This window comes from Rhodococcus phenolicus (assembly GCF_001646785.1).
GTDB classification, from domain to species: domain Bacteria; phylum Actinomycetota; class Actinomycetes; order Mycobacteriales; family Mycobacteriaceae; genus Rhodococcus; species Rhodococcus phenolicus.
This window is the reverse complement of record NZ_LRRH01000086.1, coordinates 56339-112341: the sequence shown is the minus strand read 5'-3', so window position 1 is coordinate 112341 and position 56003 is coordinate 56339. Positions and strand designations below refer to the sequence as shown.

The window sequence follows — 56003 nt, the reverse complement described above, 5'->3', positions numbered from 1 at the left end:
CCCCAGGTGACCGAGCAGAACCGGTTCTTCTGGACTGCCGGCGCGGACGGAACGCTGCGCATCCAGGAATGCGAATCGTGTTCCGCGCTGATCCATCCGCCCCAGCCGGTGTGCCGTTACTGCCGCGGTCACCGGATGGGCGTGCGCGAGGTGTCCGGTACTGCCACGCTCGCCGGCTTCACGGTCAACCACCGCTTCGGTCTCCCCGGCCTGCCGCCACCCTACGTGGTGGCGCAGGTCGCAATCGACGAGGATCCCCGCGTCCGCCTGACGACCAACATCGTCGACTGCGACCCGGAGACCCTCGAACTCGGCCGTCGCATGGAGGTCGTCTTCCAGCAGGACGACGACGTGTGGCTGCCGTTGTTCCGTCCGGCGGCCGAGCAGGGCACACCTGCTCGGCTGCCCGAGGACGAGATCGAACCCGAGGACTTCCGCAAGCACGTGCGGCCCATGGCTTCTCGCGAGAAGTTCGAGGACCGTGTGGCGCTCACGGGCGTCGGGATGTCCGAGATCGGGCGCCGGCTCATGCGCACCCCGCTGGACCTGACGATCGAGGCGTGCGAGCGCGCCGTCGCCGACGCCGGCCTCACGCTCGACGACATCGACGGCATCGCCAGCTATCCCGGTGCCGGTCAGGTCGGAGGTTTCGGCGAGGGCGGTGTCCTCACCGTCGAGGCCGCGCTCGGGCTCAACCCGACCTGGCACAACGGTGGCATCGAGACGTTCGGGCCGGGAGGGTCGGTCATCGCGGCGATGATCGCGGTCTCCAGCGGACTCGCGCGGCACGTGCTGTGCTACCGCACCCTGTGGGAGGCGACCCACGCGGAGCTGCTCAAACGGGGAGAGATCCGCCCCTCGGGAGGACGCACCGCGAGCTGGATGATGCCGTTCGGGGGTATCTCCGCAGCGCACACGCTCGCCCAGAACGCCCAGCGTCACTTCCATCGCTACGGCACCACCCGTGAGACCCTCGGCTGGATCGCGCTCAACCAGCGTGCCAACGCGGCGCTGAATCCGAGTGCGATCTACCGCGATCCGATGACGATGGACGACTATCTGAACGCCCGCGCCATCACCACCCCGTTCGGTCTGTACGACTGCGACGTGCCGTGCGACGGCTCGGTCGCGGTGATCGTCTCGGCGGTCGACGCCGCACGCGATCTCGCGAAGCCGCCCGTGCTCGTCGAGGCCGTGGGCACGCAGATCATCGAGCGGATCGAGTGGGACCAGAGCACCCTCACCCACGAACCCCAGGTGCTCGGTCCGGCCGCACACCTGTGGTCGCGCACCGATCTGCGGCCCGAGGACGTCGACGTCGCCGAACTCTACGACGGGTTCACCTTCAACTGCCTGTCGTGGATCGAAGCGCTCGGATTCTGCGGCATCGGTGAGGCCAAGGACTTCCTCGACGGCGGTCACAACATCGCCCGCGACGGTGTTCTGCCGGTCAACACCCACGGCGGACAACTCTCGCACGGCCGGACCCACGGCATGGGTCTGATCCACGAGGCGATCGTGCAGCTGCGCGGCGAAGCCGGTGAGCGGCAGGTGCCCGGTGCGCGCGTCGCGGTCGCCGCGACCGGTGGCCTGTCCCCGGGCGGCGCGATGCTCCTGCGGGCGGACGTGTGACGACCACCGAATCCGCGCCCGCCGAGCGCGTCGCCGAGATCGACGGTGTCCCGATTTCGGGACTGCTCGCCGTTGCGGACCGGCCCCGGGCCGTCATCGTCGCGCTGCACGGTGGCGCGACGAACTCGGCGTATTTCGACTGCCCGGGCCATCCCGAATTGTCGTTGCTGCGTACCGCTCCCGCACGGGGATTCACCGTCCTCGCCCTGGATCGGCCCGGCTACGGCAGCTCGCGCCCGCATGCGGACGAGTTCGCGCGGCCCGAGCGGCGTGTGGAAGCGGCGCACGCCGCGATCGACGCGCACCTCGACTCACTGGACCGGGGTGCCGGGATCTTCCTGTGGGGTCATTCGCTCGGGTGCGAGCTCACGATGCGCCTGGCCGCCGAGCCCCGCGACAAGGACCTCCTCGGGATCGCGCTGGCAGGCACGGGCCGCGAACATCACGCCGAGGCCCGCGACATCCTCGGCACGGCAGCGCAGTACGCCGATCCCAAGGGCGTCTACGGTCTGATCTGGTCGCATCCCGAGATCTATCCCCCGGAACTGGTCGGCGGCGCGCCGATCGCCTCGCGTACCCCGGCATACGAGGCGACGGTGACCGCGTCGTGGCCGCACGTCGAATTCCCCTCTCTCGCCGCGCAGGTCGAGGTACCGGTGCACTTCACCGCAGCCGAACACGAGAAGGTGTGGCGCGGCGACACTCGTGCCCTCGCCGATGTCGCAGCGATCTTCACCGCCGCGCCCCGGGTCGAGCTGCACACGCAACCGGGGGCCGGGCACAACCTCGCTCTCGGCTTCGCGGCCGCGGCATACCACGCGACGGTCCTGTCGTTCGTGCAGGAGTGCATCGACGGCCGTCCCGCACGATGAACGATCGCCGAGGCCGTTCACAGGAACACAACACAACCATTCGACGGTGCCGCGCAGCGGCAGGGAGGTGAAGAACCATGGACCCCACCGATGTTGCGCTGCTCCTGGTGCGGCTGGTGCTCGGCGCGACGATGATCGCGCACGGCGTCAACCACTGGCGAGGCGGTGGCCGCATCGCCGGCACCGCCCGCTGGTTCAGCGGACTGGGCCTGCGGAACGGCACATTGCAGGCGTGGACGAGCGTCGTCGTGGAGATCGGCGCCGGTGTACTGGTGATCCTCGGACTGCTCACGCCGCTCGCGTGCGCCGCGGTCATCTCGGTGATGCTCGTCGCCGGCCTGCTCGCGCATCGTCCCAACGGGTTCTTCGTCTTCAAGGAAGGCTACGAGTACGTCCTCGTGCTCGGGGTGGTCGCGCTGGCACTGGCGATGACCGGACCCGGTGAGATCTCCATCGATTCGGCCGCGGACATCGCGATCGTCGGCTGGGCAGGCGGCGCGATCGCGCTCGGCGTCGGAGTGGTCGCGACCGCAGGTCTGCTCGCCACCTTCTGGCGACCACAGAAGCAGGAAGCCGCGGCGTGACCGTCCCACAATTCGGAGTCGTACTGATCGGAGCGGAGGACCACTGATGCGTGTCGGATTCATCGGACTCGGTAGTCAGGGCGGGCCCATGGCCCGCCGGATCGTCGAGGCGGGTTACGACCTGACCCTGTGGGCACGGCGCCCCGAATCGCTCGAACCGTATGCCGACACCGCGGCGAAGACCGCGCAGACACCGGCCGACCTCGCGGCCGCGAGCGACCTGGTGTGTATCTGTGTCGTCGCCGACGATGATGTGCGGCAGGTCGTCAGCGGCGAGAACGGTGTGCTGAAGGGCCTGCAACCCGGCGGGGTGATCGCGATCCACAGCACCGTTCATCCCGACACGTGCCGCGAACTCGCCGAGCAGGCGCGCGAGGTCGGGGTCTCGGTCGTCGACGCGCCGGTCAGTGGCGGCGGTATGGGGGCCGCCGCGGGCACGCTGCTCGTCATGGTGGGCGGTGACACCGACATCGTCGAGAAGATCCGGCCGGTCTTCGAGACGTACGCGAACCCTGTTGTCCACCTGGGTGATACCGGTTCTGGGCAGGTCGCCAAGCTCCTCAACAACCTCCTGTTCACCGCGAATCTCGCGACCTCCGCGAGCACTCTCGAGCTCGGCGCGGCACTCGGCGTCGACCCCTCCAAGCTCGGGGAGGTCATCACGCACGGAACCGCGAACAGCTTCGCGCTCGGCCGGGTCGTCTCGGCGGGCGGCACACTCGACCGTATCGCGATGCATGCCGGTCCCCTGCTCCGCAAGGACGTCGGGCTCGTGGTGGGCCTCGCGGACGCGGCGGACACGGCTCCCGGTGTCGTGCTGACCGCGGCCGACACCACCCTCGCCATGATGGAGCACCCGCGGTGACCCGGGTCGGATTCATCGGCGCCGGACGCATGGGTCTGCCCATGGTGCGACGGCTCGCCGAGGCCGGGCACGACGTGCGGGCACTGGGCCGTTCCTCGGAAACCCGTGCCGCCCTGACGGATGCGGGCATCACCGCGGTCACCGAGGCGGCCGAGGCCGGTGTCGGTGCCGAGATCGTCCTCGTCTGCGTCTTCACCGACGAACAGGTCCGCGAGGTGTGCCTCGACAGCGCCCTGCTCGAGAAGATGCCGAACGGGTCGGTCCTCGCGATCCACACGACGGTGAGTCCCCGGACGATCGAGCACATCCGGGACGCAGCGAAGGCCCACGGCGTGGACGTGATCGACGCTGCGGTGAGCGGCGGACCGCACGACATCGCCGCCGGCAGTCTGTCGCTGTTCGTCGGTGGCACCGCCGACGCCGTCGAGCGCGCCACCCCTGTGCTGCGCAGCTACGGTGATCCGGTGCTCCACGTCGGGCAGGCCGGAAACGGACAGCGCGTCAAACTTGTCAACAACGCGCTGTTCGCCGCCCAGATCGGCCTGATCTCCGAGGCCGTGGTCCTGGGCGCACAACTCGGCGTCGAGGAGTCGGCGCTGCTCGGGGCGCTGCCGCACGGCAGTTCCGCCAGCAAGGTGATGGGGAACATCGCTGCACGCGGCTCCGTCGCCGGATTCACCGGCGCGGTCAGAGAATTCCTCGCCAAGGATGTGGCGGTGGTCCGGGACACCGTCGCCGAACTGGGCGGCGATCTCGGAGCGCTCGACCCGGCGATCGACGCGGGCCGACCGGCCGACCACGCACGCTGATCCGAGTCCCCAGAAGAGCGATGCCCCGGCCCTGCGGCGCAGGACCGGGGCATCGCCGTCGCCGGGATCAGACCACGCGGGTTTCCCGTCCGGACCAGTACTGCTCTCGCAGCAGCCTCTTGTGGAGCTTGCCACTCGGGTCGCGGGGCAACGAGTCGACGAAATCGACGCTGCGGGGGCACTTGTAGGACGCCAGCTCCGACCGGCAGTAGGACACGAGTTCCGCCTCGAGATCCGCGGAGACGAGCGCCCCGTCGACGAGCTGGACCACCGCCCGGACCGCCTCGCCCATCTCGTCGTCGGGCACCCCGATGACCGCGACGTCCGCGACCACCGGATGCCCGGACAGGACGTTCTCGGCCTCCTGCGGATAGATGTTGACACCACCCGAGATGATCATGAACGCCTGCCGGTCGGTCAGGTACAGGTAGCCGTCGTCGTCGAGATAGCCCATGTCGCCGAGGGTGCGCCAGCCCTTGTCGTTCGCGGCAGCGGCCGTCTTGGCCGGATCGTTGTGGTACTCGAACGGTCGCCCGCCGGCGAAGTACACGATGCCGACCTGCCCGCGAGGCAGCTCGTCACCGTCCTCGCCGACGATGTGGCATTCCTGCAGCGGACGGCCGACCGAACCCGGGTGGGCGAGCCACTCCTCGGGGGTGATCGAGGCGGTGCCGATGTCCTCTGTGCCGGAATAGTATTCGTGGATGATCGGCCCCCACCAGCTCATCATCTGATGCTTCACCGGCACCGGGCAGGGTGCGGCTCCGTGGATCACGTTGCGCAGAGTGGACAGATCGTGGCGGTCCCGCTCGCCGGCGGGCAACCGGAGCATGCGCACGAACATCGTCGGCACGAACTGGGCGTCGGTCACGCGGTGCTTCTCGATCAGTTCGAGACACAGCGCCGGATCGAACGACTCCATGACGACGACGGTGGCGCCGAGCCGCTGCCACGACATCGAGAACACCAGCGGCGAGCCGTGATACAGCGGCGCGGGCGAGAGGTAGACGGCGTCGTCGAGCGCACCGCGCATCTCGAGCCCCTTCGCGATGAGCACCGGCGGCGCGGAGGGGTCACCGAACGGCGCGGCGACGAGCGGCTTGCGAACCCCCTTGGGGCGGCCGGTGGTGCCCGACGAGTACAACATCTCCCGGCCCTCGCGCGCGTGTTCCTCCGGCATCGGTGCGCTCGCGGCCAGTACGTCGTCGTACCGTTCGAAACCGTCCAGGGAGCCGGACACGCTGACACGCATGCTAATTCGGGACAGATCCAGGCCCGCGACGACATCCGTCATCGCCTCGCTCGCCACGAGCGCGACGGCGCCGCAGTCGTCGAGGATGTACTGCACCTCGCTCGGCCGCAGATGCTTGTTGATCGCCGTGTAGTACAGACCCGATCGCTGCGCCGCCCACGTCACCTCGAGGTAAGCGCGGTTGTTCTCCATGAGGATCGCGATCTGATCCCCTTCGCCCACTCCCCGCTCACGCAGCGCCTGCGCGAGCCGCGCGGAACGGTCGTCGAGCTGCGCGTAGGTCACCACCTCGCCACTGGCGCCCATGATGATTGCCGGTTTGTCCGGCGTGCGTCGGGCATGTTCGGCCAGGGTGGTCAGAACGGCGGGCTCTGCCACGGATTCCTCACTCTCTCGGGGCCTACGGCCCCGGTACGTCCTTCGGGCCGTCGGGAAGGCCCGAGGGACTAACGAGTCCGTAGGCCTCTTCCAGATAGCGAATCACCTCGGTCTGGTCGGCTCCCGGATCGAGGGCTGCGGTCGCCTCGTTCCAGATCCGCCCGAGTTCCTCCCCGAGGCCGAGCGTCACACCCTGCTCGCGTGCGAGATCCAGCGCAATGCCCACGTCCTTGCGCATGAGCTGCGCGGTGAAACCCGACGCGAACGACCGTGACAGCACGAACTTCTCGTACTTGGTCTCGGTCGTGTTGTTCCGCCCGCTGCCGGCGTTGATCACCGCGAGCAGCGTCGCCTGATCGATCCCGAACTTGGCCCCCACCAGCATGGCTTCGGCGGCGGCGACGAGTCCGGACGCGGCGAGAAGGTTGTTGAGGGCCTTGGCGGCGTGCCCGGAGCCGGCCGGGCCGACGACGATGACCTCTCGCGCGGTGGCCTCGAGCAGTGGACGAACCCGTCCGACGGCCTCTGCGTCGCCGCCGACCATCACGGCGAGATCGGCCTCACGGGCCCGCGCGACGCCGCCACTGACGGGGGCGTCGACCAACGCGATCTTCTTCTCCGCGGCGAGTTCGGCGAGCCGCTGGGTTCGGGCCGGAACACTCGACCCCATGTCCACGACGATCGATCCGGGCCGCAGGAGCTCGAGCAGCCCCTCGTCCCCGAGGACGACGGCGTCGACGATGTCGCTCGTGGGCAGGCTCAGCACGACCACGTCGCAGTCGGCGAGGCCGGCGAGCGAGTCCACCCGGACCGCGGACGGGTTCTCCGCGACGAATCGGTCCACTGCCTGCCGATTCGCGTCGAACACCCGCAGTCCCGGCACCGCGTTCGAGAAGTTCTGCGCGATGGGTGATCCCATCGCACCGAGACCGATCGATCCGACGTTCATGCGTCGTCCTCACCGCGGAGCGGGCCGAGTTCGGCGACCAGCGTGTCCTGCACGACGCGCATCGCCGCGACACCCGCCGGGCATCCGACGTACGCGGTCGCGTGGACAACGGCCTCGGTGATCTCTTCGCGGGTCAGCCCGTTGCCGAGGCCGGCCCGCACATGCACCGCGAGTTCCTGATGGTGGCTCAGGGCGATGAGCATACCGAGGTTGAGCAGGGACCTGCTGCGGCGGTCGAGGCCGGGGCGGGTCCACACCGATCCCCACACCGATTCGGTGACGTAGTGCTGCAGCGCTTCCCCGTCGGTGCCGATGCCGCGCGCGAGCGCCGCGTCGACGTACTCGTCGCCGAGCACCTCCCTGCGGACGGCCAGGCCCGCATCGAAGAGCGCGGTGTGCGCATCTTCGACGGTCGATGCCGTGAGTTCGTCTGACATTTCGGATGTTCCCTTCACGCCGGCGGTGCGGCGGGGTCGAGCTTGATGGTGACACATTTGGTCTGGCTGTAGTGGTGGAGCGCCTCGATGCCCTTCTCCCGTCCGTAGCCGCTGTGTTTCCAGCCGCCGAACGGTGTCTGGACCGAGCCGGTGGACCAGGTGTTGACGAACACCTGGCCCGCACAGAGTCGTTCACTCACCGTGACGGCACGGCTCACATCGCGGGTCCACAGTCCGGCGACGAGCCCGTAGTCCGAGTCGTTCGCGATCGCGACCGCCTCGTCGTCGGTGTCGAACGGGATCGCGACGAGGACGGGCCCGAAGATCTCCTCACGGGCGATGCGCGCGTCGTTGGTGACGCCGGTGTACACGGTCGGTTGGACGTAGAAGCCGCCGGTCTCGGCAGCGAGCGCCGCGACCGTGCCACCCGTGACCGCCCGGGCGCCTTCCGATTCGGCGATCTTGAAGAATTCCTGGACGCGGTCGAACTGCGGTGCCGTGATGAGCGGGCCCATGTCCACACCGATCCGGAGCGCGGCGGCCCGTTCCGCGACCGCGTCGACCACCCGGTCGAACACCGAACGGTGCACGAGAAGGCGGGTGCCCGACGAGCAGACCTGTCCCGCGTTCGACGTGAACGCCTGCACCGCACCCGCGACCGCCGCGTCCAGGTCCGCGTCCGCGAACACGATGTTCGCGGATTTTCCGCCCAGTTCGAGGGTGAGCGGGATGATCCGGTCGGCGGCGATCGCACCGATTGCCCGTCCGGTGCGGACCGATCCGGTGAACGCGACCTTCGCGACCGACGGGTGCTCGACGAGCGCGGCACCGGCGACGTCGCCGGTGCCGAGCACGACGTTGAACACCCCGTCCGGAAACCCCGCTTCGGTCGCGAGCCGCGCCAACCGCACCGACGAGGAGGAGGTGAATTCGGAAGGCTTGACCACCACGGTGTTTCCGGCGGCGAGCGCAGGCGCCACCGCACGGCACGCCTGATTGAGCGGCAGGTTCCACGGGGTGACGACGCCGACGACCCCGAACGGCTCGCGCCGGGTGTACACGTGCTGGTCCGGTTCGACGTCGAGGATCTCACCGGCGGGTCCGCCGGTGAGCCCGCCGTAGAACTCGAAGTACTGCGCGGAGTTCTCGACCTCGGCGAGCGCGACCTTCTCGGGTTTGCCGGTTTCGCCGATCTCGAGGGCCGCCAACGTCTTCGCGTCCGCTCGCATCGCCCGGGCGAGTTCCGTGAACAACCGGCCCCGGGCGAGCGCGCCGGTGCGACGCCAGCCGCCGGCGGCGGCTTCGGCGGCGCTGACGGCAGCATCGACGTCGGCGCCGGTGCCGCGGGCGATCCGGTGCGTGACGCGCCCGGTCGCGGGATCGGTGACCGGCAGGGTGTCGCCGGCCGACGCCGCGCGCGACGCCCCGCTGATCCAGTGGTCGAGTGTGTCCATCGAGCTCACAGCCCTTCGTGAGTCAGGTTCGGAGCCGCGCGGAAACCGGGGGTGTCGTGGTTTCGCGCGGGGCGGCCGGCGGGGGCAGGGTGCGCCTCTCGTACAGGCCGTCCAGGAAGTCGTGTGGGTAGCCTAGACGGATCCGGGTGGCCTCGTCGAGCCGGGTCAGATGGTCGTCGTCGAGTTCGACGGCCAGCGCTCCGATGTTGTCCCGCAACTGTTCCACGGTGCGGGCACCGATCGACGGGAGCAGTCCGCGGCTGCGCACCCACGCGATCGCGACACGCGCCGGTGTCGTGCCGAGTTCCCCCGCGACCTCGCGCGCCGTATCGCGGGCACGGCGCACGACGGACGGGAGCCGCGCCTCCTGTTCACCGGACAACTCCCGGGCGAGCAGTCCCCGCGCGAGCGGGCTCCACGCACACAGCGCGAGGTCGTGGGCCTGCGCCATCGGCAGGAGTTCCCGTTCGGGTGTCCTCGAGACCAGGGAGTATTCGACCTGGAGAGCGCAGAAGGAAGCCCATCCACGCAGTTCCGCGATGGCCGCCGACCGCGCGACCACCCAGGCCGGCATGTTGGTCACCCCGATCGCGAGGACCTTGCCGGACCGCACCAGGTCGTCGAGTGCGCGCAGTGTCTCGTCGACGGGGGTGAACCGGTCCCATGCGTGCACCCACAGCAGATCGATGTAGTCGGTGCCGAGACGCCGCAGGCTCGATTCGATGCTGCGGCGCAGGCTCTTACGGTGGTTGCCGCCGGAGTTCGGGTCGTCCGGATCGGTGCACAGCGTGTATTTCGTGCTCAGGACGACGGAGTCGCGTTCCCCGGCGACGAGGCGGCCGAGGATCTCCTCGCTGGCCCCGTTCGTGTAGTTGTTCGCGGTGTCCACGAAGTTCCCACCGGCCTCGCGGAACTCCCGGTAGATCGCACGGGATGTCTCCTCGTCGGCACCGAAACCCCAGTCCGTCCCGAAGGTCATCGCGCCGAGACAGAATTCGCTCACGCGCAGCCCGGAGCGGCCGAGGACGTGGATCGGCATGCCGGAGGTGCCGGTCGGTTCAGGCATCGTCGTCGACCACCCAGTTCACGAAGCGGTGCAGAGGGTACATCCCGTCGTGGGGGCCGCCCATGCTGCCCTTGAGGGCACTGCCGAGCTTCACGATGCGCTGCACACCGGCGGTCGCGAGGAGGTCGCGGATCTCGGCCTTCCGGGCCGCGGGGTAGATACCGACGGTCTGTGTGGCGACCGTCGCGTACGACGCGGCGTCGCGCATCGCCGCGACCGGGATGACGTTGACGGTCTTGTTCGTCGGGTGGAAGTCCACCATCTCCGGCGAGCGGACGACGAGACCGCTGCCGTCGAACCTGCCCCAGACCCGGTAGTCGGGCTCGAGGAAACGCATTCCCTCGACCGCTTCCCGGATCTCCGCGTTGGGCTTCGGCCCGACCCCTTCCGCGAAGTCGCGGTCGACGCCGAGCCGCTCGTGCAGCAGGGCACAGAAGCGGTCGACCTGTTCGACGTCGCCCTCGACACAGATGTGCCGTGCCGCCAGGCACGCGTCCTGATTGAAGATCGTGACGTCGAGGGCGGCCAGTTCGGCGGCCTCGCGCAGCGTCTCGTCGGATTCGAAGGCCTCACGGCCGACGATCGACATCGACACCTTGGGGTCGAACGAGATCAGCTGGAATCCCGGTCCCGCGTACTTCGCGGCGTTCTCGATGGCGGAACCACCGCCCCATGCGACGAGCTTGTCGAAGTACTGGGAGCGGTAGAGGATGTTCTCGACCTTCTCGTCCCCACCACGCCAGTACACCGCGGACATCGAGCGGAGCACCGGATGGTCGGGCGCGATGTCGGCCATCGTGCGCAGCACGGCGACGGTGGTGAACGGGTCGGCGGACGGCATCTTGAACAGGTTGACGCCCTTGGTCAGTGCGGCATCCGCGATGGTGGTCATCGCGGCGCTCGGTGAGTTGCCCGCCATCATGTGGACCAGGCGGGGCGGGAACGCGCGCACCCGGCTGACGCTGCCGTTGGGGTCGGTGCGTTCGGTCCAGCCGTCGAGGACGTCGAGGCTGCCGAAGGTGCGTTCGAGACGGTACTCGAGCGCGGTGCGGGTCAGGAACTGACCGGGCCGCGCGAAAGTGTTCTCGATGATCCGCCGCGGAAGGGCGCTGACCTGCACGGTCATCTCGAGCGATTCCTGGAGGTACTCGTTCTTCTCCAGGGTGAGGTACTGCGCGGTCTCGACCAGGAAGTCGATGATCTCGGAGATCGGGACGTCGAAGGCGGGGCCGACCTCCGACCGCGGTGCGAACAGTTCGTTGTACTCGAGTTTCGGTGTCACGAACGGAACACCGAAGTCGCGGGAGAGGTATTCGCTGTCCTCGCCCCAGATCAGTTTGCCCCGGACGAAGTGGGGCACCCGGATCTTGGACGCGACCGGCGCGGAAGCAGTTGTCGTCATTACCGTCTCACTCCTCGATGAAGCCGCGGACGTACGCGTCCATGGTTCCGGCGCACGTGATCTTGTCGTCGTTGCCCAGGTCGGTGAAGCGGGCGATGTCGGGCAGGACGGTCTCGCCGGGACGTCCGCACGGGCAGTCGCCGAGGTCGACGGTGATGCGGTCGCCGGAGATCGTTCCGCCCCAACGTCCGTCGACCGTCGTGTCGAAGAACGCGGCGCGGCCGGTGACGGTGCCGCCGTCCGGTTCGGCGAGCTTCTCGCCGTCCTTGTCGAGCACGAACAGGACGATCTCGTCGGGCACGTGGTAGCGGCCGCCGAGACATCTCGGCATCCGGAGGTTGAGTTCCTGCATCGAGTAGTAGTGGAAGAAGCGCTCCGGTGCGATGTTCAGCATCCGGAAGATCTGGTCCTGGTAGTCGTCGGGCAGGGTGTTGCCCTTGAGACCGCCACCGACGGTCAGCGCGTTCGCGCCGGTGATGTCGCCGTCCTTCGCGCCCTTCTCCCGCAGGATCTCGACGAGCCGGAACAGCTGGGTGAACTGGGAATTGAAGAAGATCCGCTCGGTGGGGCGGGCGAGAATGTGGTCGGCCCAGTGGTGCAGCCGACGCTCCTGCTCGGCTGCACGTGCCTGTCCCTCGGCCTCGAACGCGGCGACCTCGTCGGGTGCGGCCGTGCCGTCCGCCATGGCCCGGCGCATGGCCTGCAGCCGCGCCATGTAGCGATGGTGCCCGGTCGGTGGTGTGCCCTCGAACAGCGGGATGCCGTCGGGCCGGCGGTATTTGTCGATGATCATGTCGCGCATCGCGACGTGTGCACTCTGGCCCGTGTCGGGGCCGACGGGAATGACGTGCCACGTCCGTTCCGGCGCCAGCCCCATCTCGCTCAGGCCGTCGATCATGTTCTGCATGTTGGCTTCACGGTCACGCATCGACTTGTTGAGGAAGGATCCCTTCCCGCTCGTTCCGCTCGAGCTGGACACGAGGTGCCCGGCGGCTTCGAGCGCCTCGATCCAGCCGTCGACGTCGGTGACGCCCGAGACGTCGACATCGGTGACGCGGTGGGTCGACACCGAGTCGATCCACCGATTCATGTTGGCCCACTGGCCCTTCGCGATCAGGGACTCCGGGTAGCTCTTGTACGTCGTGTGCGGGAACAGCAGCGGGATCATGTCCTTGCGGGAGGTGATCGCTGTGATTCCCTCCGCCTCGGCACGCTGTGCCAGCACCGGGACCTGCTGCTTGCGCTGCTGGAAGTGGGAATCGAGCGTCGCGATGACGTCACGCTGCATCGTCGTTTCTGACATGAGCCCTCCGGCCGTTGTGGGATTCGCGAGCGTAACTTTACCTTTGAGTCAAGTTATATGTCCATAGCGGAAACGACTGGCACACTTCGTTCATGACACCGCAGAAGCCCGCCGGTTCCGCCGCTCCACGACGTGGCGGCCGCCCCACCCGGGAACAGGCATCCCGGCTCGACGAGGCCGTCAGAGAAGCCGCACTCGAGCTGTTCCTCGAACACGGCTACGAAGGCACTTCCATGAATGCCATCGCGGCCGCAGCCGGCACCACCAAACCGTCGCTGTATGCCCGATTCCCCGCCAAGGAGGATGTATTCCGGTCGGTGCTCGGATGGGCGGTCCAACGAGCGGATTGGCCTGTCCCCGAACCCGAGGACCCCGATCTCGACGATCTGCACGGCGCGCTCGTCGCGATCGCGCAGGCCGCGCTGACCCGGGCGCTGGACCCCCGGATGATCAAACTCGAGCAGATCGCCATCGCCCACGCGTCCCGCTATCCCGAACTCGCGCGGCGCACGTACGGCACCGGGTTCTGGCCTCGCCGGAAGCTCGTTGCCGACCTGCTGCGCCGGCACGCCGCCACAGGAGCGATCCAGGCCGACGACCCGGAGATCCTGGCCGAGCACTTCCTCGGGATGGCGACCGGAGCCCCGTCACGGCTCGCCTCGTTCGGCATCCTCCGCACCGCCGACGACCAGGAGCGTCACACGGCCATGGCCGTGGAGATCTTTCTTCGCAGCCTGCGGCCGGACGCCCCTTCCGACGCCCCGTAGGTCAGCACCCGGAGGCGGCGGTGCGGTCAGCACCCGGAGGCGGCGGTGCGGTCAGCGCCCGGAGGCGGCGGTGCGCAGGCAGAAGGCGGTGATCCGGTCGATGTCGCGGGGACCGGGCGCAACCCGCCGGTACAGGTGATCGGCGAGGATGCCGATCGTCGCATGGGCGGCGAGATTCGCGTCGAACTCGGGGTCCGCGCTGCCCAGTTCGGCGAAGGGCGCGCGCAGCAGACTCGCGAGCGGAGCACTGGGTGACGGCGGGCCGGCCTCGCTGTTCTCCCCGAGGCTGCCTGTGTTCCACAGGACGGCTCGGGTGGCCGCGCCGACATCGTCGGCGCCCTGCGACATGACGCCCTCGACCCAGCGCCGGACCTGGCCCTCGGGCGTGGTCTCCTTGTTCATCTGGTGCTCGACATAGTCGCGCAGGCGGGCGGTGCCGTCCTCGAGGATCGCGGCGACGAGCGCGTCCTTCGACTTGAAGTGGCGGTAGAAGGCGTCGTTCGACAGGCCGGATTCGGCGACGATGTCCGCGACCCGCGCGCGCGAGGCCGTCCCCGATCTCTTCATCACCGTGACCGCGGCGTCGAGGAGACAGCGGACCTCGTTGGCGTAGTTGTCCCCTCGTTTCGCGAGCGTGCGCTGCGCGATGCGGTGGGCGAGGTCGTCGGCCGGTTCCGTCATGTCATCCCTGTCTCAGTGCTCATCGCGGCCCGCACGCCTCCGACGACGAGAAGATCTGTGCCGCTCGGGAAGCCCGCATCGCCCGGGAGCGCGAACGCTACCACGGCCGCGAGCCCCTCCGCGCGGCCCGTCCGGCCCAGCGGGCTGTCGACGCTGCCCGGCAACGCCGGGCGGATCCGGGTGCCCGGCCGAGCCCGCGGACTCCGCCTCGACCTCGTCGAGAAGGCGTCGCAGACCCTGCCGTTCGGCACTCCGGTCCTCGCACCCGTCGTGGTTCCGTCCGGGTCCGGCGTCCGGCGACGAGCTCATGCGCCCGGCTGTCCCTCCTGCGCGGAACGTGCCGCGCACACCCCGCCGTCCACCAGGACGTCGGTACCGTTGACGAAGCTCGCATCGTCGGACAGCAGGAACGCGACGACGGCGGCGAGTTCGTCCGCCACGCCGGTGCGGCCGAGGGGGGTCATGCGCACCATCTCCCCCATGCGCTCGTTGTGCTCGGCCTCCTGACGGCCCTGCGGAGTGTCGATGATGCCCGGCGACACCGAGCAGATCCGGGCGCCCAGCGGACCGAGACGCACCGCTTCCCGCTGCACGAACCGCTGCACCCCGAGCTTGGCGAGCGCGTACGCGGTACCGGTGTGCTCGACGGTGGAGCCCGCGGCGTCGCGGATCCGGTCCAGGAACCGCTCGTTCAGAGGATCGTCGAGCACCTCGGCGACCTCTCGTGTCAGGCCCGGTTGCGCCATCGACGCCGCCATCGACGCGAAGCACACGGTTGCGGTCCCGGTTGTGGCGAGCGGGCGCAGCGCCTCGGCCAGCATCGCGGTCGCGACGAGATCGACGGTGAAGATCTGCTGCCAGCCGGCCATCGTGGGCGAGATTCCCGCCGCGTGCGCCACCGCGCGCAGGGTGCCCTGCTCGGAAACCCTGTCGGCGAGGCGAGCGAGCGCGTCGCCATCGGTGATGTCGAGAACGACCGGTTCGACCCTGCCCGTCGGCCGCAGCGATTCGGCGGCGGTTCCGGCGGTCGCGCCGTCGCGGTCGACGAGCAACAGCACGTCCACCGTTCCGGAAAGGCGTTGCGCGCAGGCGTAGCCCATTCCACGTCCGGCGCCGGTCACGACGCCCACGGAGGTCATGCTCCGGCTCCCCAGCACCGCTGCAGTCCCTGCTCCGCGGCGCGGGTGACCAGTTCGATCCGCAGCCCGGTCGTGCCGCGGAGGAACGCGAAGAACAGCCCGCCGTCCGGACCGGTGCGGGTGGCCTCGGTGACGAAGCCGCGCGCGGACAGTTCCGCTGCGTCGGCCGCGACGTCGTCGGACCAGTACCCGGCGTGGTGGATTCCCGCGCCGGCCTCCCACATCGTGCCGGGGATGCTGCGCACGATCTCGATGCGCGGCTCGGTGATCGAGTAGGCGCACCGCAGATCGAGCGTGCGGTCGCCGGCCGGAAGCGTCACGGGCAGCGTCCCGCCGACCTCCGGTCCCCACTCGTATCCGAGGATCGCCGTGAACTCGTCACGGGTCGACTCCGGGTCGTCAGTGACGATGCCCAGGTGGAACAGGTCTTCGGCCTTCATCCTTCACCTTCCGCACACCCGATCCGACACCGCGTCCACGGTGTCGTTCACCACACTCAGAATTGCATTCTTGATTGCAAGAGTCATATTCTCATCCGTAGAGAGGAGACGCAAATGGCATGGGATTTCGAAACCGACCCCGAGTACCAGGCGAAACTCGACTGGGCCGACGCGTTCGTGCGAGAAGAGGTCGAACCGCTCGATCTGGTGTGGGAGCACGAACAGTTCGTTCCCCTCGACGGCGCCCGGCGCAAGGCGATCGACCCGCTCAAGCAGGAGGTGCGCCGGCAGGGACTGTGGGCGACGCATCTCGGCCCCGAGCTCGGCGGCCAGGGATACGGACAACTGAAGCTCGCCCTGCTCAACGAGATCCTGGGGCGGTCGAGCTGGGCACCGATCGTGTTCGGCTGCCAGGCCCCGGACACCGGCAACGCCGAGATCATCGCGCACTACGGCACTCCCGCCCAGAAGGAGCGCTACCTGCAGCCACTGCTCGACGGCGAGGTGTTCTCCTCGTATTCGATGACCGAACCGCAGGGCGGGGCCGACCCCGCACAGTTCCGGACCCGCGCCGTCAAGGACGGCGACCACTGGGTGATCAACGGCTGGAAGTACTTCTCCTCCAACGCCCGGACCGCGGAGTTCCTCATCGTGATGGTCGTGACGGACCCCGACGTGCCGGTCCACAAGGGCACCTCGATGTTCCTCGTCCCCACGCACACCCCCGGCGTCGAGATCGTCCGCAACGTCGGGCTGTACGGCGAACCGATCAACGACGGCACCCACGCGCTGATCCACTACAACGACGTACGGGTACCCGCCGACGCGCTGCTCGGCGAGGAGGGCGGCGCGTTCGCGGCCGCCCAGGTGCGACTCGGCGGCGGTCGCATCCACCACGCCATGCGCACCATCGGCCTGGCACAGAAGGCGATCGACATGATGTGCGAACGCGCTCTGAGCCGCGAGACGGCCGGCAGTCGCCTCGCCGACAAGCAGACCGTGCAGGGCTACATCGCCGACTCCTACGCCCAGCTGGCCCAGTTCCGGCTGTTCGTGCTCAGCACCGCGTGGAAGATCGACAAGTACAACGACTACAAGAAGGTCCGCAAGGACATCGCGACCGCGAAGATCGTGATGCCCACCGTCCTCCACGACATCGCGTGGCGTGCGATGCAGGTCCACGGTGCCCTCGGCGTCACCAACGAGATGCCGTTCTTCAAGATGATTCACGGCGCCGCGGTGATGGGCCTGGCCGACGGACCGACCGAGGTGCACAAGACCACGGTCGCCAAGCAGGTTCTCCGCGACTACAAGCCCATCGACGACATGTGGCCGTCGGAGTGGATTCCGAAGAAGCAAGAAGCCGCCCGGGCGAAATTCGCCGACTACCTCGAACTCGAAGTGGGGAACCAGTGATCGACACCGAACGCCTCGCCGCATGGATGGACCAGCAGGGCCTGCCCGGCAAGGGCGCGCCCCTCGAGGCCAAGTACCTGTCCGGCGGTACCCAGAACGAGATCTACAGGCTCACCCGTGACGACTTCACCTGCGTCATCCGGATCCCTCCGGCCGGCGCCCCCGCCGACCGCGACAGCGGAATCATGCGTGAGTGGCGGATCATCCAGGGACTGGACGGCACCGACGTCCCGCATACGAAAGCTGTGGCCGCATGTGAGGACACATCGGTGCTCGGGCGCTCCTTCTATCTCATGGGTTACGTCGACGGATGGTCGCCGATGGACCATCGGGGCACCTGGCCGGCGCCGTTCGACACCGACCTCGAGGCACGGAATGGACTGGCCTACCAGCTCGCAGAGGGCATCGCTCTGCTCTCGAAGGTCGATTGGAAAGCACAGGGCCTCCACGATCTCGGACGCCCCGAGGGCTTCCACGATCGGCAGGTCGAGCGCTGGACCCGGTTCTTCGAGCGGATCAAGGGCCGTGAGATCGAGGGCCTGGACGTCGCCACCGCATGGCTGCAGAACCACCGGCCGCTCGACTACATCCCGGGTCTGATGCACGGCGACTACCAGTTCGCGAACGTCATGTTCGAGCACGGTGCTCCCGCGAAGCTCGCGGCACTCGTCGACTGGGAAATGGGCACCGTCGGTGATCCCAAGCTCGACCTCGGCTGGATGCTCATGAACTGGCCCGAGGACACGAACGCCATCGAGGACAGTGCGGTCAGTTACGTCGATCTGAGCGGGATGCCGAGCCGCTCGCAGATGGTCGCGCACTACGCCGAGGTCTCCGGCCGTCAGGTCGACGACCTCGACTACTACCTCGTGCTCGCGAAGTGGAAACTCGCCATCGTCCTCGAGCAGGGCTTCCAGCGCGCCGGCGACGACATCAAACTGCAGTCGTACGGTCCGGTCATCGTCGACCTCATGAAATCGGCCGCGGAACTCGCCGAGTCCACGGACTACAGCGGATGACCGCGGCATCCGACGGGCTCGTCCGGGAGCGGCGCGGGCAGGTCCTGATCCTGCGCCTCGACCGCCCTGAGGCCCGCAATGCCCTCACCGGTGAGATGATGCGCGGCCTGGGGTCGTCCGCCGTCGCAGCCGAGAAGGACCCCGACATCCGCGCGGTGATCCTCACCGGTTCCGGCGACCGCGCGTTCTGCTCCGGCATGGATCTGCGGGCATTCGCAGCGGGCGGAGCGGTCGGGTTCGACTCGGAGGAGGACGCGGACGGGTACCGGCGCCTGACGACCGGCGAACTCACCGTCCCGGTCGTCGGCGCCGCCAACGGCACCGCCGTCGGCGGTGGACTCGAACTGCTGCTCGGGTGCGACCTGATCGTGGCGTCCGGCGACGCGAAATTCGGCCTCCCCGAAGTGAAAAGGGGCCTGTTCCCGGGTGGTGGCGGCACGACGATCGGAACCCGCATCCCGATCGGAGCGGCGCTCGAGATGACGTTGACGGGCGATCCGATCAGCGCCGCGCGGGGATACGAGCTCGGTCTCGTCAACGCCGTCGTGGCACCGGACGAGGTCCTGGACACCGCTCTCGGGTACGCCGAACGGATCGCCGCGAACGCACCGCTCGGGCTCGCCGCGTGCAAGGACCTGGTCCGCCTCTCGGTGTCCGATCCGGCGCTCGCCGCAACCCGCCTGAAGGAGTGGCAGAGCACCGTCTTCTCCAGCGCGGACGCGAAGGAGGGCGCTGCGGCGTTCGTCGAGAAGCGCGCCCCGGTCTGGCAGGGCAGGTGACTGCCATGCGTGCTGCGATCTGTCCCGGGTACGGGCCCGTCGAGGTCGTCCGCGTCGACGCACTCGACCCGCCGGCGATCGAACCGGGCAAGGTCCGGGTACGGGTGGCCGCGGCGGCGGTGAACTTCCCGGATGTCCTGCTCGTCGCCGACAAGTACCAGGTCAGTGTGCCGCCGCCGTTCGTTCCCGGCAGCGAATTCGCCGGTGTCGTCGAGGAGGTGGCCGACGACGTCGACGGCGTCTCGGTCGGCGACCGGGTCACCGGCACCGGCATCGTCGGGGCGTTCGCGGAACAGGTCGTGGCTCCCGCGCGGAATCTGACACCGATCCCGGACGGCGTCGACGCGCACGTCGCCGCCGCATTCGGTGTCGCACATCGCACCGCCTACCACAGCCTGCGGTCGGTGGCCCGGGTCCGCCCCGGCGACGAGGTGATCGTGCTCGGCGCCGGCGGCGGGGTCGGGCTGGCCGCGGTGCAGCTCGCCGTGGAGATGGGAGCGATCGTCACCGCTGTCGCGTCCTCCCCCGGCAAGCTCGAGGTCGCCGCCTCCTACGGCGCGCGTCATCTCGTCGACCATCGCACCGCGGATGTGCGGGCGGCGCTGCGTGAGGCGCTGCCCGGGGGCGCCGACGTGGTTCTGGACCCGGTGGGCGGCGACCTGTCCGAGACCGCGCTGCGGGCGCTGCGGCGCGGTGGCCGGTTCGTCACGATCGGGTTCGCCTCGGGCGAGATTCCGCGGATTCCGCTCAATCTCGTGCTCGTCAAGGGTGTGCGGATCCTCGGGTTCCTGTTCCAGGATCTCGATTCGGAAGAGATGCGCCGCAACGAATCCGAACTGCACGAGCTGCTCGCGAGCGGACGCGTCGTACCGCACATCGGCGCGCGTCTCCCGCTCGAGAACACCGTCGAGGCGCTGCGACTGGTCGCCGACGGCCGCGCGATCGGGAAGGTGGTCATCGACGTTTCCGGCTGAGGCGGTACCGCAATCCGCACCGGTACACGACACAGGGCCGGTGGTCTCCTTCGAGACCACCGGCCCTCGGTGTGTGCGGGGCGCCGGTCAGCCGACGGAGGCGAGCCCCATCGACTGATCCAGGCCACTGCTGCGGAAACACTCGGTTGCCCCGGGCGCGGTGTACGGCAGCGAGGCCGCGGCGAGCGCGTGGGATTTGAAAGCACGCGCGGCCAGGCTCAGCCGGTGCTGGATCGATTCGAACTCCCGATCCAGTTCCGAGGGCAGCGCCTCGCCCCACAGCGCGATCCGGGTGAGATTGCCGTCGAGAGCCTCGCGTGCCCCCGTGCGAATACGCTCGTCGGACTCGTAGAGATCGATCGCGACGGCGATCAGTTCGGGCATCGGGCCGTACGGGGACGACAGTGCGGCTTCCAGGTCGACAGTGTCGGCGCCGAGAATGCGCAGGGGACGCGCATCCTCGGGGTTTCTGACGGCCACCGTGACGTGCCATCCGGCCATCACGTGGTCGAACAGCCACCCTCCCGCGAACTGGACCGCGTCGGCGACGCTCGGGGCGACGACGGCGACCCGTCTCCTCAGATGGTGGCGACGAGCGTTAGCTGTCGAGTAAGCGACTGTGTGTACTCCCTGAACACCTCGGTCAGAGGTATCGATGGATCGAGCAGCCATGAGGTTTCCATTCCGTTGAGAAAGGCGACGATCTCCACTGCCTTGGTCGCCGGGTCCACATCCGTTCGATACCGCCCCGCGAGTTGACCGCGGCGGATACCGTCTTCGACGGTCTCCAGCGCGGCCCGGTATCGATCGAGCAGGCGATCGTGCAGTAGTGCATCCGGATCGAGATTCTCGATCACCAGCGTGGCGAACATCCCCACCAGTTCGGGTGAGCGCTCGAACCGTTCCGGTACCTTCGCGAGCTGTTCGAGCAGGTCTCCGGAGCGATCCGCGTGCGCGTCGTCGTCGGCATCGCGGGCATCGAGCACCGCGTGCAACAACCGGTCCTTGGATTCGAAGTGATGCAGCAGCCCCGCAGTGGTGACGCCGGCCTCTCCCGCTATCTGGGCGAGGGTCGTGTTGCGCCATCCGTTCCGCGCCAGCAGTCGCTGTGCAACGGAGAGAATGAGCTGTCTGCGATCCTCACCCTTGGAGAGGAGTGTGTCGTACGGCCTGGGTGCGGACACCTCACTCCTTCCTCGAACCAACCTACCTAGTACACAGTAGGTCGGTTTTCCGGATGTGACAAGGGTCTCATGGAAACTCTCGGGTGCACCAGCTCACATTCCGCGGGATACCTGCTCACGGCCGCTCCGGCTCAGCCCGCGAGCTCGACGATCGTGGCGTTGGCCGTACCGCCGCCCTCGCACATCGTCTGCAAGCCGTATCGAATCCCGTTGTCGCGCATGTGGTGGATCATCCGCGTCATGAGGATGGCCCCGGAACCCCCGAGCGGGTGGCCCAGCGAGATCGCTCCGCCGAGAGGGTTCATCAGCGCCGGATCGGCGCCTGTTTCCGCCAGCCAGGCCAGCGGCACCGACGCGAAGGCCTCGTTCACCTCGAACACACCGATGTCACCGATTCCCAGACAGGCCTTCCGCAGCACCTTCTCGGTCGCCGGGATCGGGCCGGTCAGCATGAGCACCGGGTCCGAGCCGGCGACCGCACCGGCCCGGTAGCGCACGATCGGCTTCAGCCCGAGTTCGCGCGCCTTCTCCGCCGTGGTGACCAGCAGCGCCGCGGCACCGTCCGCGATCTGGGACGAGTTGCCGGCGTGGATCACCCCGTCCTCCTTGAACACCGGCTTCAGACCGGCGAGCTTCTCGACGGTCGTACCACGCCGCAGACCCTCGTCACGCGCCACCGTCCCGTCCCCGGTGTCGACCGGCACGATCTGGGCGTCGAACGCGCCGCCGTCGACCGCCGCCGCCGCCCACTCGTGGGACTGCGCCGACAGTTCGTCGAGCCGGGTTCGCGACAGCCCCCACTTCTCCGCGATCATCTCGGCGCCGATTCCCTGGTTGAACTGGAAGTTGTCGTAGCGGGCCAGCGCACGCGGCCCGTAGGGCTTCCCGTCCGCCTTCGCCGCACCGAGCGGAACCCGGCTCATCGACTCGACACCACCGGCGACCACGACGTCCTGCTGCCCGGACATCACGGCCTGCACCGCGAAGTCCAGCGCCTGCTGGCTCGACCCGCACGCCCGGTTGACCGTGGTGCCCGGGATGCTCTCGGGCCAACCCGCCGCCAGCACCGAGTACCGTCCGACGTTGCTCGACTGATCACCGACCTGGGACACACAGCCCCAGACCACATCGTCGACGATCACCGGGTCGATCCCGGTCCGCTCCGCGAGCGCGGTGAGCACCACCGCCGACAGGTCCGCCGGGTGCACCCCCGCCAGTCCGCCGTTGCGCTTACCCACCGGTGTCCGGACCGCCTCGGCGATCACCACTTCACGCATCTACTTCTCCCAATCGTCGTCGCAGGACACGTCACGCGTCACTGCTTGTCGCGGCCGACCGCCCACCGTCCGGTGAACCGCGGTTCCCGCTTCTCGGCGAACGCCGAGAACGCCTCCGGGGCGTCCACCGTCGCGAAATTCGTTGCCTGTGCCCGCGCCTCGCTCGCGAGAGCGTCGCGCAGAGTCCGGTCGGCACCCTCGTTGAGCAGCGCCTTGGTCTGGGCGAGCGCAACCGGTGGACCCGCCACCAGCCTGCACGCGAGGTCGTCGACGAACCCGTCGATCTCGTCTCCGGGGACCACCCAGGTCACGAGGTTCATCGCCAGCGCCTGTTCGGCGTCGATCGTCTCGGCGAGCAGCGCGAGGCGTTTCGCCTGCTGCAGACCGATGAGCTTCGGCAGCAGCCACGAACCGCCCAGGTCCAGCGACAGTCCCCGTTTCGTGAAGATCTGCGAGAACGTGGATTCCGGTGTAGCCACCACGAGGTCGCACCCGAGCGCCAGGTTCCAGCCGGCGCCGACGGCGACACCGTTCACCTTCGCCACGGTCGGGACCGGCAGCTCGTGCAACAGGAGCGCGACATCGGTCAGGACCCGCATCTTGCGCATGGGATGCGCCACACCGGGGTTCGCGATGTCCGCGCCCGAGCAGAACGCACCGGCGGCACCGGTGACCACCAACGCACGCACGTCCGGGTCCGTACCGGCGTCGTCGAGGGCGTCGCGCAGGCACCCCCAGAGTTCCGTGTCGATCGCGTTCTTCCGGCGGGGCCGGTTCAGGGTCAGCGTCCGGACTCCGTCGAGGTCGTCGTGCAGCAGGACCGGCCCGTCGATACGGAGCTCGCTCGCCGTCATCGCCGGTACTCCGGGCCCACCGCGCCCTGCAGGCGCAGATCCGCGATCTCCGACGGTGAGAATCCGAAATCGGACAGGACGAGGTCGGTGTGCTCGCCGAGACCGGGGACCGGATCCATCCTCGGTTCGCGTCCCGCGACGATCGGCGGCGGCAGGATCGCCCGGACGGGACCGGCCGGCGTGTCGATCGTCCTCCACCGGTCACGCTCGCTCAACTGCGGGTGCTCGAGCACCTCACTCGGAACGTTGTAGCGCGAGTTCCCGATTCCCGCCTCGTCGGCGGTCTTCTGCACGTGCGCGAGATCGTGCTGGGCGCACCAGGTTCCGATCGCCTCGTCGAGTACGGCACGGTTGCGGCAACGGTCCGAATTCGTGCGGAACCGCTCGTCGTCCGCGAGGTCGTCACGGTGGAGAATCTCCCGGGCGAGGCGCTGCCACTCCCGGTCGTTCGTCGTCCCCAGGACGACCGTCTGCTCGTCGGCCGTGCGATAGGCGCCGTAGGGCGCGACCGCCGGCGAACTCATTCCGAGCGGCTGCTGGTCGATACCCGAATGCTGGGTGTAGGTGAGCGGATAGCCCATCATGTCGGTCATCGTGTCGAACAAGCTCACCGACACGGCTTCGAGACCACGATTGCGTTCGGGATTGCGCGACTTGCCGCACAACAACGCCAGGATCGACAACGCCGAGTACAGCCCGGTCGAGATGTCCGCGAAGGGCGGCCCCGGCTTCGCGGGCTCACCCGGGAAGCCGGTGACCGCGCACGATCCCGACTCCGCCTGCACGAGAAGGTCGTAGGCACGTTTGTGGGACAACGGTCCCCCGGCACCGTACCCGTCGATCTCGACGACGATCAACTCCGGGTAACGCTTCCCGAGTTCCTGCGCCGACAACCCGAGCCGGGCGGTCGCGCCCGGCGCCAGGTTGGACACGAGCGCGTCCGCCGATTCGAGCAGGCGGTGCAGCACGGCCAGTCCGGCATCGGATTTCAGGTCGAGCGTCACCGATTCCTTGCCGCGGTTGGCCCACACGAAATGCGCGGCGAGCCCACCGACCACGTCGTCGTAGTCGCGGGCGAAGTCGCCGCCCTTCGGGTTCTCCACCTTGATGACGCGGGCACCGAAATCGGCGAGTACCCGCGTGGCCATCGGCGCCGAGACCGCTTGTTCGAGAGTGACGACGGTGACCCCGTCGAGCGGACCGGCCGCGGCACCGGCGGATGCCGGTTCCGGTGTCATCACATCACCATTCCGCCGTCCACCGGCAGGACCTGACCGGTGACGAAGGACGCGGCATCCGACGCGAGGAACACGAACGCACCCGCAACCTCGGACGGTTCCGCCCAGCGGCGCAACGGGATCCGGTTGAGCATCTGCTCGGCGAACTTCTCGTCGGTGCGGATGGTGTTCGTCATCGGGGTGGCTGCCAGCGGAGCGATCGCGTTGACGAGGATGCTCTTGCGGGCCAGCTCGCGGGCCAGCGACTTGGTGATACCGATGATCCCGGCCTTGGCCGCGGAGTAGTTCACCTGTCCCAGCGTTCCGGTGATGCCGGCGGACGACGTCACGTTGATGATCCGGCCGGTGCCGTCGGTCGGGAAGAACGGCAGTGCCGCCTTGGCGCACGTGAACGCGCCCAGGAGGTGGATGTCGAGCATCTTCTGGACGCTCTCGATCTCGAGGTCCTTGAACATCGCAGGCTCGGTGACTCCGGCGTTGTTCACGAGGATGTGCAGCGACCCCTCGCCGAACCCGGCGGCGCGGGCTGCGGCGGCATCAGCGGCGGCGCGGTCGCGCACGTCCAGTCCGACGCTGTCCGCCTTGCCGCCGTTCGCGGTGATCCGCTCGGCGACGGCGGCCGCCGCGTCCGGGTTGATGTCCGTCACCAGAACCGACGCCCCCGCGGCCGCGAGTGCCTCCGCGACCGCCGCGCCGATGCCGCCCGCGGCACCGGTCACCAGAGCGGACCGGCCGGTCAGGTCGAACAGAGGATTGCTTGCTGCCATCAGTAACTCCTCGGCATTCCCAAAGTGTGTGATCCCAGATAGTTCAAAATCATTTCCTGGGAGATCGGGGCGATACGCATCACCCGGGCCTCACGGAAATAGCGGGAGACGTTGTACTCCTCCGAGTACCCCATCCCCCCGTGTGTCTGCAACGCGCGGTCGGCCGCGGTGAAACCCGCTTCGGCACACAGGTACTTGGCGGTGTTCGCCTCGCGCCCGCACGGCCTGCCGTTGTCGTAGAGCCAGGTTGCCTTGCGCAACACGAGTTCTGCCGCATCGAGATGCGCCAGCGAGTCCGCGAGCGGAAACTGTATTCCCTGGTTCATGCCGATCGGGCGGCCGAATACCTCACGCTCGTTGCCGTACTTGACGGCCCGGTCCAGAGCGACCCGCCCGATGCCGAGAGCCTCGGCTGCGATGAGCATACGCTCCGGGTTCAGACCGTCCAAAAGATACTGGAATCCCTTGCCCTCCTCGCCGACCCGATCCTCGACGGGGATCTTCAGATCGTCGATGAAGAGCTCGTTCGAGGAGACCGCGTTACGTCCCATCTTCCGGATCGGCCGGACCTCGACACGGCTGCGATCCAGATCGGTGAGGAACAGCGTCATGCCGTCGGTCTTCTTGGCGACCTCGTCGTAACGCTGCGTCCGGGTGAGCAGGAGGATCTTCTCCGACTCCATCGCCTTGGAGATCCACACCTTGCGGCCGTTGACGATGTAGTGGTCGCCCTCCCGGCGGGCGAAGGTAGTGATGCGCGAGGTATCCAGTCCGGCACCGGGTTCGGTGACGCCGAAGCAGACGTGAAGGTCCCCACTGGCGACCCGGGGCAGGGTCCGCTGCTTCAGTTCGTCGGAGCCGTGGACGACGACCGGGTGCATCCCGAAGATCGACAGATGGATCGCGGTCGCGGCATTCATGCCACCGCCGGACCGAGCGACCTCCTCGAGCAGAATGGAGGCCTCGGTGATGCCCAGGCCGTGCCCGCCGTACTCCTCCGGAGTGGTGATGCCGAGCCACCCGCCGTCGGCGAGCGCTTTGTAGTACTCCGTCGGAAATTCGTGCGCGAGGTCCTTTTCCATCCAGTACTGGTCGCCGAAGTTCTTCATCAGCTCGGCGACCGACTTGCGGATCAGCTCCTGGTCCTCGGTCAGCTCGAAACTCATGCCACCGGGCACAGCCATGTTCTCAACTTCTTTCTTCGTCTTCCGGCAGTGCCACCGGCCGTGTCCGGTGGCCCCACCGGACCTGATCGTCGGTACCTCAGTCGGAGGCGGGAAGGGCCTTGGCCGCCTTGACGGTCAACGGCACGCCGTCGTAGCTCAATTCGCCCACACCCGGTGAGGTGCACAGCACCTCGAGTGTGTCGCTCTCGTTGACGTACCGCTTGCCGATGAGCGTCACCAGGTCGGTGATACCCGCCGTCGACGGGCGCCCACCGGTCGCGGGGACCATCGGGCTTCCGCCGCACGCCAGAACCGCTCCGCCCTCGGCGGGTGCGCGGACGACGACCACGCGGACCGTGCAGTCGGCGCTGGCGAGCTGTTCGCCGGCTTTGAGGGGAGTCGCTGCGGTCATGCTTCAACCTCACTTTCGGAAGTGCGCTCGGCGAGGACGCCGAGGTCGAACGATTGACGCGCCATCCAGAACCGGAGGAATCCGGTGAGCGAGTAGCGCAGGTACAGCGCTGCGCCGACCACCGCGACGGCAACGCCGAGAATCGAGACCACGATCGCATCGCGCTGCACGAGCGCGTCGGACGTGTTGTGTGACATGAAGTATGCCACTGTTCCGAGGATCGGGCCGACCACCATGAGAGCGACACCGAGCCGCAGCCACAGCGACGACCGGCCGGCGGAGGGATCGGGGATCTTCAACTCGGACAGTTCACGGGTGAACCGGTCCGCACGGGATTCGGTCGAGGTCATGAGGAACTCCCTAGGTAGAGGGCGGCGAGCTCGGATCGGAGTCCGCTGTCGGGGTGGCCTTGCTTCTGGATGCGTCCGCGTACGAGAACCGCTGCGTGGTCGGCGAAATCGAGGACGGCGTTCGCGAACTGCTCGACGACGAGAACCGCCACGCCGCTGCGGGCGATCTCGGCCACCTCGTCATAGAGGCGGCCGACGACCAGCGGTGCCAGGCCCATCGACAGTTCGTCGAGCAGAAGGACCGCGGGATCGGTGGCCAGTCCACGGGCGAGTGCGAGCATCTGCTGCTCGCCGCCGGAGAGCGTCCCGGCGGTCTGTGACGCACGCTGGGCGAGGATCGGGAAGCGCGAGAACGCGACCTCTTCGATCTGTTCGCGCGGTGTGCCCGTGAACGTCATCATCAGCAGGTTGTCGCGGACCGACATGTTGGGGAACACGCCGCGGCCTTCCGGGATCAGGCAGACCCCCGCCCGGGCCAGATCGCGCGGCGCCACCCCGGTGACGTCCCGCCCGCCGAGGAACAGCTGACCGGAACGCAGCGGATGGACCCCGGCCGCAGCCTTGAGCGTCGTGGTCTTGCCGGCACCGTTCGGTCCGAGCAGCGCCACCACCTGCCCGGCGGAGACGCTCAGGTCGATCCCGTGGAGCACGGTGATCTCGTCGTAGGCGGCGCGCGCGTCGCGTAGTTCGAGGATGGCGTTCATGCTTCCCCCAGATAGGCCGCGAGCACCTTCTCGTCCCGGCGGATCACGTCCGGCGCTCCGACGGAGATGATCCGGCCGAGGTCGAGGACGTATACCTGATCGCACACGCTCATGACCAGTTCCATGTCGTGTTCGACGAGCAGGACCGCGGTTCCGTCGTCGGCGAGGGCACGCAGCAGCCCGGCGAACAACTCGGTTTCCTGCGGGTCCTGTCCGGCAGCGGGCTCGTCGAGCAGGATCAGGCTCGGGTGGACCGCGAGCGCACGCGCGACCTCGACGAGCCGGCCCATGCCGGTGGACAGCGCGTCGGCCGTGGTGTCGGCGAGGTGGTGCAAGGCGAGACGTTCGATGATCTCGTCGGCCACCTGCCTGGCCCGGCGACGTTCCGGGCCGAGTTCCGCTGCCACGAGCAGGTTGTCGCGGACGCTGAGCCGGCCGAACAGTTCCAGCCGCTGGAAGGTGCGGGCCAGTCCGTGCCGGGCGCGCCGTGCCGGACCGGCCCGCGTGACGTCGTGCCCATCGAGATACACGCGTCCCGCGACGGGCCGGCGCAGCCCGGTGATCACGTCGAATAGGGTGCTCTTGCCGGCACCGTTGGGCCCGATGAGCCCGGTGACCTGTCCGCGTTCGGCTTTCAATCCGACCCCGTCGAGGGCGCGGTGTCCCCCGAACGCGACGGCGATGTCGTCAACCTCGAGTTGCGACGGCACGATCGAGCACCTCCTGGTCCTCGGGAGTCCAGGGACGTTTCACGCCCCACCACTCGACGGGTATGTCCTCGGCCGGATCGTCCGGTCCCGGCGGCACCTTGCGCCGCGAGTTCGACCAGAGGCGGGCGGCGAGGACGCCCGCGACGATGCCCGCGAGGAGCACGTATCCGTTGATCACGTCGCCGAGGCGCAGCAGCCACAGCACCACGATCCATCCCACCAGCGTCGAGACGACGAGGGTGTCGCGGAACGTGGCCTCCCACTCCCTTCGCAGCGACGGCACGACACCGTCGTCCACGGCCCCGGACCCGTAGGCGAGTCCCGCTGCGGCGGGCAGGGTCTGGACGAGGTTCTGCGCACCGGGCCACAGCGCGACGATCGCGTTGAGCGGGCCGGCGACCATCGTGCCGGTGAACAGGCCGTTGCCGACCACGCCGAGCCCGCCGACGACCGCGATCAGGAAGATACCCAGTCCGGCAATGAAATTGAACTGCTCCGGGGCTACGGACTGCAGCTGCATCCCGTAGAGCGCGCCGCCGAGTCCCGCGATGCCCGCGGAGATCGCGAACACCAGTGTCTTCATCATCAGCAGGCTGCCACCGAGGGTCGCGTAGGCGGCTTCGCTGTCGCGCAGTGCGATCAGCTGCCGGCCGAGGCGGCCACGGCGCAGTGCCGCGACCCCGATCGTGACCAGTGCCAGGCAGATCGCGGCGAACACGGTCAGTTCCGCCGGAGTGTCGATCCGGAATCCGAACAGGCTCGGTCCGACCAGGTCCACCGAACCCTGGTTGAAGAACGCGAAGTCCACCCCGAACAGCTCGAACGAGGGCATCGAGAAGATCCAGCGGTCGAGTACGACGGCGATGGCCGCGGTACCGAGGGCGAGGTACACCCCCGACAGGCGCAGCGCCGGGATCGCCACGATCGCTCCGGCGACGCCGGCGATCACCATCGCGGCCAGCAGCGCCCACCACTGTCCGTCCGAACCGAGGTGGGCACACACGATCGCACCGATCCCCGCCATACTGAGCTGGGCCAGGGAGATCTGCCCGGCGTACCCGACCAGCGGGACGAAGGACATCGCGATCACACCGAACGCGAATATCTGCCCGTAGGTGATGAGATCACCCTCGCCGAGCACGGTGGACAGGATGATGCCGAACGCCACGATCACCCCGGCGAAGGCGAACGTCCCGCGCACCGTGGGAACGGGAACCTGGCTGAGGTTCCGGTCGCGGCCGCGCAGCCTGCCGTGCGGGAACAGCAGCAGGGCCAGCAACAGCAGGATCGCGGGTGCGGCCAGGCGGAGCCCGGGCAGATAGTCGTTCTGGGGCAGGTAGCCGGCCATGTAGGCCTCCATGCAACCGACCACGACGGCGCCGACGAACGTCATCGGCAGGCTCTTGAGCCGGCCGAAGATCGCCGCCGCGTAGGCGCTGACGATCAACAGTGACAGCTGGGTGGCCTCGAGCGCGACCATCGGGGCGATGAGCACGCCACCGAGGGCGGCCAGCACGGTTCCGAGAATCCAGGCGACCCGGTTGGCGCGGACCGGGTCGGCGCCGGTGAGCCCGACGAGGGCGCGGTCGTCGACCGTCGCCCGCATCTCCGCGCCGGTGCGTGTGTTGAACATCAGCACACGCAGTCCCAGCGCCACCGCGACCGCGACGACCATCGTCAGCGCCTGGTGCCAGGTGATCGTGGCCGAGCCGATGTGGAACGGCTGCAGCTCGTTGAAGAACGTGGGCAGCGACCGTGCCTTGACCGGGTTCCAGATCCACCGTGCCAGCGCGATGAGCCCGCTCAGCAGCGCGATGGTCATGACGAGCTTCTCGGCCTCGCCGAGTCTCTGGACCGGGCGCAGCAACCGTTCGACGAGAAGGCCGAACGCCGGCGCCAGCACCAGCAGCACGACGGCGACCGAGAGCCACACCGGCCAGCCCCAGCCGACGCTGAGCTGCCAGTAGGCGAAGGCCGCCATCATGCCCGTGGCGCCGTGTGCGAAGTTGAACACGCCGGTGGTCGTGAACGTCACGACCAGGCCACTGCTGATGATCGCGTAGATCGCGGCCGTGGTGAGGCCGACGATTCCGAACGTGATGAACTGTTCCATTATTGGACTTCGTCCATACTCTTGCCGACCTCGGCGAGGGTCATCGGTGCGCCGAAGTCCTGGTTGAGCTTGCGCATCGGGATGTCGCACCGGTACAGGCCGCTGTCAGGGTTGAAATCGGCCGCTTCCCAGCCGTCCGAGGTGACCTTCTCGACGTTGAAGCAGGAGCTCGGCGGGATCGGGTTCTGCAGGTCCGACGCAGAGTGCAGGCCTCCACCGGTCCAGGCGGTTTCGGCGCGTGCGTTGTCGTAGATGCACTTTCGGGTCAGTTCGTCACCGCAGGCGGCGGCGGACTTGGCGAACAGCAGCCACGAGGACCACGCCCGGACCGCCGGGAGAGTGATCTGCGCGTCGGGAGCGTACTTCGCGTACAACTCCTTCAGCTGCTCGACCGCCGGCTCGTCGCTCTCGAGCGGTGCCACACCACCGAGGTCGACGAGGTTGTTCTGGAAGTCCGCGGAGCGCCCGAGGAGCTCGACGAACTGGTCGTTGTAGGCGTTGTTGTTGGCGTCGATCCAGTCGAGCTTGTAGTCCATGTTGGTCAGGACCTCTTCGAGCTTGGCGAGCTGGTCGAAACTACCCATGAAGATCAGGCCCTTGACGCCCTTGCTCTTGATGGCCTGCGCGTAGGGAGTCCAGTCGGAGACGCCCATCGCGGGGTAGAGCTCGTTGTAGATGATCGTGGCCCCGAGCGAATCGAGGGTCTCCTGGGTGATCGCGCCGATGACCTTGGTGACGGCCGAGTCGCCGTTGATCATTCCGACCGCGCCCTTCGACTCCGGGTACGCCTCGTTCAGCGCCCAGGTGCGGAAGCCGGCATAGTTGTCGTAGCCGGCGACCTTCGCCGGGGAGGCATTGATCTCGAGGTCGGCGCCGGACGCGCGTTCCTGTACGGTCTGGGCCGTGAAGCTCGGGAGCAGGCAGTTGAGGCGTTCCTTGACGCCGAGGGCGTCGAGTGCCGCACCACCGCCGACGAGGGCGAAATCCTCGCGGCAGGCTTCGATCATGCGCTGACGTGGTTCCATCAGCTTGGCGTCGCGGGTGTTGGCGACGAGGGTGCGGCCGTTGATGCCGCCGTTGTCGTTGCACCAGGACGTGAACACGTTCGCGGCGTCGACGAACTCCGAGTTCTTGGTGAAGCCCATGTCGGTGAAGACACCGACCTCGATCTGCTCGGCGGTGACGCCCTGCGCACTCGCGGTCGTGGCGTCACCGTCCTGACAGACTTCGGTGAGATCGCCGAAGTCGGCCGAGGCCGCCGACGACGAACCGCCGCCCGAGCCTTCGCCCCCCTCGATCTCGGTGCCGGTGCGTCCACCGCAACCGGCGACGAGTATCGATACGGCGGCCAGCGCCAGGAGAGCCCGCCCCCCGGTGAATGTGTGCTGTCGTTTCACGTTCTTCCTCCCCCTGGCCTGACGGCCGGCCGGTGTGACTCAGGAGATTGCCTGCGGGCCCGCGCGACCGTGGTGGTCCAGCCGAGGATCGAAAGGCCGTAATGCTCTCACCTGACAGGGAAACTAGCCTCTCCCTGTAGGAGAATCAACATATTTCACGGGTGATCAGCGGGGAGAACTTTTGCGAATACGACAGAGGGGATCTTCGTCCGACGGAGGGCGCCCGCTCGATCAAGAGCATCTTCACCTGCTGTTTCATCCCCGGCGTTGACTAACCGGCGAAAGCCTGGAAACCTGATGAGCAGAAATGAGAATGTAATTCTCGTCGATGAGAGGAGGTTGTGGATGGCCCTGCTTCCGCCGCTACCCGCAGAGGAGTGGGACGACAAGACGCGTGCCGCGTTCATCGGGATGCTCGCCCGGGATCGCCAGAACCCGGAAGGCGCCGGCACGGCCCTGTCCGCGCTCGCTCACCACCCGGACCTGACCAAGGCATTCCTCGGCTTCAGCGTCTACCTGCTGTACCGGTCGACGCTGCCACCGCGGTTGCGCGAACTCGCAATCCTGCGCGTCGCGCACCGGCGCGAGTGCGAGTACGAATCGCAGCACCACGTGCCCATCGCGCAGGAGGCCGGGCTGACCCTCGACGAGATCGAGGCAGCACGACGCGGGGAGGCCGCCGACGAGTTCGAGCGCACGCTGCTCACCGCGGTCGACGAACTCGAGGACAAGAACAGGCTCTCCGAGCAGACGTGGAACGCACTCGGCGAGCGGCTCGACAAGCGTCAGCGAATGGACTTCATCTTCACGGTCGGTGGCTACGGCCTCATGGCCATGGCTTTCAACACATTCGGTATCGGACTCGGACACGACTCCGAGCCCGGACAGGAAAGGTAGATCCGTGCCCCATTTCCCGAAACCAGCAGAAGGCAGCTGGACCGAGCACTGGCCCGAACTCGGCACCGCACCGGTCGACTACACCGACTCGTACGATCCGCAGTTCTTCGAAGACGAGCGCAACGCGATCTTCAAGCGCACCTGGCTCAACGTCGGCCGTGTCGAGAAGCTCCCCCGCAAGGGCAGCTACTTCACCAAGGAACTGCCCTCCGCCGGCCCCGGCACCTCGCTGGTGATCGTCAAGGGCAACGACGACGTGATCCGCGCCTTCCACAACGTGTGCCGCCACCGCGGAAACAAGCTGGTGTGGAACGACTTCCCCGGTGAAGAAGTCGCCGGCAGCTGCAAGCAGTTCACCTGCAAATACCACGCCTGGCGCTACAGCCTCGAAGGCGACCTGACCTTCGTCCAGCAGGAAGGCGAGTTCTTCGACCTGGACAAGCAGGACTACGGCCTCAAGTCCGTGCGCTGCGAAATCTGGCAGGGCTTCATCTTCATCAACCTCGACGACAACGCCGAGCCGCTCGACGAATACCTCGGCCCGCTGGCCAAGGGCATCGAAGGCTACCCCTTCGACCAGATGACCGAGGTCTACAGCTACCGGTCCGAGATCGGCTCCAACTGGAAGCTGTTCATCGACGCGTTCGCCGAGTTCTACCACGCCCCGATCCTGCACATGAAGCAGGCCACCAAGGACGAAGCCGAAAAGCTCGCCGGCTACGGCTACGAGGCACTGCACTACGACATCCAGTCCCCACACTCGATGATCTCCTCGTGGGGCGGCATGGCACCGCCCAAGGACCTGAACATGGTCAAGCCCATCGAACGCGTCCTGCGCTCGGGCCTGTTCGGCCCCTGGGACCGCCCCGACATCGCCGGCATCGCCAACGACGAACTGCCCGAGGGCGTCAACCCCGGCAAGTTCCCGGTCTGGGGCCAGGACTCGTGGGAATTCTTCCCCAACATGACCCTGCTCATCTGGGCGCCGGGCTGGTACCTGACCTACCACTACTGGCCCACCGCCCCGGACCGCCACATCTTCGAAGCCAGCCTCTACTTCGTGCCCCCGAAGAACGTTCGCGAGCGCCTCGCCCACGAACTCGCCGCGGTCACCTTCAAGGAATACGCACTGCAGGACGCCAACACCCTCGAAGCGACCCAGACGATGATCGGCACCCGTGCCGTCACCGAGTTCCCGCTCTGCGATCAGGAAATCCTCCTCCGACACCTGCACAAGACCGTCGGAGACTACGTCAAGGAGTACCGTGATGGCGCTGCTGCCAACTGAATTCGCCGACCTCGAGCCCTACACCGACTGGGTCCTGGCCACCGAGCCCGAGCGCTACGCCAAGCGTCTGGCCTCGACCATGCCCGACATGCAGAAGTTCTACGACGCCGCCTTCCCCCGCATCGAAGACGCCATCACCTACTGCGACAAATTCGATTTCGACGACCTGCCCGACGACGCCCGCGCACTCGTGCACCTGATGCAGTCGCTCATCATGGTCTCCTTCCCCGTCGAAGTCTGGAAACAGCCCCGCGTCCCCGACAGCGGCGCAGCCTGGGCCGAAATCACCCAGGAACCGGTGGTGTAGCCCATGATCACGCTCAAGGCGGCCGGACTCCTCGACGTCGACAGCGGAAAGATCGTGCGCCCGGGCATCGTCCGCGTCGACGGCGACAAGATCGTCGGGATCGGCGGTGCACCCGAGGGCGAGGTCATCGATCTCGGCGATCAGATCCTCCTGCCCGGCCTCATGGACATGGAAGTCAATCTGCTCATGGGCGGACGCGGCGAGAAGCCGGTCTTCTCCACGGTGCAGGACGACCCGCCGCTGCGCATGCTCCGCGCAGTCGGCAACGCCCGGCGCACCCTCCGCGCCGGCTTCACCACGGTCCGCAACCTCGGCTTGTTCGTCAAGACCGGCGGATACCTGCTCGACGTCGCGTTGGGCAAGGCCATCGACGCCGGCTGGGTGGACGGTCCCCGGGTCGTTCCCGCGGGTCATGCGATCACGCCGACCGGCGGTCACCTCGACCCGACGATGTTCGCAGCGTTCGCCCCCGGCGTACTGGACCTGACCATCGAGGAAGGCATCGCCAACGGTGTCGACGAGGTCCGCAAGGCGGTGCGCTACCAGATCAAGCACGGTGCGCAGCTGATCAAGGTCTGCGTGTCCGGCGGCGTCATGTCCCACACGGGAACCCCCGGCGCACAGCACTACTCCGACGAGGAACTGCGCGCCATCGTCGACGAGGCGCACCGGCGCGGCCTGCGCGTCGCCTCGCACACCCACGGCGCGGACGCCGTCCGCTCGGCCGTGGCCGCCGGGATCGACTGCATCGAGCACGGATTCCTCGTCGACGACGACGCGATCCAGAAGATGGTCGACGCCGGTACCTACCTGGTTCCCACCACCCGGCTCGCGGACGCGATGGACGTCTCGCACGCCCCACCGGATCTTCAGGCCAAGGCCGCCGAGATGTTCCCCAAGGCCCGCACCTCGGTCAAGGCGGCGTACGAGGCCGGCGTGAAGATCGCGCTCGGCACCGACGCCCCGGCCATCCCGCACGGCAAGAACGCCGACGAACTCGTCGCCCTCGTCGAACGCGGTATGTCCGAAATCGCGGCGCTGCGTGCCGCCACGAGCGTCGCCGCCGAGCTGATCGACGTCACCGACCGCGGCCGGCTGGCCGAGGGCCTTCTCGCCGACATCATCGGCGTGCCGGGAGATCCCTTGCAGGACATCACCGTCACGCAGAACGTGCAGTTCGTCATGAAAGGAGGAAAAGTCTATGTCGGCAACTGACGACCTCGTGGAGATCAACCAGCTCCTCGCCAAGTACGCGGTCAACATGACCAAGGGCGACGTCGAGGGCGTGATGGCCGTGTTCACGCCCGACGGCACCTACAGCGCGTTCGGCGACGCCTTCACCCTCGACCAGTTCCCCGAACTCGTCGCGGCGGCACCCAGCGGCCTGTTCATGACCGGGACTGCGCTCGTCGATCTCGACGGCGACACCGCGACGGGAAGCCAGCCGCTGTGCTTCGTCGACCACTCGACGCACGACATGCGCATCGGCTACTACAACGACACCTATGTCCGGACCGACGCCGGCTGGCGGCTGCGCACCCGCGCGATGACGTTCCTGCGGCGCAGCGGCGCCCACGACTCGGGCATCCCGCATTCGTTCGAGCCGACGGCATGAACGTCGACGAGTTCCGGGCCGACCTGCGCGCCTGGCTCGACGAGAACGACCTGACCCCGCCGCCCGACCACTCGCTCGACGGTCAGGTCGCGCAGCTGGGCCGGGTGCGCAGGGCACTGTTCGACGCGGGCTGGATGCGGTACGGCTGGCCGGAGGAGGTCGGCGGTCTCGGCGGCGACGCCGTGCTGCGAGCCGTGCTCGGCGAGGAGGTCGCCACCCGGGACCTGGCGGAGCCGGGCATCTACTCGATGATCGAGGTCCTCGCTCCGACGATGATCTCCTACGCCCGGCCCGAACTCGCCGCCGAGATGGTGCCGCTGTTGCTCAACGGTCGCGAACAGTGGTGCCAGGGCTTCTCCGAACCCGGCTCCGGCAGCGACCTGGCGTCGCTGAGCACGCGCGCCGTGCAACGCGGCGACGAATGGGTGATCAACGGTCAGAAGGTCTGGACGAGTCTGGCGCAGTACGCATCCCGATGCGTACTGCTCACCCGCACCGCGCCCGGCCACGACGGGATCACCGCGTTCTTCGTCGACATGGACACTCCCGGCATCACCGTCAAACCGCTGCGCACGATGCACGGAATCGACGAGTTCGCCGAGGTGTACTTCGACGACGTCGTCGTCCCCGCGGACCGCATGCTCGGGCAACCGGGCGACGGGTGGCGGGTCGCGATGGATCTGTTGCCGCACGAACGCTCGACGTGTTTCTGGCACCGGATCGCGTACCTGTTCACCCGTTTGGACAAGCTGCTCGACGAGACCGAACTCGACGCCGACGACGATCTCGGCTCGGTGTTCCTGGCGCTGCACACCGTGCGGTGCCGGTCGCGTCTGACCCAGCAGCGACTCGCCGACGGGGCCTCCCTCGGGCCGGAGACCTCGATCGACAAGGTCCTGCTGGCGACTGCCGAACAGCAGCTGTTCGACACGGCGCGCGATCTGCTGCCCGGCGTCCTCGAACTCGAGGACACCGCGTGGCGACCGGAGTTCCTGTACTCGCGGGCCGCGACGATCTACGGCGGCACCGCCGAGATCCAGCGCAACATCATCGCCCGCCGTCTGCTCGACCTGGGGAGGGAATGATGTCCGACGCCGCCACCGTCGCCGATGCCGCGCAGGATCAGGAACTGGCGCTGCTCGGGGATGCCCTGCGCGGGATCATGACCTCGGCACCGGCACACGAACTGGATTCGGCGCTGGCCGATCTCGGATGGGGCGACATGCTCACCGAGATGCCCGATGTCGCGATCCCGTTGGTGTTCCGCCTCCTCGGCAAGACCGGCGCGCACGCGCCGGTGCTCAACGACGTCGTTCTGCACGCGGCCGGACTGCCGATCGCGGGCACCCTGCCGCTGCCGTTCTCCGGCGGGAAGTGGATCGTGTGGGAACGCACCGGAGTGGCCGGCACCTCGCTCGACGAGGAGATCCCCCTGTACACCTCCGATGCGGGCGAGGAGATCGGTCCCGCAGCGATCGCCGCGGGACGGCGCGCGCTCGGCTGGTGGCTGGTGGGGACGAGCCGGACCATGTTGTCGCTCGCGCGAACCCACGCTCTCGACCGCACACAGTTCGGGAAGCCGGTCGCCTCGTTCCAGGCGGTTCGGCACCGTCTCGCCGACACGCTCGTCGCGATCGAGGGCGCCGAGGCCACGCTGCTCGCCGCGAACGACGATCTCGGGTCTTTGCTGGCGAAGGCGGCGGCGGGGAAGGCCGCTCTGACGGCGGCCCGTCACTGCCAGCAGGTGCTCGGCGGAATCGGATTCACCGCCGAGCACGATCTGCAGCGACACATCCGCCGCGCACTGGTTCTCGACGGGATACTCGGCAGCGCAAAGGAACTCACCCGCGTAGCCGGCGCGTTGATCCGTTCGACGGGTTCGGCTCCGCGGCTCGTGCAACTGTAGAGAATCGAACAACGGAGAAGGGGTGCCTGCACTTCGCAGGCACCCCTTCTCCGTTGTCCGTGTCCGCACCACACACCCCTCGGCACGAGTAACGCCGCCGGTTCGGGATCGGAAGTTCCGTGCCCGAACCGGCGGCGGTTCGTGTGTTCGGCGGAGATCAGCAGCCCGGGACGGGAGCGCCCCCACCCTGGATGGCGAGCAGGGTGCAGAAGGTCGTTGCGGTGACCTTCCAGGTGCCGTCCTCCTGGATCGCCGCACCGGACTGGTCCGGCAGCACCGGCGCACCGTTCATGAGCAGCGTCCACTTGACCTCGGCGTTCTCCGGGTCGGTGAGCGTGACGCCCTCGACCGTCGCGGTCGTGGCCATGGCCTGCGGGTTGGCCGTCATGCCTTCGAGAGTGGGCAGGAAGACGTCGCCGTTCTCGACCAGTGCGGCGCGCTCGGCCGGCGGGGTCGAGCCGTTGAAGAACGTGACGTAGGCGTTGGTGACCGCTTCGGTCGTCGCCGGATCCGCCGCTGCTCCGGCTGCGCCCGCCGTGGTCGTCTCGGTGGCCGCGGTCGTCTCGGACGTGGTGGTGGCCGCCTTGGTCGTGGTGCTGTCGCCGGAGCTGTCGTCGTCGCTGCTGCAGCCCACGAGGGTGACAGCCGCAACCGCCACCATCCCGAAGGTGGCGACTGCACGACGGATGTTCGAAACGCGCATGACGGATCCTCTCCGGTGGACGAACCGATTCCGTCCACCAATGTGTTGGAACTTCCCCCCAGGTCCCTGCGAGAGTACGTTGCCTACTCGTCCCGGGTTGGGCTTTTCGCACCTCGAATTCCGTTGCCGTCCAGATGGTCCGGCGGTGCGGATCGGGCTACGTTATTCGATCTTCGCCTTCATCTCGTCCAGGTTCACCAGAATCGGGAATCCACCGACGCTCAGCGCGTTGCCGTGGCCGGTCTGATGGACGTCGAACACCGACTGGATGGCGGCGTAGAAGCCCTGTACATCGAGGGTCTGGTTGACGGCACGCTTGGCCTGCCGCAAACCGAACGGAGGCATCGCCGCGATCTTCGCCGCGAGTGCGCGAGTCTCCTCGTCCAGGCGGTCACGGGGCACGACCTTGTTGACCATCCCCGTCTGCTCGGCCTCGTGCGCCGTGACCGGGCGACCGGTGAACAGGATCTCCTTCGCCTTGCGCGGGCCGAGCTCCCATGTATGCCCGTGATACTCGACCCCGCCGATGCCCATCATCACCACCGGGTCGGAGAACGACGCGTCCTCGGAAGCGACGATGAGGTCGCACGGCCAGCACAGAAGCAACCCGCCGGCGATGCAACGCCCCTGGACGGCGGCAATCGACGGCTTGGGGATGTTCCGCCAGCGCAGGGAGTACTCGAGATAGCGCCGGCTCTCGTTGCCGTAGATCAGTTCGAGTGTGATCTTCAGATCGTCGGGCACCTTGGTGCCGAGGTCGTGACCGGCCGAGAAGTGTTTGCCTTCGGCTCTGAGCACGATGACCGAAACCTCGGGATCGTCGGCTGCGCGCATCCACGCCGCATCGAGTTCGTCGAGGAGCGCGGCGTTCTGAGCGTTCGCGGCCTCCGGCCGGTTCAGCGTGATCGTGGCGATCTTGTCGGCTACCTCGTAGAGAATGTGCACAGCCGGACCCTCATCCCCGTGGCAGGCCGAGCACGCGCTCGGCGACGATTGTTCGCTGAATCTCCGACGTACCGCCGGCGATGGTACCGGCGAAGCTGCGGGCGAACCGCTCGAACCAGCCGCACGCGAAGTTGTCGTTGTTCCACGCGTTGAACGGTGCCGTCCACGCAGGGTGGACGAGACCGTCCGCCGCCGCGGCGTCGAGCGCGTGTTCGGACGCGGTCTGCACCGCCTCCGATCCGAGCAGCTTGAGGACCGACAGCGCCGCGACATCCTGCTCACCGCGGTCCGCGCGGGCCAGGGCACCGGATCCCAGCAGACGGAGAGCCTGCAGATCCATTGCGAGAGTGGCGTACCGGTCGCGGTCGAGAACGGTCGACGGGTGGAAGTCCTCGACGAGATCCTGGAGCCGGTCCGCGAAACTGAGCCACAGCAGCGTACGTTCGTGTCCGAGCGCGCCGTTCGCGACGCCCCAGCCCCCGTTGAGCTCGCCGATCAGGTTCTCCGCCGGCACCCGTACCTCCGTGAAGAAGACCTCGTTGAAATCCAGGTCGTCCGACGACGCGATCGACGCGAACGGGCGGCGCACGACACCGGGTGTGTCCGTCGGAATCAACAGCACGCTGATTCCCTTGTGCTTGGGCGCATCCGGATCCGTCCGCACGAACGTGAGGAGCACGTCGGCGTCGTGCGCGCCCGAGGTCCAGACCTTCTGGCCGTTGACGACGAAGTGGTCGCCGTCGAGGACCGCCCGCGTGCGCAGGCCGGCGAGGTCGGAACCGGCGCCGGGTTCGCTCATGCCGAGCGCGGCGGTGATCTCCGCCCGCAGGATCGGTACGGCCCACTGCTGTTTCTGCTGCGGCGTTCCGAACGACAGGATCGAGGCGGCGATGATCCCGAGCCCCTGAGGGTTGAAGCTGTGGTAGATGCGGCGACGGGACAGTTCCTCGAGGTGCACGTACTGCTGCAGGATCGTCGCGTTGCGACCACCGAATTCGGGCGGATTCCCGGGAAGCAGCCAGCCGCTGTCGAATTGGAGGCGCTGCCACGGCCGCGCCCAGTCCGGGACGTCGGCGCTCGAGATGGGGCGCACCCCGGTCTCGGCCTCGTCCGGAAGGTTCTCGTCGAGGAAGGCCACGAACTCGGCCCGGAACTCCTCGACGTCGGCATCAAAGGTGAGTTGCACGGTACTCCTCGGCGATCAGCGCTCGGTGCTCGGCGGCGCCGCCGAGCAGATGCTCGCCGGCTCTGGCGCGCTTGAGCGCGAACTGAAGGTCGTTCTCCCAGGTGAAGCCCATGGCCCCGAACAACTGGAGGCCGTTTCGGAACACCACCGATTGGCATTCACCGGCCGCTGCCTTGGCCATGGAGGCCGCCACACGGCGGCGAGGGTCGTTCTCCGCGATCGTCAGGGCCGCGTAGTAGCCCAGGGCGCGGGCCCGCTCGATCGCAACGTGCATGTCGACGGCCTTGTGCTTGACGGCCTGGAACGAGCCGATCGGAACCCCGAACTGCTGACGTTCCCGGACGTGGCCGAGGACCATGTCGAGGATCCGCTGGCACGCACCGACCGTCGTCAGTGCGATCCCGGTGAGCGCGAGGTGGCGTGCCGGTTCGAGATCGGCTGCGATCCTGCGCTCGTCCTCGACACGGACACCCACGAAGGAGACCTCCGCGAGGTGGAGCACGGGGTCGAAGATCGGGCTGCGTGTCGCGGTCACACGATCGGATGGCACGACGAACGTTCCCGCGTCGGTGACCACGGCGAACTGTGCCGCACGGTCGCCGTCGAGCACCTGGTGGGCGGTTCCGTCGAGGATCCAGCCCTCCTCGTCCCGGTGCGCCGTGACGCCGCTGTACACCGCCGCGCCGGCCATCGCGGGATCGACGAATCCCGTTGCCAGAGGTGCGAACTGGGTCATCGTGGCGAGATAGGGCGTCGGATCGGTCGAGCGGCCGAGCTCCTCGAGCACGATCGCGAGTTCGACCGTGGTCTCGGTGTCGGTCAGCTCGGTCCAGCCGAGGTCGACATATGTCTTCCACAGCGGGCCGGGGTCGGCACCATCGTCGACGATGCTGCGGATCAGCGTGGGCGCGCATTCCTTGGCCGTGACGTCACGGACCGTCTTCTGCCATAGTCGCTGATCGGAGTCGAACTCGAAGAGCATCCCGGCCTGCCTCCTTGCCAGAGCTGCGGTGCACAATGATGATGCGAGAATATCATTCTCGTTTGATGAAAGTAATAGTCTCTCAGAATTGACGACACAGGCTCGGTCGGCGTACTGAGCGAGCTGACTCTCCGGTACAGTTGCTTCCATGCTCGGTACATGTGTCACAGAACAGAGCCGGTGGTGACCGGCCCCAGCGAAGAGCCGGCCTGGAAGCAGCGCGCAGTCGAGCGCTCCATCAGGACCGCCAAGATTCGTGCCGAACAGCGGGTGCAGCGCTTCCTGGACGCGGCTCAGTCGATCATTGCCGAGAAGGGCAGCACGGACTTCACCGTGCAGGAGGTCGTCGACCGGTCCAAGCAGTCCCTCCGCAGCTTCTACCTGCAGTTCGACGGCAAGCACGAGTTGCTGCTCGCCCTGTTCGAAGATGCCCTGAGCCGCTCGGCCGACCAGATCCGCGCCGCCGCGTCCGGGCAGGACACGCCGCTGGATCAACTGCGCGTCGCGATCGAGCTGCTGTTCGAGTTCTGCCGCCCCGACCCGAGCGCGCAACGTCCGCTGTTCACCGATTTCGCGCCGCAGCTGCTGCTCACGCATCCGGCCGAGGTGAAGGTCGCGCACTCCTCGATGCTCGCGCTGTTCACCGAGCTGATGGAGAAGGTCGACGCCTCCGGCGAGCTGCGTCCGGGCTCGAACCCCCGCCGCCTCGCGGCGATGACGATGCAGACCGTGATGTTCACCGCGCAATCCGCCGGCAACGCCGACGACGCGACCATCAAGCCGATTTCCGCCGAGGAAGTCTGGAACTTCTGTGCCCGGGGGTTCGCCGGAAGCTGACGAGAATCGTATTCTCAATCGGGGATAGTTCGCTTACACTGGCGACGTGCCCGATCTCTGGAACGATCTTCTCGCCTGTCTCGATCTCCGCGCCGACTCGCCGGCGGACCCGCCGGAAGCTACCGGACCGGTCGTTTTCGAAGGCAGCAACCAGCACCTCGAATACCATCGGCTGTTCGGCGGCCAGATCCTCGGCCAGTTCGTCCGCGCCGCCGAAGCCGCGTGCCCGGCCAAGCGCATCAAGTCGTTGCATGCCCTGTTCCCGCGCGAGGGCAAGGCCGCGGAACCGGTCCGGTACGAGGTCACCCGCCAGCACGAGGGCCGTTCGTTCGCCACACTCGGCATCGTGGCGAGTCAGTCCTCGGGCGTCATCGGCACCGCCTCGGTCTCGATGCACGTCGGCGAGGAGGGCCCCGAACTGCAGACCGTCGACGCCGTTCCGCCCGTGCTCGGCGAGTCCGATCGCACCCGCGTCGACCTGATCCCGTGGGAGATCCGGACGACCGAGGACCTCAATTCGTACGAGTCCTCGCCGCCCGAGTACGAAATGTGGATGCGCACACCGGAAGTCGATCCCGGACTGGCTCCCGCACTGACCGCCTACGCAACCGACCTGACGCTGATCGGAACTGCCCTCCGCCCACTCGAGGGCCTGGCCCAGACCGGCAACGGCACGGTCTTCACCTCGGCCGTCACGTCCCACACACTGTGGTTCCATCGTCCCTTCCGCACCGACGAATGGCTGCTGCTGCGTCAGCACAGCCCCCTGATCGCCCACGGCCGCTGCTTCGGCCGCGGCGACGTCCTGGACGAGAAGGGCACGCTCGTCGCATCCTTCGCACAGGAAGCCCTGCTGCGCCTGCCCCAACCCTGACCCGATCGAGGTTTCATTGGATCCGAATACGCTGCCCGACAACACCATCGGAACTCGGAGCCCGGAGGGCCCGTACCGGGTCGTCCAGTGGGCGACCGGGAACATCGGAACCCGCGCCCTGCGTGGTGTGATCGAGCATCCGCACCTGGAACTGGCCGGTTTGTACGTCCATACGCCGGAGAAGGCCGGACGCGACGCCGGGGACCTGTGCGACACGGGCGCCACGGGCGTCACCGCGACCACCGACATCGACGACATCCTTGCACTCCGCGCGGATTGCGTGCTGTACATGCCGCGCCTCTTCGATCTCGACGAGGTGTGCCGAATCCTCGCCTCCGGCAGCAACATCGTCACCACGCGCGGGGAGTTCCACCATCCCTCCGCCATGGATCCGGCAGCACGGGCCGAGGTCGAGGCCGCCTGCGCACTCGGCGGCACATCGATCCACAGCACCGGCAGCAGTCCGGGATTCGTCACCGAGGCACTGCCCATCGTGCTCACCTCGATCCAGCGCAACCTCGACCGCCTCGCGATCGACGAGTTCGCCGACCTCTCACAGCGCGATTCTCCCGGAATCCTCTTCGACATCATGGGTTTCGGACGTGAGCCCGCAGGGTTCGAGGACTATCGCATCGATCACATCCGGTCGAACTTCGGTCCGTCGCTGCACTCGGTCGCCGATGCACTCGGACTGCGGTTCGATTCCGTCGAGGCCCACGGCGAGCTCGCCACCGCCCGCGAGAAGGTCACCATCGCCGCGGGCACACTGGAGCCCGGTACCGTTGCCGCACAGCGAATCACCGTTGCGGGTGTGCGTGACGGAGAAGCACTCCTGCAGTTCCGGGCCACGTGGTACTGCACCACCGACGTGGAAGTCGACTGGGACATCCGGCCGACGGGATGGCACATCGACGTTGCCGGCGATGCTCCGCTGGACATCGACATCCGGTTCCCGATCCCGCTCGAGCGCATGAGTGCGGTATCCCCGTCGTACACCGCGAACCGGGCGGTCAACGCCGTACCGGTGGTGTGCGCGGCGGCACCGGGCATCCGCACCACCGCCGAACTGCCGCAGGTGCTCACCGCCCTGGGCTGAACCGTCCCGCCCCGCCCCGGGTGATGGGAACCAATATTCGGTCTACCCGGGTGATGGGAACCATCACCCGGGGGCGCGGGTCGGTCAGCGGCGTGAATCGCGGCCGAGGAGCCGCGCGGCCGCGCTGTAGGGGTCGCTGCTCCCGTCCGCGACCGCGGCGGCCAGGTCGTCGAGTTCCGGCAGCGTACGCAGCTGCGACAGTGCCAGCGACAGGATCTGGGAGCGAGCGCGGGCGGCCCGCCGCTCCCCGCTGTCCGCGCGCTGATGCAGTTCGACCGCGTCGATCAGCGCGTCGATACCCTCACCCGTCGAAGCGACGAGCTTGAGAATCGGAACATCCGTCTCCGCCTTCAGATCACGAACCGTCTGATCGGCGCCGTCCCGGTCCGCCTTGTTCACCACGAGCAGGTCGGCGACCTCGAGCAGACCGGCCTTCGCGGCCTGGATCGCGTCGCCGCCACCCGGATTGAGGATCACGATCGTCGGGTCCGCGACCGCCGCTATCTCGATCTCGGACTGTCCGACGCCGACGCTCTCGAGCAGGACCACGTCGTAGCCGAGCGCGGCGAGCAACCGGATCGCGGCCGGCACCGCAGCAGACAGCCCACCGAGGTGTCCTCGCGCCGCCAGCGACCGGATCAGCACGTCCGGATCGTTGACGTGTGCGGCCATGCGGATCCGGTCGCCGAGCAGCGCTCCCCCGCTGTACGGGGACGACGGATCGACCGCGAGCACCGCGACCCGCAGGCCGCGCTCACGGTAGGCGGCGACGAGCGCGCCGACGGTTGTCGACTTGCCCGCGCCGGGTGGTCCGGTCAGCCCGACCACCCGCGCGGGCACCGGGTCGAGAGCGGCGAGCACTTCGTCGCGCCGGTCGTCCTCGACCATCGTCAGCAGCCGTCCCGCCGCGCGCATCGAACCGGTGCGCGCGGCGGCGAGGAGTTCGTCGACCGTCACGGCGCACCGTACCGTGCGCCCGGAACTGCGGACGTCACGGTGCGGGCACCTCGATGACCGTCGCCGAGCCCATACCTCCGCCCGCGCACATCGCCGCGACACCGATTCCGCCTCCGCGGCGGCGCAGTTCGTGCACGAGCGTGACGAGCATGCGCGCGCCGGTCGCGGCGACGGGGTGGCCGAGCGAGCAGCCGCTGCCACTCACGTTGACCTTGTCGGGGTCCAGCTCGAGCAGCTTGATGCAGGCGACGCACTGCGCGGCGAACGCCTCGTTGATCTCGAACAGGTCGACATCGGCGATGGACAGACCCGCACGCGCGAGTGCTTTCGGGATCGCCTCGACGGGCGCGAGACCGGTGATGGCCGGGTCGACACCGACCGACGCCCAGGCTCGCACGGTGCCGAGCGCAGGCAACCCGAGGTCGCTGCTCGCGATGGCGAGCGCCGCAGCACCGTCGTTGCCGCCGCACGCGTTGCCTGCGGTGATGCTGAAGCCCTCGATCTCGGGGTGGAGCACCTTCAGGGAGGCGAGCTTCTCGAGGCTGGTGTCGCGACGCGGGTGCTCGTCCACGGAAAACAGGCCGTGCGGGGTGCCGATCGGGACGATCTCTTCCTTGAAACGCCCCTCGTCGATGGCGGCGATGGCGACCTGATGGGACCGGAAAGCCCAGGCGTCCATCTCTTCCCGGCTCACCCCTGCCTTCACCGCGGCGTTCCAGCCGACGGTGATCGACATGTCGCGATTGGGGGCGTCGGGCCGGTCGACGTGCGACGGCGACATCCACGGAACCCACTCCTCGCCCTGGCGCATCAACGCCCGCGGGGAGGTGGAGGCCGAGTTCACGCCGCCCGCGATCACGAGCTTGTCCATCCCGGCCCGGATGCCCGCCGCGGCGGTCTGGACAGCAGCGAGCCCGGCCGCGCAGTGCCGGTTGTGCGCCAGACCCGGAACCGACGTCAGGCCGGCGGTGAGCGCGGCGTGCCGGGCGATGACTCCGCCACCGTAGAGACCTTCGCCGAGGATGACGTCATCGATCGCTGCCGCGTCGAGGTCCTTCGCCGTCTCGGCCACGATGTGGTGGGCGAGGTCGAATGCGGTGGTATCGCGGAGCGTGCCCTTGACTGCTGTACCGATCGGGGTTCGCAGCGCGGAGACGATGACGGCTTCAGGCATTGGTGTTCTCCAGTTCGGTCAGTAGGGTCCGGCGCAGGAGTTTTCCTGTTTCGGTCTTGGGAAGTTCGTCGCGGAACACCACGGTGTCCGGTGTCTTGGAGGATCGCAGCCGGTCCTTGACCCACGCGGTGATCTCGTCCGGATCCGCGTCACCGACGAGGACCGCGACGATGCGCTGGCCCCATTCCGCGTCGGCGACCCCGACGACCGCGGCCTCGGTGATCCCGGGGTGCTCGAGCAGGACGTCCTCGATCTCGGCCGGGGCGATGTTCTCGCCGCCGCGGATGATGGTGTCGTCGGCACGCCCCTCGATGAACAGGTAACCCTCGTCGTCGACGTGGCCGAGGTCGCGGGTGGCGAACCAGCCCTGCTCGTCGAGCACGCTGCGCCCGCCGTACTCGCCGGAGATCTGCTCGCCGCGGACGAACACAAGCCCCGTCTCGCCGGGCGTCACGGGTTCGCCTTCTTCCGTGCGGATCTCGATCTCGATTCCGGGAAGGGGCCGGCCGACGGAGCCGAGGCGGTCACGAACGGCCGCATCGTCGGACGCGAAGGCAGCCCGGTGGTCGTCCGGGCCGAGCACCGCGATCGACGAGGCGGTCTCGGTGAGGCCGTAGGCGTTGACGAACCCGGTGTCCGCGAAGGCGCGCAGAGCGTGCTCGAGAACCGGGCGCGGTGTGCGTGATCCGCCGTAGGCGAGGCTCTGCAGCGACGGCACGTCGGCCGGTTCGTCCCCGAGTCCGGTGACGATGCGCGCGAGCATCGTCGGCACGAGCATCGCGTGCGTGACCTTCTCGCGGCGCACGGTGTGGAGCCAGGTGTCGGGGTCGAAGGCATCGAGGTAGACCACACGGCGGCCCGTGTACAGGTTGGACAGCAGATTCGTCAGGCCCGCGATGTGGTACGGCGGGACGGACACGAGCGAGGCATCGGTCTCCGCGGCGGAGGCGAACTCCATCGTGTTGAGCACGTACGCGAGCAGGTGCCGGTGCCGCAGCACGGCGGGCTTGGGATCCGAGGTGGTGCCGCTGGTGTAGATGATCGCCGCGACGGCGTCGCCGTCCCACTCGGGCGCGGCCTCGTCGGCGTCCACGGCTGTCGCGGTGGAGTCGACGAAGGCGTCGAGATCGTCGGGGGCGAGTTCGAGGGCGCCCGGATGCCGGTCCCGCAGCGCGGTCAGCTGCGCTTCACCCAGCCGGTAGTTCAGGGCCACGAACGGGACCCCCGCCAACGCGGCGCCGAACAGCGCCACCGGGTAGGCCAGGTGGTTCGTGCCCAGGTACAGCACGGCCGGGTATTCACGGAATCGGCTCGCGGCGGCGCGAGCCCGGTCGTGGAGTTCGGGGCCGGTGAGGGACCGGCCTCCGTAGGTCACGACGGACCGATCGCCGTTGCTTGCGGCCATTTCTAGAATCATGCTGATGTTCATGAGAACATTATTCTCGCAAGCCGAGAGCTTTAGTTGCAAGAAGGGAAATCAACATGCAGATCACCGGCATTTCCGCCCTGGTCGTCGGCGGCACCGGAGGACTGGGTGAGGCCACCGTGCGTCGCCTGCACGCCGGCGGCGCCAAGGTCGTGGTCGCCGACGTCAACGACGAGAAGGGCAAGGCGCTCGAGGAGGAACTGGGCGTGCGCTACGTCCGCACCGACGCATCGAGCGAGGAGTCGGTGCTCGCCGCGATCGCCGAGGCCGAGTCGCTCGGACCGCTGCGTGTGTCCGTGGACTGCCACGGGGGCCCCGCCGGAGGTGGCCGTCTCGTCGGCAAGGACGGCAGCGCGATGCCGCTCGAGAACTTCACCAAGACGATCAACTCGTACCTGATCTCGGTGTTCAACGTGATGCGCCTGGCCGCCGCCGCCATCGCCCGGCAGGAGCCGCTCGAGGACGGACAGCGCGGCGTCATCGTCAACACCGCGTCGATCGCCGCGTACGAGGGCCAGATCGGTCAGCTCCCCTACTCGGCCGCGAAGGGTGGCGTCGTCGGCATGACCCTGGTCGCCGCCCGCGACCTGTCGCCGCTCGGCGTCCGCGTCGTCACGATCGCCCCCGGCACGTTCCTCACTCCCGCCTACGGCAAGGCCGGCGACCAGCTCGAGGCGTACTGGGGCCCGCAGGTTCCGCATCCCAAGCGCATGGGCCGTTCCCCCGAGTACGCGACCCTCGTCGCGTCGATCGTCGAGAACGACTACCTCAACGGCGAGGTCATCCGCCTCGACGGCGCCCTGCGGTTCCCGCCGAAGTGACCTCGCTCCAGGGGAAGGTCGCGTTCGTCGCCGGTGCCAGCCGTGGCATCGGCGCCGCGGTCGCCGCCGCACTCGCCGAGGCGGGCGCGGCGGTCGCGGTCGCGGCACGCTCGGAGACCGAAGGGCGGTTGCCCGGCACGATCCATTCGGTCGCCGACCGGATCGTCGCGGCGGGCGGTCGCGCTCTTCCGGTGTCGTGCGATGTCACCGACAAGACGTCCGTCGAGAGGGCGATCGCCGCGACGGTCGGCGAGTTCGGCGGTCTCGACATCGTGGTCGCCAATGCCGGAGTCCTCTGGCAGGGCCCGATCGAGACGACTCCGCTCGAGCGGTGGCAACTGTGCCTCGACGTCAACACGACCGGCGTGTTCCTGGTGACCAGGACGGCGATTCCGCATCTGCGGGCCCGCGGGGGCGGATCGCTGATCGCGGTGACCACGACGGGCGTGACGATGACGGACCGCGGGTCCAACGCGTACTGGGTGTCCAAGGCCGCGGTCGAACGGCTCTACCTCGGATTGGCCGCGGACCTGCGCGACGACAACATCGCCGTGAACTGCCTGAGCCCGTCCCGGGTGGTCCTCACCGAAGGCTGGACCGCCGGTGGCAGCGGCATCGAGATCCCCCCGGAGATGGTCGAGCCGCCCGAGACGATGGGCGCGGCGGCGGTTCTGCTCGCCGCGCAGGACGCCACCGGGATCACCGGAACCGTTCAGCGATCGGAAACGCTGCTGTCCCGTCGGTGATCCGGTCGCAGCACCGCATCCACTGCGGTGCACTGCGTTTCGAAGAATGCGCGGGCGACCGCGCTACGTGCGGCGACCAGATCGAATCCGTGGAACGCCCCGTCGACGACATGGAATGTGCACGGCACCCCGGCGTCGGCGAGGCGTTCCGCGTAGTCCCGGTTCTCCTGCACGAACAGGTCGTTGCTGCCGACACCGATCCATGCGGGCGGAAGGCCCCGCAGGTCCGCGCAGCGGGCCGGGACCGCCTCGTCCGGGTCGGCGCCGCCGAGATAACTCGACCAGCCGAACCGGTTGCACGACGGATCCCAGAGCCGGAGATGCTCGGGGCCGTCTACGGTCCGGTCGTCGAGCATCGGATACACCAGCAGCTGGAGCACGGGCGCGACGATGCCGCGGTCGCGCGCGCGGATCGACAGCGCGGCAGCAAGTCCCGCTCCCGCACTCGCGCCGCCGACGACGATTCGCTGCGGGTCGATCTCCCGCTGCCGCACCGTCCAGTCGAGCGCGCGCATACAGTCTTCGAGCGGGATCGGATACGGATTCTCGGGAGCGAGACGGTAGTCGACCGACACGACCGTGACGCCGAGACGGTCCGCGTACCGCCTGCACAGCGCGTCGTCCTGTGCGGCACAACCGATCACGTAACCGCCGCCGTGGATCCACACCAGCGCCGGGGCGGGCACCGTGCCTGCGGCGGATCGGAAGACCCGCACCGATACCCCGTCCCCGAGATCGACGACCTCGGCGCCGGACCCGCGGATCGCCTTGGACAGGAACCGGATCACCGGGAGACTGCGCGGCGTCACCGCCCTGCGCGGCGCGAGCAGCGCGGCCACGCGAAGATCCGGGTGGAACGAACCCCGTTTCGGCTCATGCGAATTCACGGGCTGATCCTAACAGGGGGCTCCGCGGCGGGTGTGTCTTTCCGGCCTCCCCGGGGGCCGGAAAGACACACCCGGTGGATCACTTCTTCGAAGTCAGCCGGGCGATGTTGGCGCGGAAATCGTCGCTCTGGAACGTCAGGTCCTCGGCGGTCATGGCGTAGTCGAGGCTCGCGAGGATCGCACGCTCGAGGTGGATGTTCACCAGCCGCTTGGTGCTCTCGACCGCCTTCTGCGGAAGTTCCGAGATCTTCTTGGCGGCGGCGAGGGCCTCGGTGAGCGGATCGGCGACGACGTGGTTGGCGAGGCCGAGCGCGAGGGCCCGTTCCGCCGGGATCCGCGTGCCGAGGAGCGCGAACTCCTTGGTCTGCAGCAGGCTGATCTGCAGCGGCCACGTGAGCGGACCGCCGTCCGCTGCGACCAGCCCGACCTGCACGTGCGGATCGCCGAGGTACGCGTTCTCCGCCATGTAGACGATGTCGCTGAGCGCCACCAGGCTGCAGCCCAGGCCGACAGCAGGACCGTTGACGGCCGCGACCACAGGAATCCGGCAGCGCGCCATTCCGATCACGAGCTCGCGTCCGTCCGCGATCGTCTTCGCCCGCAGATCCGCGTCCTCGGCCAGCTCCGCGAGGTACGCGAAGTCCCCGCCCGCGGAGAACGCCTTACCGGCACCGGTGATCACCGCGGCGCGCGCGGTGCGGTCTGCTGTCAGTTGCGGCCACAGCTGCGCGAGCCCGTGGTGCAGGTCGTCGTTCACGGCATTGAGCGCATCGGGACGGTTCAGGGTGATGATGCGCAGCGCGCCGTCCGCGCGGACGTCGATCTCTTCCGGCATGTCGTACATGTCAAACTCCCAATCCGAGGATGCGCGAGGCCACGATGTTCTTCTGGATCTGCGACGTCCCGCCCATGACGGACTGCGCGCGGCTGTACATGTACGTGCCGAGCATCTCCGCGTCGCGGGTTCCGGCCTCCGACAGGGCCGCATGCCCGACCGACTGCTCGACCCACGTCATGAGGAGCTTGTCGAGCGAGCCCTCCGAACCGTGGGTGAGGCCGTCGAGCTGTTCCGACAACCGCCGGCGCACGTGCAACCGCAGCATCTCCGACTGCACTGCCGCCCAGGCGAGTTCGTCGGACGGCGGGCCGTCGGACCGGGCCGCGAGTTCACGGACGGTCTTGGCGTAGCGCGCCGCGAACCCGAGCGTGGACGGTTCGCGCTCGTGCCCGACCACCGTCATCGCCAGCTTCCAGCCCTCGCCGGGGTTGCCGACCATCCGCGACGCCGGGACGCGCGCACCGTCGAACAGCACCTGCCCGAACTCCTTGGTGACGCCACTGATCATCTTCAGCGGCCGTTGTTCGATCCCGTCCTGGTGCATGTCGACGATGAACGCCGAAATGCCCTTGTGCCGCGGCTTGTCCGGTTCGGTGCGGGCGAGCAGCAGGCACCAGTCGGCGACGTCGGAATAGCTCGTCCAGATCTTGTGCCCGTGGATGACGTATTCGTCGCCCTCGCGGGTCGCGGTGGTCGTCAGCGACGCCAGGTCGGATCCGGCACCCGGCTCGCTGAAACCCTGGCACCAGCGTTCGGTGCCGTTGATCATGCCGGGCAGGAACTCGTGCTGCAGTTCCTTGCTGCCGTGGTGACCGAGACCGATCACCAGGTAGCCGAGACTCGGGCGGGCCGGCGCACCGGCGATCGCGAGTTCCTCGTCGAGGATGACGTCGTACACCGGCGGCAGGTCCTGCCCGCCGAACTCGGTCGGCCACGACAGTCCGAAGAACCCGGCGCTGTACAACGCGCGGTGCCACTCGGGCTGTTTGGCCCAGTACTCGTCGCCCGACGTCGGGAATTGCTTGGCCGTGGTCGCGAGCCAGGACCTCAGACGGTCGCGGAACGCGGCTTCCTCCGGCGAATCACGAAACTCCAAGGTCGATCTCCTTCAGGCTCACGGGGAACAGTTCGGTGGACGCGAGTGCCCGCCGCAGGTAGACGTGCGCGAGGCACTCCCAGGTGTTGCCGATACCGCCGTGCACCTGGATCGAGGTCTCGCAGATCGTGAAGGCGGCGCGCGCGCAGTAGACCTTCGCGACCCGGGCGGCCTGGATCGCGGCAGTCGTGTCGAGCTCGTCGACGGCCCACGCGGCGTGCCGCAGCACACTGATCGACCCTTCGATCAGTGCCCGGCTCTCGGCCAGCATGTGTGCGACCGCCTGGTACGACCCGATGGTGTGGCCGTACTGCTCACGCATCTTCGCGTATTCGACGGCGAGGTCGTGTACGCCGCGGGACGTGCCGACGAGGTCGGCGGTGGTCGCGACGAGGGCGAGGGCGTACCAGCGGTCCGCATCGTCGGCGGACAGTTCACCGAGCGATTCGCCCGGCTCGCCGAGTTCCGCGAAACGTCGGGTCAGGTCCGCGGCGGCGATGTCGGCGCCGACCTGTGCCGCGTGAATCTTCCTGTCCTGCAAGATGACCGCATTGTCGATTCCGCGCGCGTCGACGGCCTCGCCACCGACACCGACAGCCCACGACGACTGGTCGTCGCCGAGGTGACGACGCAGGTCGTCGGCCAGAACGGGACCGAGGAACGGCACGTCGACGAGACCGCGACCGAACTCCTCGGCGACGATCGCGACCTCCACACCGGACGCGCCGTCGGAGCGGAGCGCACGCCATCCGGTCGTGTCGACGGCCTTCTCGAGCCGGATGACACGGCTGTCGTCGCCGAGATCCTGGACCGACCCCGGCCCGAGATCGTCGGCCAGTTTGGCTGCAGCATCACGTAATTGTCTTTGTTCACTCGTCAGACGGACGTCCATAGCGCTCCTTGAGTACTCGGCGCAACACCTTGCCGGAGGGCAGGCGAGGGATTTCGGGGACGAACAGGACCCGGCTCGGGCGCTTGTAGGACGCCAGCCGGTCGCCGACCAGGGCGATCAGTTCGGCTTCGGTGACCGCGCCATCGGTCGCAACGGTGGCGACAACTGCTTCACCGGTCACCGGGTCGGGCACACCGAACACCGCGCAGTCGGCGACGCCGGGATGCCCGTGCAGCACGCTCTCGACCTCAGCGGGCGCGACCTGGAAACCCTTGACCTTGATCATTTCCTTCGACCGGTCGGTGAGCCGCAACCAGCCGTCCTCGTCGAGACAGCCGACATCACCGGTGCGGTACCAGCCGTCGTCGAAGGCATCGGGATTCGCGTCGCCGGGAAGATATCCGGCCATGAGCGAGTCGGCGCGGGCCTGGATCTCGCCGATCCCGTTCGCGGGCAGGACCTCGCCGGTGTCGAGCGAAACGACGCGCACCCGCACGCCCGGGACCGGGCGTCCGACGCTGTCGAGCCGCGCACCGTCGACCGGGTTGCAGGCGATGACGGGGAGTTCGCTGGCGCCGTAGGCCGGCACCCAGCCGATTCCGGTACGGCGGGTGACGGTGTCGGCGACGCTCGCGGTGACCGGGGTCGCGCCCCACATGATGTAGCGCAACGAGGACAGATCGTAGCTCTCGAGCTCCGGGTGCTGTGCGATCGCGAGCGCGATCGGTGCGACGGCCATCTCGACGGTGATCCGGTCGCGTTCGATGTGCCGAAGCATCAGGTCGATGTCGAAGCGTCGGTGCAGCCTGAGCCACGCGCCGGTTTCGAGTGCCGTGAGGATGTTGAGGATACCGAGGATGTGCGAGGGCGGCGTGAGCACCTGCATCCGGTCCGCCGAGGTCAGGTGCAGCGCGTCGCGCCAGTGCGCGACGGCGGCGGCGAGGGAACCGTGGGTGTGCCGGACGGCCTTGGGCAGCCCGGTCGTGCCCGAGCTGAACACCAGCACCGCCTCGGCGCCCGGGTCGGGACGGACATCAGTCACCTCGCCGGCCGCCGGCGTGATCGGCTCGTCGAGGTGCAGCATGTCGGCATGCTCGGCGAGGACGGGATGATCGCCCACCGCGGCGGCCGGGCAGGTCAGCTCGAGCGCGTGCACGACCTCGTCCTGCTTGTAGGCCGGGCTCAGCAGCACCACGGATGCTCCCAGCCGCCAGATCGCCCGGACGGCCACGACGAACTCCGGCCGATTCGACGACATCAGCGCGACCCGGGTTCCGGCGCTCACGCCACGTTCCGCGAGCCGCACCGCCAACCCGGAGGCCAGCGCCTCCAACTCGGCACGGCTGTAGGTGCGGTCCTCGAACACCAGTGCGGCGGTCGCGTTCCGCGTCCGGCCGATCGTGGGCTCCGACAACTGTGCCTCGTCTCGAGTGGTGGTGTTCGACATTGAGAAGATCCTATATCGTAGGTGAGAATATAATTCTCCACGCAGTAGAACAATCCCCGAGGAGGAGACGATCCATGGCGAGACCCCCTATGTTCCAGCGCGCGCGGGTGACCCGGATCGTGAAGGAGACCGACGACGCCCGGTCGTTCGTGCTGGCCCCCGCGGACGGGCCCGCCTCCTACCTGGCCGGGCAGTTCTGCAACTTCAAGGTCACCGTCGACGGCACCGAGCTGTACCGGTCGTACTCGATGTCCAGCGCGCCCGAAACCGACACCGAACTCATGGTGACCGTCAAGCGGGTACCCAGTGGCAAAGTGTCGAACTGGCTGCTCGACAACGTCTCCGAGGGTGACGAGGTCGAGATCAGCCGGCCCACGGGGACCTTCCTGCTACGCGAGAGTCCGGAGCCCCTGCTGGGATTCAGCGGCGGCAGCGGTATCACCCCGATCCTGTCGCTCGCCAAGTCCACCCTGGCCACCACCGACCGCCCGGTCCGGCTGCTGTGCGCCGACCGCGACCGTCCGTCTGCGATCTTCGAATCCGTGCTCGAGGCACTGGTCGAGCAGTACCCGGACCGCCTGACCGTCGTGCGGCACCTGGACGACGAGAAGGGCCTGCTCGACGCGGATGCGATCCGCGCGTTCGTCGGCTCCGACATCGCCGCGGACAGCTACCTGTGCGGTCCGGAACCGT

58 protein-coding genes (2 of these 58 running past the window's edge) are annotated in these 56003 nt (G+C 68.1%); 23 read left to right on the top strand and 35 right to left on the bottom strand.

The genetic code is table 11. The features are described 5' to 3' along the window. The 5 genes from A8G15_RS22470 to A8G15_RS22450 form a co-directional block, all read left to right on the top strand. Positions 1-1632, top strand: the 3' portion of a protein-coding gene (locus tag A8G15_RS22470; RefSeq protein ID WP_082900088.1) for a thiolase C-terminal domain-containing protein. Its footprint begins 72 nt before the window's first position; 1632 of the gene's 1704 nt are visible here — the last part of the coding sequence; its start codon lies beyond the left edge, outside the window; its stop codon occupies positions 1630-1632. Further along, positions 1629-2504, top strand: a complete 876-nt coding sequence (locus A8G15_RS22465) for an alpha/beta hydrolase (RefSeq protein ID WP_068164773.1) — start codon at positions 1629-1631, stop codon at positions 2502-2504. Before A8G15_RS22470 ends, A8G15_RS22465 begins: the two co-directional genes overlap by 4 nt. A 77-nt stretch (positions 2505-2581) precedes the next feature. Further along, the gene (locus A8G15_RS22460) at positions 2582-3088 is read left to right on the top strand and encodes a DoxX family protein (RefSeq protein ID WP_068164770.1); all 507 of its coding nucleotides are present in this window, start codon (positions 2582-2584) and stop codon (positions 3086-3088) included. 46 nt (positions 3089-3134) lie between these two features. Beyond that, on the top strand, positions 3135-3953 hold the full coding sequence (locus A8G15_RS22455) for an NAD(P)-dependent oxidoreductase (RefSeq protein WP_068164768.1): 819 nt from the start codon (positions 3135-3137) through the stop codon (positions 3951-3953). Beyond that, positions 3950-4762 (top strand): NAD(P)-dependent oxidoreductase, encoded by an 813-nt coding sequence (locus A8G15_RS22450; RefSeq protein ID WP_082900087.1) that lies wholly within the window; start codon positions 3950-3952, stop codon positions 4760-4762. The genes A8G15_RS22455 and A8G15_RS22450 overlap by 4 nt, the downstream gene beginning before the upstream one ends. A gap of 67 nt (positions 4763-4829) precedes the next feature. On the opposite strand, the gene A8G15_RS22445 is transcribed toward A8G15_RS22450, so the two are convergent. From A8G15_RS22445 to A8G15_RS22415, 7 genes are read right to left on the bottom strand one after another with little or no spacing between them, the layout of a single operon-like run. After that, positions 4830-6392 carry an acyl-CoA synthetase gene (locus A8G15_RS22445; RefSeq protein WP_281180742.1) on the bottom strand — a complete coding sequence of 521 codons (1563 nt, stop codon included), beginning with the start codon at positions 6390-6392 and terminating at the stop codon, positions 4830-4832. A 22-nt stretch (positions 6393-6414) separates the two neighbouring features. Then, positions 6415-7341, bottom strand: coding sequence for an NAD(P)-dependent oxidoreductase (locus tag A8G15_RS22440; protein WP_068164765.1), 927 nt, complete (start codon positions 7339-7341; stop codon positions 6415-6417). Next, positions 7338-7778: a carboxymuconolactone decarboxylase family protein gene (locus tag A8G15_RS22435; RefSeq protein WP_068164763.1), complete on the bottom strand. Its 441-nt coding sequence runs from the start codon at positions 7776-7778 to the stop codon at positions 7338-7340. The genes A8G15_RS22440 and A8G15_RS22435 overlap by 4 nt, the downstream gene beginning before the upstream one ends. A 14-nt stretch (positions 7779-7792) precedes the next feature. Then, on the bottom strand, positions 7793-9232 hold the full coding sequence (locus tag A8G15_RS22430; RefSeq protein ID WP_068164761.1) for an aldehyde dehydrogenase family protein: 1440 nt from the start codon (positions 9230-9232) through the stop codon (positions 7793-7795). A 22-nt stretch (positions 9233-9254) separates the two neighbouring features. Further along, positions 9255-10298 (bottom strand): aldo/keto reductase, encoded by a 1044-nt coding sequence (locus A8G15_RS22425; protein WP_068164757.1) that lies wholly within the window; start codon positions 10296-10298, stop codon positions 9255-9257. Then, positions 10291-11700, bottom strand: a complete 1410-nt coding sequence (locus A8G15_RS22420) for an acyl-CoA reductase (RefSeq protein WP_068164754.1) — start codon at positions 11698-11700, stop codon at positions 10291-10293. The genes A8G15_RS22425 and A8G15_RS22420 overlap by 8 nt, the downstream gene beginning before the upstream one ends. Before the next feature lie 7 nt (positions 11701-11707). Continuing rightward, positions 11708-13003 (bottom strand): hypothetical protein, encoded by a 1296-nt coding sequence (locus A8G15_RS22415; protein WP_068164751.1) that lies wholly within the window; start codon positions 13001-13003, stop codon positions 11708-11710. Between the two features lie 92 nt (positions 13004-13095). Here A8G15_RS22415 and A8G15_RS22410 point away from each other — a divergent pair, with 92 nt between their 5' ends. Continuing rightward, complete coding sequence (locus A8G15_RS22410) at positions 13096-13770, top strand: TetR/AcrR family transcriptional regulator (RefSeq protein WP_068164748.1); 675 nt, start codon at positions 13096-13098, stop codon at positions 13768-13770. A 51-nt stretch (positions 13771-13821) separates the two neighbouring features. Here the strand turns inward: A8G15_RS22410 and A8G15_RS22405 are convergent, their stop codons facing one another. From A8G15_RS22405 to A8G15_RS22390, 3 genes are all read right to left on the bottom strand, one after another. After that, positions 13822-14451, bottom strand: a complete 630-nt coding sequence (locus A8G15_RS22405) for a TetR/AcrR family transcriptional regulator (RefSeq protein ID WP_068164745.1) — start codon at positions 14449-14451, stop codon at positions 13822-13824. Between the two features lie 305 nt (positions 14452-14756). Continuing rightward, positions 14757-15590 (bottom strand): SDR family oxidoreductase, encoded by an 834-nt coding sequence (locus A8G15_RS22395; protein ID WP_068164738.1) that lies wholly within the window; start codon positions 15588-15590, stop codon positions 14757-14759. After that, positions 15587-16030: a VOC family protein gene (locus A8G15_RS22390; RefSeq protein WP_068164736.1), complete on the bottom strand. Its 444-nt coding sequence runs from the start codon at positions 16028-16030 to the stop codon at positions 15587-15589. Before A8G15_RS22390 ends, A8G15_RS22395 begins: the two co-directional genes overlap by 4 nt. A gap of 114 nt (positions 16031-16144) precedes the next feature. On the opposite strand from A8G15_RS22390, the gene A8G15_RS22385 reads away from it, so the two are divergent. The 4 genes from A8G15_RS22385 to A8G15_RS22370 are packed head-to-tail and all read left to right on the top strand — an operon-like array spanning position 16145 to position 20218. Further along, entirely contained in the window at positions 16145-17446 is a 1302-nt protein-coding gene (locus A8G15_RS22385) for an acyl-CoA dehydrogenase family protein (protein WP_068164734.1), read from the top strand. Beyond that, positions 17443-18465 carry a phosphotransferase family protein gene (locus tag A8G15_RS22380; protein WP_245687956.1) on the top strand — a complete coding sequence of 341 codons (1023 nt, stop codon included), beginning with the start codon at positions 17443-17445 and terminating at the stop codon, positions 18463-18465. Before A8G15_RS22385 ends, A8G15_RS22380 begins: the two co-directional genes overlap by 4 nt. Next, entirely contained in the window at positions 18462-19244 is a 783-nt protein-coding gene (locus A8G15_RS22375) for an enoyl-CoA hydratase-related protein (protein WP_068164731.1), read from the top strand. Before A8G15_RS22380 ends, A8G15_RS22375 begins: the two co-directional genes overlap by 4 nt. Before the next feature lie 5 nt (positions 19245-19249). Then, entirely contained in the window at positions 19250-20218 is a 969-nt protein-coding gene (locus tag A8G15_RS22370) for an NADPH:quinone oxidoreductase family protein (protein ID WP_068165010.1), read from the top strand. A gap of 87 nt (positions 20219-20305) precedes the next feature. Here the strand turns inward: A8G15_RS22370 and A8G15_RS22365 are convergent, their stop codons facing one another. The 13 genes from A8G15_RS22365 to A8G15_RS22305 form a co-directional block, all read right to left on the bottom strand. Next, positions 20306-20698, bottom strand: a complete 393-nt coding sequence (locus tag A8G15_RS22365) for a hypothetical protein (protein WP_245687955.1) — start codon at positions 20696-20698, stop codon at positions 20306-20308. A 98-nt stretch (positions 20699-20796) separates the two neighbouring features. Next, positions 20797-21423, bottom strand: coding sequence for a TetR/AcrR family transcriptional regulator (locus tag A8G15_RS22360; RefSeq protein WP_425415118.1), 627 nt, complete (start codon positions 21421-21423; stop codon positions 20797-20799). Between the two features lie 110 nt (positions 21424-21533). Continuing rightward, positions 21534-22679, bottom strand: coding sequence for a thiolase family protein (locus A8G15_RS22355; RefSeq protein WP_068164726.1), 1146 nt, complete (start codon positions 22677-22679; stop codon positions 21534-21536). Positions 22680-22717: 38 nt separating this feature from the next. Then, positions 22718-23533: an enoyl-CoA hydratase/isomerase family protein gene (locus A8G15_RS22350; RefSeq protein ID WP_068164723.1), complete on the bottom strand. Its 816-nt coding sequence runs from the start codon at positions 23531-23533 to the stop codon at positions 22718-22720. Beyond that, positions 23530-24771 carry a CaiB/BaiF CoA transferase family protein gene (locus A8G15_RS22345; protein WP_068165004.1) on the bottom strand — a complete coding sequence of 414 codons (1242 nt, stop codon included), beginning with the start codon at positions 24769-24771 and terminating at the stop codon, positions 23530-23532. The genes A8G15_RS22350 and A8G15_RS22345 overlap by 4 nt, the downstream gene beginning before the upstream one ends. Beyond that, positions 24771-25538 carry an SDR family NAD(P)-dependent oxidoreductase gene (locus A8G15_RS22340; RefSeq protein ID WP_068164722.1) on the bottom strand — a complete coding sequence of 256 codons (768 nt, stop codon included), beginning with the start codon at positions 25536-25538 and terminating at the stop codon, positions 24771-24773. The genes A8G15_RS22345 and A8G15_RS22340 overlap by 1 nt, the downstream gene beginning before the upstream one ends. After that, positions 25538-26704, bottom strand: a complete 1167-nt coding sequence (locus A8G15_RS22335) for an acyl-CoA dehydrogenase family protein (protein ID WP_068164721.1) — start codon at positions 26702-26704, stop codon at positions 25538-25540. Before A8G15_RS22335 ends, A8G15_RS22340 begins: the two co-directional genes overlap by 1 nt. Before the next feature lie 97 nt (positions 26705-26801). Then, positions 26802-27116 (bottom strand): hypothetical protein, encoded by a 315-nt coding sequence (locus A8G15_RS22330; protein WP_068164720.1) that lies wholly within the window; start codon positions 27114-27116, stop codon positions 26802-26804. Next, complete coding sequence (locus A8G15_RS22325; protein WP_068164717.1) at positions 27113-27466, bottom strand: hypothetical protein; 354 nt, start codon at positions 27464-27466, stop codon at positions 27113-27115. The genes A8G15_RS22330 and A8G15_RS22325 overlap by 4 nt, the downstream gene beginning before the upstream one ends. Further along, entirely contained in the window at positions 27463-28170 is a 708-nt protein-coding gene (locus A8G15_RS22320; protein ID WP_068164714.1) for an ABC transporter ATP-binding protein, read from the bottom strand. The genes A8G15_RS22325 and A8G15_RS22320 overlap by 4 nt, the downstream gene beginning before the upstream one ends. Then, the gene (locus tag A8G15_RS22315) at positions 28167-28880 is read right to left on the bottom strand and encodes an ABC transporter ATP-binding protein (RefSeq protein ID WP_068164712.1); all 714 of its coding nucleotides are present in this window, start codon (positions 28878-28880) and stop codon (positions 28167-28169) included. Before A8G15_RS22315 ends, A8G15_RS22320 begins: the two co-directional genes overlap by 4 nt. Next, positions 28858-30993: a branched-chain amino acid ABC transporter permease gene (locus A8G15_RS22310; RefSeq protein WP_068164708.1), complete on the bottom strand. Its 2136-nt coding sequence runs from the start codon at positions 30991-30993 to the stop codon at positions 28858-28860. Before A8G15_RS22310 ends, A8G15_RS22315 begins: the two co-directional genes overlap by 23 nt. Beyond that, complete coding sequence (locus A8G15_RS22305) at positions 30993-32390, bottom strand: ABC transporter substrate-binding protein (RefSeq protein ID WP_068164706.1); 1398 nt, start codon at positions 32388-32390, stop codon at positions 30993-30995. Before A8G15_RS22305 ends, A8G15_RS22310 begins: the two co-directional genes overlap by 1 nt. Positions 32391-32735: 345 nt before the next feature. On the opposite strand from A8G15_RS22305, the gene A8G15_RS22300 reads away from it, so the two are divergent. From A8G15_RS22300 to A8G15_RS22270, 7 genes are read left to right on the top strand one after another with little or no spacing between them, the layout of a single operon-like run. Beyond that, entirely contained in the window at positions 32736-33287 is a 552-nt protein-coding gene (locus A8G15_RS22300) for a carboxymuconolactone decarboxylase family protein (protein WP_068164704.1), read from the top strand. Between the two features lie 4 nt (positions 33288-33291). After that, positions 33292-34575, top strand: a complete 1284-nt coding sequence (locus A8G15_RS22295; RefSeq protein WP_068164701.1) for an aromatic ring-hydroxylating oxygenase subunit alpha — start codon at positions 33292-33294, stop codon at positions 34573-34575. Next, positions 34556-34882: a hypothetical protein gene (locus A8G15_RS22290; RefSeq protein ID WP_068164697.1), complete on the top strand. Its 327-nt coding sequence runs from the start codon at positions 34556-34558 to the stop codon at positions 34880-34882. Before A8G15_RS22295 ends, A8G15_RS22290 begins: the two co-directional genes overlap by 20 nt. A gap of 3 nt (positions 34883-34885) precedes the next feature. Beyond that, positions 34886-36097, top strand: a complete 1212-nt coding sequence (locus tag A8G15_RS22285; RefSeq protein WP_068164694.1) for a metal-dependent hydrolase family protein — start codon at positions 34886-34888, stop codon at positions 36095-36097. Continuing rightward, complete coding sequence (locus tag A8G15_RS22280; protein WP_068164691.1) at positions 36084-36497, top strand: nuclear transport factor 2 family protein; 414 nt, start codon at positions 36084-36086, stop codon at positions 36495-36497. Before A8G15_RS22285 ends, A8G15_RS22280 begins: the two co-directional genes overlap by 14 nt. Further along, positions 36494-37582, top strand: coding sequence for an acyl-CoA dehydrogenase family protein (locus A8G15_RS22275; protein ID WP_068164688.1), 1089 nt, complete (start codon positions 36494-36496; stop codon positions 37580-37582). Before A8G15_RS22280 ends, A8G15_RS22275 begins: the two co-directional genes overlap by 4 nt. Further along, positions 37579-38403 (top strand): acyl-CoA dehydrogenase family protein, encoded by an 825-nt coding sequence (locus A8G15_RS22270; protein WP_425415117.1) that lies wholly within the window; start codon positions 37579-37581, stop codon positions 38401-38403. The genes A8G15_RS22275 and A8G15_RS22270 overlap by 4 nt, the downstream gene beginning before the upstream one ends. A gap of 157 nt (positions 38404-38560) precedes the next feature. Here A8G15_RS22270 and A8G15_RS22265 read toward each other — a convergent pair whose 3' ends face one another. From A8G15_RS22265 to A8G15_RS22250, 4 genes are all read right to left on the bottom strand, one after another. Continuing rightward, entirely contained in the window at positions 38561-39106 is a 546-nt protein-coding gene (locus tag A8G15_RS22265; protein ID WP_068164685.1) for an MTB12 C-terminal domain-containing protein, read from the bottom strand. Positions 39107-39268: 162 nt separating this feature from the next. Then, positions 39269-40051, bottom strand: a complete 783-nt coding sequence (locus tag A8G15_RS22260) for an enoyl-CoA hydratase (RefSeq protein WP_068164682.1) — start codon at positions 40049-40051, stop codon at positions 39269-39271. A gap of 10 nt (positions 40052-40061) precedes the next feature. After that, on the bottom strand, positions 40062-41237 hold the full coding sequence (locus tag A8G15_RS22255; RefSeq protein ID WP_068164679.1) for an acyl-CoA dehydrogenase family protein: 1176 nt from the start codon (positions 41235-41237) through the stop codon (positions 40062-40064). Next, positions 41221-42219, bottom strand: a complete 999-nt coding sequence (locus tag A8G15_RS22250) for an acyl-CoA dehydrogenase family protein (protein WP_068164676.1) — start codon at positions 42217-42219, stop codon at positions 41221-41223. Before A8G15_RS22250 ends, A8G15_RS22255 begins: the two co-directional genes overlap by 17 nt. Before the next feature lie 159 nt (positions 42220-42378). Here A8G15_RS22250 and A8G15_RS22245 point away from each other — a divergent pair, with 159 nt between their 5' ends. From A8G15_RS22245 to A8G15_RS22235, 3 genes are read left to right on the top strand one after another with little or no spacing between them, the layout of a single operon-like run. After that, positions 42379-43056 (top strand): TetR/AcrR family transcriptional regulator, encoded by a 678-nt coding sequence (locus tag A8G15_RS22245; RefSeq protein WP_082900086.1) that lies wholly within the window; start codon positions 42379-42381, stop codon positions 43054-43056. A 46-nt stretch (positions 43057-43102) separates the two neighbouring features. After that, positions 43103-43930 carry an acyl-CoA thioesterase gene (locus A8G15_RS22240; protein WP_068164673.1) on the top strand — a complete coding sequence of 276 codons (828 nt, stop codon included), beginning with the start codon at positions 43103-43105 and terminating at the stop codon, positions 43928-43930. A 16-nt stretch (positions 43931-43946) separates the two neighbouring features. After that, positions 43947-45026 (top strand): NAD(P)H-dependent amine dehydrogenase family protein, encoded by a 1080-nt coding sequence (locus tag A8G15_RS22235; RefSeq protein ID WP_245687954.1) that lies wholly within the window; start codon positions 43947-43949, stop codon positions 45024-45026. Positions 45027-45110: 84 nt separating this feature from the next. On the opposite strand, the gene meaB is transcribed toward A8G15_RS22235, so the two are convergent. The 3 genes from meaB to A8G15_RS22220 all read right to left on the bottom strand — a co-directional run bounded on the left by meaB (position 45111) and on the right by A8G15_RS22220 (position 48586). Next, complete coding sequence (gene meaB, locus A8G15_RS22230; protein ID WP_156665516.1) at positions 45111-45941, bottom strand: methylmalonyl Co-A mutase-associated GTPase MeaB; 831 nt, start codon at positions 45939-45941, stop codon at positions 45111-45113. Positions 45942-46017: 76 nt separating this feature from the next. Next, entirely contained in the window at positions 46018-47157 is a 1140-nt protein-coding gene (locus tag A8G15_RS22225) for a thiolase family protein (RefSeq protein ID WP_068164665.1), read from the bottom strand. After that, entirely contained in the window at positions 47150-48586 is a 1437-nt protein-coding gene (locus A8G15_RS22220; RefSeq protein ID WP_068164662.1) for a class I adenylate-forming enzyme family protein, read from the bottom strand. The genes A8G15_RS22225 and A8G15_RS22220 overlap by 8 nt, the downstream gene beginning before the upstream one ends. A 53-nt stretch (positions 48587-48639) precedes the next feature. Between A8G15_RS22220 and A8G15_RS22215 the strand changes: the two genes are divergently transcribed. Continuing rightward, positions 48640-49404, top strand: coding sequence for an SDR family NAD(P)-dependent oxidoreductase (locus A8G15_RS22215; protein ID WP_068164660.1), 765 nt, complete (start codon positions 48640-48642; stop codon positions 49402-49404). Then, positions 49401-50150 (top strand): SDR family NAD(P)-dependent oxidoreductase, encoded by a 750-nt coding sequence (locus tag A8G15_RS22210; RefSeq protein WP_068164657.1) that lies wholly within the window; start codon positions 49401-49403, stop codon positions 50148-50150. The genes A8G15_RS22215 and A8G15_RS22210 overlap by 4 nt, the downstream gene beginning before the upstream one ends. Here the strand turns inward: A8G15_RS22210 and A8G15_RS22205 are convergent. The 5 genes from A8G15_RS22205 to A8G15_RS22185 form a co-directional block, all read right to left on the bottom strand. After that, complete coding sequence (locus A8G15_RS22205) at positions 50117-51037, bottom strand: alpha/beta hydrolase (RefSeq protein ID WP_068164654.1); 921 nt, start codon at positions 51035-51037, stop codon at positions 50117-50119. The two genes, A8G15_RS22210 and A8G15_RS22205, sit on opposite strands and share 34 nt — an antisense overlap. A gap of 79 nt (positions 51038-51116) precedes the next feature. Continuing rightward, the gene (locus A8G15_RS22200) at positions 51117-51881 is read right to left on the bottom strand and encodes an enoyl-CoA hydratase/isomerase family protein (RefSeq protein ID WP_068164651.1); all 765 of its coding nucleotides are present in this window, start codon (positions 51879-51881) and stop codon (positions 51117-51119) included. A 1-nt stretch (position 51882) separates the two neighbouring features. Next, on the bottom strand, positions 51883-52971 hold the full coding sequence (locus A8G15_RS22195) for an acyl-CoA dehydrogenase family protein (RefSeq protein ID WP_068164648.1): 1089 nt from the start codon (positions 52969-52971) through the stop codon (positions 51883-51885). Beyond that, a complete protein-coding gene (locus A8G15_RS22190) occupies positions 52958-53863 on the bottom strand; it encodes an acyl-CoA dehydrogenase family protein (RefSeq protein WP_068164644.1) in 906 nt (301 codons plus the stop codon). Before A8G15_RS22190 ends, A8G15_RS22195 begins: the two co-directional genes overlap by 14 nt. After that, positions 53841-55310 (bottom strand): class I adenylate-forming enzyme family protein, encoded by a 1470-nt coding sequence (locus A8G15_RS22185; protein ID WP_082900085.1) that lies wholly within the window; start codon positions 55308-55310, stop codon positions 53841-53843. Before A8G15_RS22185 ends, A8G15_RS22190 begins: the two co-directional genes overlap by 23 nt. 74 nt (positions 55311-55384) lie before the next feature. Here A8G15_RS22185 and A8G15_RS22180 point away from each other — a divergent pair, with 74 nt between their 5' ends. Then, a protein-coding gene (locus tag A8G15_RS22180) for a ferredoxin--NADP reductase (RefSeq protein WP_068164643.1) crosses the window boundary here: on the top strand, positions 55385-56003 show its 5' portion. It continues 410 nt past the right edge of the window; the window shows 619 of its 1029 coding nt (coding positions 1-619); the start codon lies at positions 55385-55387; its stop codon lies off the right edge, out of view.

What these genes read in the sequence shown, in the direction of transcription:
- A8G15_RS22265 (WP_068164685.1), bottom strand. Translation starts at nt 39,106, where the DNA reads ATGCGCGTTTCGAACATCCGTCGTGCAGTCGCCACCTTCGGGATGGTG.
- A8G15_RS22460 (WP_068164770.1), top strand. Translation starts at nt 2,582, where the DNA reads ATGGACCCCACCGATGTTGCGCTGCTCCTGGTGCGGCTGGTGCTCGGC.
- A8G15_RS22350 (WP_068164723.1), bottom strand. Translation starts at nt 23,533, where the DNA reads ATGACGGCGAGCGAGCTCCGTATCGACGGGCCGGTCCTGCTGCACGAC.
- A8G15_RS22390 (WP_068164736.1), bottom strand. Translation starts at nt 16,030, where the DNA reads ATGAAGGCCGAAGACCTGTTCCACCTGGGCATCGTCACTGACGACCCG.
- A8G15_RS22270 (WP_425415117.1), top strand. Translation starts at nt 37,579, where the DNA reads ATGATGTCCGACGCCGCCACCGTCGCCGATGCCGCGCAGGATCAGGAA.
- A8G15_RS22330 (WP_068164720.1), bottom strand. Translation starts at nt 27,116, where the DNA reads ATGACCGCAGCGACTCCCCTCAAAGCCGGCGAACAGCTCGCCAGCGCC.
- A8G15_RS22370 (WP_068165010.1), top strand. Translation starts at nt 19,250, where the DNA reads ATGCGTGCTGCGATCTGTCCCGGGTACGGGCCCGTCGAGGTCGTCCGC.
- A8G15_RS22425 (WP_068164757.1), bottom strand. Translation starts at nt 10,298, where the DNA reads ATGCCTGAACCGACCGGCACCTCCGGCATGCCGATCCACGTCCTCGGC.
- A8G15_RS22415 (WP_068164751.1), bottom strand. Translation starts at nt 13,003, where the DNA reads ATGTCAGAAACGACGATGCAGCGTGACGTCATCGCGACGCTCGATTCC.
- meaB (WP_156665516.1), bottom strand. Translation starts at nt 45,941, where the DNA reads ATGCGCGCGGCGGGACGGCTGCTGACGATGGTCGAGGACGACCGGCGC.
- A8G15_RS22320 (WP_068164714.1), bottom strand. Translation starts at nt 28,170, where the DNA reads ATGAACGCCATCCTCGAACTACGCGACGCGCGCGCCGCCTACGACGAG.
- A8G15_RS22200 (WP_068164651.1), bottom strand. Translation starts at nt 51,881, where the DNA reads ATGTACGACATGCCGGAAGAGATCGACGTCCGCGCGGACGGCGCGCTG.
- A8G15_RS22275 (WP_068164688.1), top strand. Translation starts at nt 36,494, where the DNA reads ATGAACGTCGACGAGTTCCGGGCCGACCTGCGCGCCTGGCTCGACGAG.
- A8G15_RS22435 (WP_068164763.1), bottom strand. Translation starts at nt 7,778, where the DNA reads ATGTCAGACGAACTCACGGCATCGACCGTCGAAGATGCGCACACCGCG.
- A8G15_RS22300 (WP_068164704.1), top strand. Translation starts at nt 32,736, where the DNA reads ATGGCCCTGCTTCCGCCGCTACCCGCAGAGGAGTGGGACGACAAGACG.
- A8G15_RS22355 (WP_068164726.1), bottom strand. Translation starts at nt 22,679, where the DNA reads ATGCGTGAAGTGGTGATCGCCGAGGCGGTCCGGACACCGGTGGGTAAG.
- A8G15_RS22375 (WP_068164731.1), top strand. Translation starts at nt 18,462, where the DNA reads ATGACCGCGGCATCCGACGGGCTCGTCCGGGAGCGGCGCGGGCAGGTC.
- A8G15_RS22420 (WP_068164754.1), bottom strand. Translation starts at nt 11,700, where the DNA reads ATGACGACAACTGCTTCCGCGCCGGTCGCGTCCAAGATCCGGGTGCCC.
- A8G15_RS22215 (WP_068164660.1), top strand. Translation starts at nt 48,640, where the DNA reads ATGCAGATCACCGGCATTTCCGCCCTGGTCGTCGGCGGCACCGGAGGA.
- A8G15_RS22245 (WP_082900086.1), top strand. Translation starts at nt 42,379, where the DNA reads ATGTGTCACAGAACAGAGCCGGTGGTGACCGGCCCCAGCGAAGAGCCG.
- A8G15_RS22440 (WP_068164765.1), bottom strand. Translation starts at nt 7,341, where the DNA reads ATGAACGTCGGATCGATCGGTCTCGGTGCGATGGGATCACCCATCGCG.
- A8G15_RS22430 (WP_068164761.1), bottom strand. Translation starts at nt 9,232, where the DNA reads ATGGACACACTCGACCACTGGATCAGCGGGGCGTCGCGCGCGGCGTCG.
- A8G15_RS22190 (WP_068164644.1), bottom strand. Translation starts at nt 53,863, where the DNA reads ATGGACGTCCGTCTGACGAGTGAACAAAGACAATTACGTGATGCTGCA.
- A8G15_RS22340 (WP_068164722.1), bottom strand. Translation starts at nt 25,538, where the DNA reads ATGGCAGCAAGCAATCCTCTGTTCGACCTGACCGGCCGGTCCGCTCTG.
- A8G15_RS22290 (WP_068164697.1), top strand. Translation starts at nt 34,556, where the DNA reads ATGGCGCTGCTGCCAACTGAATTCGCCGACCTCGAGCCCTACACCGAC.
- A8G15_RS22225 (WP_068164665.1), bottom strand. Translation starts at nt 47,157, where the DNA reads ATGCCTGAAGCCGTCATCGTCTCCGCGCTGCGAACCCCGATCGGTACA.
- A8G15_RS22455 (WP_068164768.1), top strand. Translation starts at nt 3,135, where the DNA reads ATGCGTGTCGGATTCATCGGACTCGGTAGTCAGGGCGGGCCCATGGCC.
- A8G15_RS22405 (WP_068164745.1), bottom strand. Translation starts at nt 14,451, where the DNA reads ATGACGGAACCGGCCGACGACCTCGCCCACCGCATCGCGCAGCGCACG.
- A8G15_RS22385 (WP_068164734.1), top strand. Translation starts at nt 16,145, where the DNA reads ATGGCATGGGATTTCGAAACCGACCCCGAGTACCAGGCGAAACTCGAC.
- A8G15_RS22280 (WP_068164691.1), top strand. Translation starts at nt 36,084, where the DNA reads ATGTCGGCAACTGACGACCTCGTGGAGATCAACCAGCTCCTCGCCAAG.
- A8G15_RS22345 (WP_068165004.1), bottom strand. Translation starts at nt 24,771, where the DNA reads ATGACACCGGAACCGGCATCCGCCGGTGCCGCGGCCGGTCCGCTCGAC.
- A8G15_RS22325 (WP_068164717.1), bottom strand. Translation starts at nt 27,466, where the DNA reads ATGACCTCGACCGAATCCCGTGCGGACCGGTTCACCCGTGAACTGTCC.
- A8G15_RS22220 (WP_068164662.1), bottom strand. Translation starts at nt 48,586, where the DNA reads ATGAACATCAGCATGATTCTAGAAATGGCCGCAAGCAACGGCGATCGG.
- A8G15_RS22310 (WP_068164708.1), bottom strand. Translation starts at nt 30,993, where the DNA reads ATGGAACAGTTCATCACGTTCGGAATCGTCGGCCTCACCACGGCCGCG.
- A8G15_RS22395 (WP_068164738.1), bottom strand. Translation starts at nt 15,590, where the DNA reads ATGACCTCCGTGGGCGTCGTGACCGGCGCCGGACGTGGAATGGGCTAC.
- A8G15_RS22410 (WP_068164748.1), top strand. Translation starts at nt 13,096, where the DNA reads ATGACACCGCAGAAGCCCGCCGGTTCCGCCGCTCCACGACGTGGCGGC.
- A8G15_RS22185 (WP_082900085.1), bottom strand. Translation starts at nt 55,310, where the DNA reads ATGTCGAACACCACCACTCGAGACGAGGCACAGTTGTCGGAGCCCACG.
- A8G15_RS22285 (WP_068164694.1), top strand. Translation starts at nt 34,886, where the DNA reads ATGATCACGCTCAAGGCGGCCGGACTCCTCGACGTCGACAGCGGAAAG.
- A8G15_RS22250 (WP_068164676.1), bottom strand. Translation starts at nt 42,219, where the DNA reads ATGCTCTTCGAGTTCGACTCCGATCAGCGACTATGGCAGAAGACGGTC.
- A8G15_RS22335 (WP_068164721.1), bottom strand. Translation starts at nt 26,704, where the DNA reads ATGAGTTTCGAGCTGACCGAGGACCAGGAGCTGATCCGCAAGTCGGTC.